The organism is Phaeodactylibacter sp. (genome assembly GCF_022763345.1).
In the GTDB taxonomy this organism is placed as follows: domain Bacteria; phylum Bacteroidota; class Bacteroidia; order Chitinophagales; family Saprospiraceae; genus Phaeodactylibacter.
In genome coordinates, this window is the sequence record NZ_JALEGS010000081.1 from 1 (window position 1) to 49,870 (window position 49,870).

General features: G+C 50.9%; 39 protein-coding genes. 18 read left to right on the forward strand and 21 right to left on the reverse strand.

Annotated elements, in window-relative coordinates; all coding sequences use genetic code 11:
• The first annotated feature begins 197 nt into the window (after positions 1-197).
• The gene (locus MRY86_RS21265) at positions 198-530 is read left to right on the forward strand and encodes a TOMM propeptide domain-containing protein (RefSeq protein WP_293568734.1); all 333 of its coding nucleotides are present in this window, start codon (positions 198-200) and stop codon (positions 528-530) included.
• 119 nt (positions 531-649) lie between these two features.
• Here the strand turns inward: MRY86_RS21265 and MRY86_RS21270 are convergent, their stop codons facing one another.
• Positions 650-1,789, reverse strand: coding sequence for a transposase (locus tag MRY86_RS21270; RefSeq protein WP_293568732.1), 1,140 nt, complete (start codon positions 1,787-1,789; stop codon positions 650-652).
• Between the two features lie 697 nt (positions 1,790-2,486).
• Between MRY86_RS21270 and MRY86_RS21275 the strand changes: the two genes are divergently transcribed.
• The 6 genes from MRY86_RS21275 to MRY86_RS21300 all read left to right on the forward strand — a co-directional run bounded on the left by MRY86_RS21275 (position 2,487) and on the right by MRY86_RS21300 (position 10,240).
• Positions 2,487-3,998, forward strand: coding sequence for a hypothetical protein (locus MRY86_RS21275; protein WP_293568730.1), 1,512 nt, complete (start codon positions 2,487-2,489; stop codon positions 3,996-3,998).
• Between the two features lie 411 nt (positions 3,999-4,409).
• Positions 4,410-4,802, forward strand: a complete 393-nt coding sequence (locus tag MRY86_RS21280; RefSeq protein ID WP_293568728.1) for an NHLP leader peptide family RiPP precursor — start codon at positions 4,410-4,412, stop codon at positions 4,800-4,802.
• A gap of 408 nt (positions 4,803-5,210) precedes the next feature.
• The gene (locus MRY86_RS21285; RefSeq protein ID WP_293568736.1) at positions 5,211-5,594 is read left to right on the forward strand and encodes a hypothetical protein; all 384 of its coding nucleotides are present in this window, start codon (positions 5,211-5,213) and stop codon (positions 5,592-5,594) included.
• 462 nt (positions 5,595-6,056) lie between these two features.
• Positions 6,057-6,989, forward strand: a complete 933-nt coding sequence (locus MRY86_RS21290) for a diacylglycerol kinase family protein (RefSeq protein ID WP_293568726.1) — start codon at positions 6,057-6,059, stop codon at positions 6,987-6,989.
• A 47-nt stretch (positions 6,990-7,036) separates the two neighbouring features.
• On the forward strand, positions 7,037-7,702 hold the full coding sequence (locus MRY86_RS21295; RefSeq protein WP_293568724.1) for a hypothetical protein: 666 nt from the start codon (positions 7,037-7,039) through the stop codon (positions 7,700-7,702).
• 429 nt (positions 7,703-8,131) lie between these two features.
• Complete coding sequence (locus MRY86_RS21300) at positions 8,132-10,240, forward strand: peptidylprolyl isomerase (protein ID WP_293568288.1); 2,109 nt, start codon at positions 8,132-8,134, stop codon at positions 10,238-10,240.
• A 700-nt stretch (positions 10,241-10,940) separates the two neighbouring features.
• Here the strand turns inward: MRY86_RS21300 and MRY86_RS21305 are convergent.
• The 3 genes from MRY86_RS21305 to MRY86_RS21315 all read right to left on the reverse strand — a co-directional run bounded on the left by MRY86_RS21305 (position 10,941) and on the right by MRY86_RS21315 (position 14,437).
• Positions 10,941-11,585, reverse strand: a complete 645-nt coding sequence (locus MRY86_RS21305) for a YdeI/OmpD-associated family protein (protein ID WP_293568290.1) — start codon at positions 11,583-11,585, stop codon at positions 10,941-10,943.
• 2 nt (positions 11,586-11,587) lie between these two features.
• A complete protein-coding gene (gene rnr, locus MRY86_RS21310) occupies positions 11,588-13,825 on the reverse strand; it encodes a ribonuclease R (protein ID WP_293568292.1) in 2,238 nt (745 codons plus the stop codon).
• A 99-nt stretch (positions 13,826-13,924) separates the two neighbouring features.
• Entirely contained in the window at positions 13,925-14,437 is a 513-nt protein-coding gene (locus tag MRY86_RS21315; protein WP_293568294.1) for a hypothetical protein, read from the reverse strand.
• A gap of 332 nt (positions 14,438-14,769) precedes the next feature.
• On the opposite strand from MRY86_RS21315, the gene MRY86_RS21320 reads away from it, so the two are divergent.
• The 3 genes from MRY86_RS21320 to MRY86_RS21330 are packed head-to-tail and all read left to right on the forward strand — an operon-like array spanning position 14,770 to position 18,264.
• Positions 14,770-15,438, forward strand: coding sequence for a succinate dehydrogenase cytochrome b subunit (locus MRY86_RS21320; protein ID WP_293571908.1), 669 nt, complete (start codon positions 14,770-14,772; stop codon positions 15,436-15,438).
• A gap of 30 nt (positions 15,439-15,468) precedes the next feature.
• The gene (locus tag MRY86_RS21325; RefSeq protein WP_282776860.1) at positions 15,469-17,469 is read left to right on the forward strand and encodes a fumarate reductase/succinate dehydrogenase flavoprotein subunit; all 2,001 of its coding nucleotides are present in this window, start codon (positions 15,469-15,471) and stop codon (positions 17,467-17,469) included.
• A gap of 42 nt (positions 17,470-17,511) precedes the next feature.
• Complete coding sequence (locus MRY86_RS21330) at positions 17,512-18,264, forward strand: succinate dehydrogenase/fumarate reductase iron-sulfur subunit (protein WP_282776861.1); 753 nt, start codon at positions 17,512-17,514, stop codon at positions 18,262-18,264.
• A 101-nt stretch (positions 18,265-18,365) separates the two neighbouring features.
• Here MRY86_RS21330 and MRY86_RS21335 read toward each other — a convergent pair whose 3' ends face one another.
• Entirely contained in the window at positions 18,366-19,913 is a 1,548-nt protein-coding gene (locus MRY86_RS21335; protein ID WP_293568301.1) for a hypothetical protein, read from the reverse strand.
• 393 nt (positions 19,914-20,306) lie between these two features.
• Here MRY86_RS21335 and MRY86_RS21340 point away from each other — a divergent pair, with 393 nt between their 5' ends.
• Together MRY86_RS21340 and MRY86_RS21345 are read left to right on the forward strand one after the other, a co-directional pair.
• Positions 20,307-21,359: a sugar phosphate isomerase/epimerase gene (locus tag MRY86_RS21340; protein ID WP_293571910.1), complete on the forward strand. Its 1,053-nt coding sequence runs from the start codon at positions 20,307-20,309 to the stop codon at positions 21,357-21,359.
• 14 nt (positions 21,360-21,373) lie between these two features.
• Complete coding sequence (locus MRY86_RS21345) at positions 21,374-23,692, forward strand: TonB-dependent receptor (RefSeq protein ID WP_293571912.1); 2,319 nt, start codon at positions 21,374-21,376, stop codon at positions 23,690-23,692.
• Here MRY86_RS21345 and MRY86_RS21350 read toward each other — a convergent pair.
• A complete protein-coding gene (locus MRY86_RS21350; RefSeq protein ID WP_293567962.1) occupies positions 23,674-24,270 on the reverse strand; it encodes a hypothetical protein in 597 nt (198 codons plus the stop codon). The genes MRY86_RS21345 and MRY86_RS21350 overlap by 19 nt on opposite strands.
• Positions 24,271-24,669: 399 nt before the next feature.
• On the opposite strand from MRY86_RS21350, the gene MRY86_RS21355 reads away from it, so the two are divergent.
• Complete coding sequence (locus MRY86_RS21355; RefSeq protein WP_293567960.1) at positions 24,670-25,800, forward strand: trypsin-like peptidase domain-containing protein; 1,131 nt, start codon at positions 24,670-24,672, stop codon at positions 25,798-25,800.
• A 325-nt stretch (positions 25,801-26,125) separates the two neighbouring features.
• Positions 26,126-26,836, forward strand: a complete 711-nt coding sequence (locus tag MRY86_RS21360) for a phosphoribosyltransferase family protein (protein WP_293567958.1) — start codon at positions 26,126-26,128, stop codon at positions 26,834-26,836.
• Between the two features lie 6 nt (positions 26,837-26,842).
• Here MRY86_RS21360 and MRY86_RS21365 read toward each other — a convergent pair whose 3' ends face one another.
• From MRY86_RS21365 to MRY86_RS21390, 6 genes are all read right to left on the reverse strand, one after another.
• Entirely contained in the window at positions 26,843-28,009 is a 1,167-nt protein-coding gene (locus MRY86_RS21365; protein ID WP_293567956.1) for a PDZ domain-containing protein, read from the reverse strand.
• Positions 28,010-28,047: 38 nt separating this feature from the next.
• Complete coding sequence (locus MRY86_RS21370) at positions 28,048-29,649, reverse strand: ATP-dependent DNA ligase (protein ID WP_293571913.1); 1,602 nt, start codon at positions 29,647-29,649, stop codon at positions 28,048-28,050.
• Positions 29,646-30,677 (reverse strand): ligase-associated DNA damage response exonuclease, encoded by a 1,032-nt coding sequence (locus MRY86_RS21375; protein WP_293567952.1) that lies wholly within the window; start codon positions 30,675-30,677, stop codon positions 29,646-29,648. Before MRY86_RS21375 ends, MRY86_RS21370 begins: the two co-directional genes overlap by 4 nt.
• Before the next feature lie 38 nt (positions 30,678-30,715).
• A complete protein-coding gene (locus MRY86_RS21380) occupies positions 30,716-31,093 on the reverse strand; it encodes a nuclear transport factor 2 family protein (RefSeq protein ID WP_293567950.1) in 378 nt (125 codons plus the stop codon).
• Between the two features lie 2 nt (positions 31,094-31,095).
• Complete coding sequence (locus MRY86_RS21385) at positions 31,096-35,439, reverse strand: PAS domain S-box protein (RefSeq protein ID WP_293567948.1); 4,344 nt, start codon at positions 35,437-35,439, stop codon at positions 31,096-31,098.
• A 91-nt stretch (positions 35,440-35,530) separates the two neighbouring features.
• Entirely contained in the window at positions 35,531-35,893 is a 363-nt protein-coding gene (locus tag MRY86_RS21390) for a transmembrane 220 family protein (protein ID WP_293567946.1), read from the reverse strand.
• Between the two features lie 62 nt (positions 35,894-35,955).
• Here MRY86_RS21390 and MRY86_RS21395 point away from each other — a divergent pair, with 62 nt between their 5' ends.
• Positions 35,956-38,376 carry a zinc-dependent metalloprotease gene (locus MRY86_RS21395; RefSeq protein ID WP_293567944.1) on the forward strand — a complete coding sequence of 807 codons (2,421 nt, stop codon included), beginning with the start codon at positions 35,956-35,958 and terminating at the stop codon, positions 38,374-38,376.
• Positions 38,377-38,380: 4 nt separating this feature from the next.
• Here MRY86_RS21395 and pyrH read toward each other — a convergent pair whose 3' ends face one another.
• From pyrH to MRY86_RS21430, 7 genes are all read right to left on the reverse strand, one after another.
• The gene (gene pyrH / locus MRY86_RS21400) at positions 38,381-39,097 is read right to left on the reverse strand and encodes a UMP kinase (RefSeq protein WP_293567942.1); all 717 of its coding nucleotides are present in this window, start codon (positions 39,095-39,097) and stop codon (positions 38,381-38,383) included.
• 145 nt (positions 39,098-39,242) lie between these two features.
• A complete protein-coding gene (gene tsf, locus MRY86_RS21405; RefSeq protein ID WP_293567941.1) occupies positions 39,243-40,076 on the reverse strand; it encodes a translation elongation factor Ts in 834 nt (277 codons plus the stop codon).
• Between the two features lie 51 nt (positions 40,077-40,127).
• Positions 40,128-40,853, reverse strand: coding sequence for a 30S ribosomal protein S2 (rpsB, locus tag MRY86_RS21410; protein WP_293567940.1), 726 nt, complete (start codon positions 40,851-40,853; stop codon positions 40,128-40,130).
• Positions 40,854-40,928: 75 nt separating this feature from the next.
• Positions 40,929-41,315, reverse strand: a complete 387-nt coding sequence (gene rpsI, locus MRY86_RS21415; RefSeq protein WP_293567939.1) for a 30S ribosomal protein S9 — start codon at positions 41,313-41,315, stop codon at positions 40,929-40,931.
• A gap of 30 nt (positions 41,316-41,345) precedes the next feature.
• Positions 41,346-41,789 carry a 50S ribosomal protein L13 gene (gene rplM, locus MRY86_RS21420; RefSeq protein ID WP_293567938.1) on the reverse strand — a complete coding sequence of 148 codons (444 nt, stop codon included), beginning with the start codon at positions 41,787-41,789 and terminating at the stop codon, positions 41,346-41,348.
• Positions 41,790-42,095: 306 nt separating this feature from the next.
• Positions 42,096-43,184 carry an AAA family ATPase gene (locus MRY86_RS21425; protein ID WP_293567936.1) on the reverse strand — a complete coding sequence of 363 codons (1,089 nt, stop codon included), beginning with the start codon at positions 43,182-43,184 and terminating at the stop codon, positions 42,096-42,098.
• A gap of 24 nt (positions 43,185-43,208) precedes the next feature.
• Entirely contained in the window at positions 43,209-44,705 is a 1,497-nt protein-coding gene (locus MRY86_RS21430) for a DUF5691 domain-containing protein (protein ID WP_293567934.1), read from the reverse strand.
• A gap of 197 nt (positions 44,706-44,902) precedes the next feature.
• Here MRY86_RS21430 and MRY86_RS21435 point away from each other — a divergent pair, with 197 nt between their 5' ends.
• The 3 genes from MRY86_RS21435 (at position 44,903) to MRY86_RS21445 (ending at position 48,056) form a co-directional block, all read left to right on the forward strand.
• Complete coding sequence (locus MRY86_RS21435) at positions 44,903-45,583, forward strand: hypothetical protein (protein ID WP_293567932.1); 681 nt, start codon at positions 44,903-44,905, stop codon at positions 45,581-45,583.
• A gap of 571 nt (positions 45,584-46,154) precedes the next feature.
• Complete coding sequence (atpD, locus tag MRY86_RS21440) at positions 46,155-47,672, forward strand: F0F1 ATP synthase subunit beta (RefSeq protein WP_293571915.1); 1,518 nt, start codon at positions 46,155-46,157, stop codon at positions 47,670-47,672.
• Positions 47,673-47,753: 81 nt separating this feature from the next.
• Positions 47,754-48,056 carry a F0F1 ATP synthase subunit epsilon gene (locus MRY86_RS21445; protein ID WP_293567929.1) on the forward strand — a complete coding sequence of 101 codons (303 nt, stop codon included), beginning with the start codon at positions 47,754-47,756 and terminating at the stop codon, positions 48,054-48,056.
• A gap of 123 nt (positions 48,057-48,179) precedes the next feature.
• On the opposite strand, the gene MRY86_RS21450 is transcribed toward MRY86_RS21445, so the two are convergent.
• Positions 48,180-48,959, reverse strand: a complete 780-nt coding sequence (locus tag MRY86_RS21450; RefSeq protein ID WP_293567927.1) for an anti-sigma factor — start codon at positions 48,957-48,959, stop codon at positions 48,180-48,182.
• The gene (locus MRY86_RS21455) at positions 48,949-49,563 is read right to left on the reverse strand and encodes a sigma-70 family RNA polymerase sigma factor (protein WP_293567925.1); all 615 of its coding nucleotides are present in this window, start codon (positions 49,561-49,563) and stop codon (positions 48,949-48,951) included. Before MRY86_RS21455 ends, MRY86_RS21450 begins: the two co-directional genes overlap by 11 nt.
• Between the last annotated feature and the right edge of the window lie 307 nt (positions 49,564-49,870).

Genomic DNA, 49,870 nt, shown 5'->3' on the forward strand with positions numbered 1-49,870 from the left:
ATCGCTGATTTGCGGTGCTATCGTAAAAGTGGAGCGTGGAGTACGATCCAGCAACTTGTCGCAGCGGCATAGCTGTGCAATTTGTTATACACACCCTACTTGTAAGCAAATTATTATTTTAAAATGGGCTTAACTGTGTGAGGCTCATTTTAAAATCAAAATTCAAATCTATTTTAAATTCATAAAATTTTCGCAAAATGCTAGTATCAAAGGAACAAGAAAAGACACAACAATTTGTCAATCAATTATTCAATGAATGTTGGAATAATGAGGATTTCAAAAATCGCTTGATAGCATCTCCGGTTGAGACTCTAGAAGATTTTAAGGGTCAAAAACTCAGTCCTGACATGAAGAAAATTGTTGTTAGTGACCAAACAGATCCAAATATAATTTTTATCAACATCCCACCCAGAGTAAATTTAGATGATCTTGAACTTAGTGATGAACAATTAGAAATGGTCTCTGGTGGTATTGTCTGGCCTGTAGTTGCTTTAACCTTTGGTGTACTAGCTTGGATAGATCCACTTTAGAACGATTAAATCCGAATCACTGTTTATTATTTTGAATAATTTAATAAGAGTGATCTTACACAGTAATGATGGAAATTTCCATTGTTGCTGTGTTTCTTTCGGTAATAGTCCGTGGCAAATCAGGCGGCAATTTTGCCTATAGCCCTGAAGCGCTCGCGGATGGAATTAATTTTTGAAAGCTGTGCGCCGATGCCGAACGTGGCAATAAATCGGTCCAGCAATAAATCGTTGGCATACTGGGTTTTAACGTCTGCCATAGAAAACGCTTTGCGTTCCTGCGGCGGGGCGCTGAGGCAGTATGCTGCTTTAGCAAGCGATACGGCTGTGAGGGCCGTGTTGAGATGGAAGTGCAGCTTTTGCGGACTGCGTGCCTGGCAGTGGGCCAGCCCTGCATGTTGCTTGCCATCCCTGTACAGGAACTCAATCTGAAAGCGGCACTGGTAAGCGTGCAGTACCTCTGCGCCATCCATGCCCATATCGGTGCAGGCATAAATCTTCGCGGATTTTACTTGCCCCTGATCGTCCAAGTGATGTACGATGACAACTTTAGCGTTGCGCTTCCAAGACTGTACATTTACAGTGGACTGGTAAGCAGCCCACGAACCGTCTTCTGCTTGTGCGCATGGCGTGAAATGGTCTTCGCGCAGGGCATAAGGATTGATCCGGCCGTCATATGTTTTAGGGCGCCCCCTTCTTCTTTTCAGCCTTGGCCCATTATAAAGGTAGCGCAGCCTTGCATCCTTGCGCGGGCGGGTGATCAGTTGAAACCCTTCGCCAAGCAGCGTATCCACGAAAGGCTCCCTGGCGAAATAGGCATCCGCAGTGACATACTTGGAAAGCCTCAGCAGGGCTTCTTTGCGCTCACAAAGGATACGGGCATAGAAAGCAAGCTGCGATTCCCCCTCTTTCAGGCCTACTGTCTGGACGGCTTCGAGATGGAGGGCTGCTTTGTCCGCCAGATCTACAGCAGCTATACCCGAAAACTCCAGGCCGCGCAGCTCGCGGCCGGCGCAGCCAGAGTAGAAGTAGCCTATACCCGCTGTATGCTTGCCGCTCTTTGGTACAAAGCAAGGGTCAAAAGCAATAGCCAAGTGCTGCCCAAGCTGTTGCGAAGCCAGCTCAGCATTGAACTCCAGCCAGCTAAAGGGGCGGGCGAAGTTCTGACGGTAGGTATCTTCCCCGTATTCGCTCCAGCGCGAAAGGTTGGTGAAGTTGTACCGGCCTCGCACGGCTAGCCATAATGGAAACAAGTGCAGCATAAATCGGTATTGCCAACGGTTATTTGTAGAAATTTTTCGTAATATTTGTTCCGTGAGTGCTTTGACGCTCATAGGGGCAAAGTTGGTTTGAGTGTGTAGGAACTCCCAAATTACAACTTTCCCCTTTTTTTATGGCTATGCGTCATTTTCCCCACGGACTATTGACTTATAGCAAATGCGTAATATTATCGAGATAAGTATTGTGTGATTTAAACAGGTTTTATCATGATTAATAAATCGATTCTAAAGATTGTGGCAGTGATATTTATAGCACTTGGCTTGTGTTATATGGTCTACCAGTTTATCACCATCGAGGATACTCCCGAAGCAGATAGAAGTTATCTTTTCTATGGACTAGTTGTTGTAGGCTTGGCTTCATTGTTGTATAATTACGCCAAAAAACAAGACGGATAAAGCAAAACGAGTAAGATTCAAGCACACTAAAACTTACTTAAAAAAGCTATTCCATGAATAAAAAGCAGACTATCCTCCTGCTAGTTGTTTGTCTAGCCCTAATCATACCCGTAAAACACTATTGGGGCCTCGACTATTTTGTGTCCATTGTCATACTCTACTTAATACACAGTGTACTAGCTTATCAGGGCATAAAATGGTGGATAAATCAAAATCACCGGAAACAAACGTAATGAACCATCACTAGCGCATTGTTGTCTAAAAGTTAATCTACCGTTAGCCGATGGACGATAAACAACAGGTATTCAAAGAGTGGCTCAACAAGCTACAGGAAAACAGCTGGAACCTGGAACTCCTGGTGTCTGGCTTTGCTATTTTCGGGCTGTTTCAGTTCAACGAGTTCCTACAGTTCCAATACTACTACGTCAATGCCAACAATACCGGCGATGATATTTACTACCGGCTCGTCAGCATTCTATTGGCGATGCTCATCACCGGTTCAAGCATTTTTATTATTTCCCTCATTGTGCACGTGTTTCTGCGAGGGCTGTGGATCGGGGCCATTGGGCTAAGGTTTGTCTCCGGCGATATCGACTACGGCAGTCTAAATTATAGCGATCCGTTCAGTAAATATATTCAGAAGACGGTAGGCGAATTCGACGACTTTATCCTCAAGCTGGAAAATATAGCCAGCTTAATGTTCGCCTTTACTTTCCTGCTTTTCTTTATTTCTGTTTCGGTAATTATCTGGATTACGGGTTCGTCTGTCCTCTTGCAGGTGCTGCAAAATACCTTTGCCGATCGAATACCCTACTCTTGGTATATGCCCTTGTTTTTTACACTCCTGGCTATTGGCGGTATCGTAGGTTTTGATTTTATCACCCTTGGTCTTCTGAAAAAAGTAAAAGCCAAATGGTTTGCGCGGGCTTATCTGACCCTGTACATCTTGGTGGGGGTGCTTACCTTGTCGTTTTTGTGGCGCCCCCTGCTGTTTAATTTTATCGACCAAAAGGGGACGCGCCGGTTTGTCTTACTTACCTTTCCGCTGCTGCTAATTCTATCGCTACTTTCGAGTCTGCAGTTTACTAACTACGAAGTATTTCCCCGGCTCGACAACGACGACAGCCAGGGGCTATACCAATCGATCAAGCTAAAAGAAAACGCTGGGGCATCCTTTAATTATGTCTTTTACGATGACCTGCGACAATTGCGTAAAGCCCAAAAGGAGTATACGCCAATTCGTGCTTTGAGCATCCCCAATTACCGGATTGAGGATTCGCAACTACAGGTGTTCGCTAAGTACGATGAAAACCTGGAACAGGTGCTTTTCCAGCTGGATAGCACCATCATGGCGTTTGAGAAACGGGGTATCCGAACGCTGTTTTTCAACAAATCCAATTACGACAAAATGTACGCTGACAGCTTGGATGAGCTTCAGCGGAAGTACTATTCGCTCAGAGAGAAAGATGCCAAAGCTGCAGAGCTGCTCAGAATACGTTTTTATGAAGAGAAACAGACCGAATACCAAGCGAATCTATCCAAAATCCTTACACTTTTACGGGAAGCGATCACCTTTGAAGTGAATGGCCGTCCTATTCCCCGAGAATCAGTAGACTTTAACTTTTTCGTTCATCCTAACCTAGGCGAAAAGGGCATCCTCTGTAACTTCCCCATCGATACCTTTGCGGTAAATGGCACCAATTACCTGACTTTGAACCGACTTGGTTTCAACGAAAACCTGGATGATTTCCAGCAGATTGACTTTACCATTCCTTTTGTATATTCAAACCAATAACTGCTGTTCTCAATAAAATCAGGGCGCACAATTGCTAAGCCCGTTCTGGTTAAGGCTGGCTGCGTAGCCTTCCTCCTCCTCCGTGAGGTAAAGTAGGTCTTATATTTCTTAACAATCTCAGCCATAGTATTCACTTCCTTAAGGGCTTACAGGGTCACTTCTGTTGAAATTTCTTCTGCTCACGATAGCTAATTTAAGGGCCTTGTAAATTAAGCTACCTATTTAGTTTTCGAGGAAGCTCCAGTGTTGTATTCAGTCTTTTTGGCAATTCTCTAAGTCAGCTCAGGCTTACCTTCATATTAGGAATTAACGCTTTAGCTTTCGGCATATTGAAAAGGTCGGAGCTTAAATGAATCCATATCAGTCGAGTCTGTACATTTTTTAAATCAATAAATAGAAAAATTGTCTATTATGAGTGTCAATTCACAAAAAAGCGTAACTGAAAAAGTCGTAACTGAAGCGTGGAACAACCCCGCTTTTAAAGCCGCCCTTATTGAAAACCCGGAAGAAGCGATCAGGTCGCTGACGGGGCAGCAGGTCAAACTGCCGGAGGGCAAAGACCGTATGGTAGTTGTAGACCAAACTGACCCCAGAGCCTTTTATTTCAACCTGCCAGTGCAGGTGGATATGGACGATGTAGAACTGACGGAGGAACAACTGGAGGTTGTCGCTGGTGGTGGCAGGGTTAATTTTATAGATATGTTTAAAGTACCAGTCATACGCTGCTTTCCTAGTCCATCAGGTTCAGTTCCGGGGAGCCCTGGCCCTACCTTGCCCTTTGACTCCAATTCATTCAATGCATAGCCGCATTCAATAGCCAATCCTGATGAGGCTGTCTCAAAAGTAACGAGACAGCCTCTTTATGTTTTTAGGTAGGCCATGGAGGTTTGATGGGTAGAGAAGACTTTTATCCAGGGTGAGAGGCTTCACAGGGATTATGTACGTTTCCAATTTAATTGTATAGAGAATATCCAGAACCGGATCCGCTTACCATCGGTTAAATACAAGATTAAATAATTTGAATGCTTTGCTAACAAGTTGCAAATCGAACGACTGTCATACGACTGATCTTACGTGATTTGTACAGGCGAAGGGTATCTAAGCACAAGGGCCAGCAAAATCAAAAAGCTTATGATAAACTATATCATATTCGGAATATCAGTCTCCTTTTTTTCCTGGATAATCGGAATAGTACTCAATACAATTCTCATGATGACCAGGTACTACGAAAGGCTATCATATATGAATTTTATTGAGAGCAAAACCATCAATAAATACCTGGGGCTCAGGTATTTTAAGTGGATTGTGGAAAATACATTTTTCAAATACTTCAATCCGGGTATTAAAATAAGAAGTAGAAATACGGATTTAACGGAGATCCGAAGGCAAATGACAATTGCCGAAATAGGTCATCTAATTGGGTTCCTGTTTGTGCTCGTATTCGCGATATACTGGAGTATAGTACATGGTTTTTTATCCGGGCTGGTAATAATGATGGCAAATGTTTTTATGAATTTATACCCTTCCTTGTTACAACAGGAAAACAAAAGGCGAATAGATAAAGTAATCAATCGATTGCAGATCCATAAATCATAACAGTCTCAATGCATAGCCGCATTCAATAGCAAACCTTATCGGGGCTGTCCAATCATCATTGGCAGCCCCGTGCTTTTGAACGGAGCAATACCTGAAATACGCTGGCCAATAGCTTCCGTAAATCCTCAGCAAAACTGGCAGAAATCACCGGCAGCCGACTCCTACCTTTAAGCTGTCAAAAGAAATGAAAAATATTATATCCCTCAGTAAGCCGTTTCTTCCTAAAAATGGGCACCGGTAAAAATAGATTAGTAAATGCCCGGGGATAAGTAAATGAAGAAACGCCCAAAGGTTGTGCCCGAATACGCTGCCGGGGCACGACCTTTTTTGGGTTCATATCAACAGAGGGTTAGCCTGATGATTTACAGGGCTAAGCGCAAGCAGGCATCATCGCCACTCCGATTTCATCCTCCAGTTTACCACAATTTCCCTATCTTCAACCACAGAACCAACGCTCATTTTATGCACCAACAGTGGTATGTCATCGCTAACCCCGTTTCCGGACAGGGCAAGGCGGGCAACAACTGGACCGATTTACAGCAGAAGATTGCCAGCTACCTGCCGGTTAGTGACTGGGCGGTGACCACTGAAAACGGGCACGCCACTGAGCTGGCCAAACGGGCGGTCGCCCAGGGCTACCGCCGTATCCTTACGGTAGGGGGCGATGGGACCAATCATGAAGTAGCCAACGGCATTCTCACCCAAACAGAGGTGCCCCCATTGGAAATCTACCATGCCTTACTGCCCGCAGGTACCGGTAATGACTGGGCGCGTACCCACGGCATACCCACCAAACCGGATGATGCCCTGGCTATGATCGCCAAAGGGCATACCACACTGCAAGATGTGGGCCTGATCAACTATCAAAGCCATGACAAGCCGGCTTCCCGTTACTTCGTCAATGTAGCCGGGCTGGCTTATGATGGCTATCTGGTGCAGCGCTCTATGCAGCGCAAGCCGGGAGAAGGCGGCAAGTTGTTTTATCTTTCCCTTGTGACCAAGTGCCTGTTTGAGTACTACCTGCAGGAAGCGGTGGTGGAAGCCAACGGGCAGTCCTATCAGGACTTCTTCTACACCATTAATTTCGGGATCGGGAAGTACTCCGGGGGCGGCATGCAGCTCGTGCCTCACGCGAAGCCGGATAAAGGGGCTTTTGCGGTCACCCTGGCCGGGCAGATCAGCCGGTTGGGCGTGCTGATGAATACCTACCGGTTTTACAATGGGACCATCGGGTCGCACCCCAAAGTCACTACTTTCTTTGCGGAGGAGGCCGATGTGAAAGCTACGCCCGGATCGCCGCCCACTTTACTGGAAGCTGACGGGGAATTCCTGGGCGAGACGCCCGCTCACTTCCAGATTGTGCCGAAAGCCCTGCGGATAGTGGTGCCGGCGTAAAGTGACTTATCAGCAAGAACCCGTCCTAACACCAAAACCTTACCATAATGATTCGTTTTATCTGGATTTTCCTGTTCACCATTTTTGCGGTGCCTTATACGCAGGCGCAAGTGGTGGAGCGCAGCGTGGGCATGAGTGCTGGCGTGCAAAATGCCCTGGTCCTCGAGGTCCCTGCCGTTGATGCCGGGCTGGTCTCTGACCTTTGGAAGGACTATATGAAGGACTTCTACCGCGAAAAGCCCAAATGGCAACGCAAAGACAAGGAATGGCTTTCTGATGATGCCGACATCGCCGCCCTGGGCATGGGCAACACGGTGGATGTCATCGCCAAAACGGAGCAAAAGGGCGATAATACCTTTATATATGTGTGGATCGACCTCGGAGGGGCTTATCTGAATTCCCGTCAGCACCGCGAGCGCTACACCGAAGCAGAGAAGATGCTGGTCCGGTTTGGACTGGAAGTCGCCCGGGCTAAAGTCAAAATCGAACTGGAAGAACAGGAGGATATGCTCAAAGACCTCAACCGCGACCTGGAGCGCCTAGCAACAGACAAAGAGCGCTACGAGCGGGAAATACAACGCGCCAAAGAAACCATCGCCAAAGCTGAGCAGGACATCGAAGACAACCTCAAAGCGCAGGAGGAAATGGCCGCGCGCATCAAAGCTCAGGAGGACGTGATTAAGTCCGTGCAGAAGCGGCTAAATGATTTGTAAGGTGTGCCGCTTTCTTTAGTGAGGTTGAGGTTGAGAACAGGCTGGGGCTGCCGGAGTGGGATGAATAGCTCGCTATTCCCGGCAGGAAGCCAAAGCAAAGGCGCTCAACCTCAACCTAAGCCTCAACCTTTTGTGTGATCTGCTCCTGTTTTCGCAATCAGCAGCGCCCAAAAACCTATTGCATTTTAACAACGCTCCGCATATGCCTGCTGCCCATCCGTCTCCGATTTTCAGTTCAGTAGCTACTACTTTCCCTAAAGTTTGTATTTAGCCGTTAAACCAACTACATTTGCATGGATTTTCGCGAAGGTACCTTATCTTTGCGTCTCTTTAGCGTAAAGTGGAGCATTCACAAGCCGCTTCTAAACAGAGAACGCCTGTGGATGAGCAGAATTGAAACATTGATTTTCAAAAAACATCGGTCTTAAGATGGCTTTGATAAGTAAAATTAGAAAGAATTCCTGGCTGCTGGTCGTACTGATCGCACTGGGTCTGATCGGCTTCATTGTAATGGACATGACTTCCGGTCAGCAAAGTGTATTTGGCAGCTCCCAGACTATTGTGGGCGATATTGAGGGTAAAAAGCTGGACTGGAATCAGTTTTACCGCACAGAGCAGGTCTTGTACGGCAACTCTGGTGGTGACCTGTACAGCCGCCGCAGCCAGCTGTGGAACTACTTCGTAGAAGAAGCACTGGTGAAGGAAGAAGCCGAAGCCCTTGGCCTCGGTGTGAGCAAAACCGAATTGCTGGACCTTCAGTTTGGCACCAACCCAAGCCCGGTCATTCAGCAGCGTTTCCGCAACCCACAAACGGGCCAGGTGGATTTTCAGCAGCTGAATCAGATTAAGACTGCTATCGAGGACGGCTCTATTGCGGAGGACCCCCGGCTGATGTCTTACTGGGCACACCAGGAGAACGAAATCATCAAGGAGCGCCTGCAGAGCAAAATCAATACCCTGGTATCCAAGGCTATCTATACCCCAACCTGGATGGCAGAAATGGGCCATGCCGAGCAAAATGCACCCATCAGCCTCGCTTATGTAAAGGTGCCTTTTGATGAGGTGGACAATGCCGAAGTGACGCTTTCGGATGCGGACTACGAGGCCTACCTGAAGGAAAATGCGGAGCAGTATAAGAATGACGAAGAGACGCGTATCCTGGAGTACGTGGTCTTTGAAGTAAAGCCAACGGTTGAAGACTCCGCAGCACTGCGCAACCGACTGGCGGAACTGCTTCCCGAGTTTGAAACAACCGAAGACGATACCGCCTTCACGGAGCGCAATTATGGCGTGCCGCCGAGCACTTTCCTCACAGAGGATGCCATTAGCGCATCAATCAAGGATACGGTAATGAATATGCCGGAAGGCAGCGTTTACGGCCCTTACATCGATCAGGGTAAGTACCGTGCCGTGAAGCTGGTGGAGCGCCGTATGATCGCCGACTCTGCGGATACCCGCCACATCCTGATTCAGGCACAGGCACCCGAGCAATTTGTATCGGCTGAGAAAACCATCGATAGCCTGCAAAATCTGTTGGAGACCAATCAGGCAAGCTTCGACTCTCTGGCGATTAAGTTCAGCCAGGATCCGGGCAGTGCTTCCGATGGTGGTAAGTACGAGGGGGTAACCCCTGGTCAGTTTGTACCTGAATTCAACGAAGTCCTCTTCATCACTGGTGATATTGGCAAGCTGTACAAAGTACGGACTTCTTATGGCTGGCACCTGGTTGAAGTACTGAGCCGCAGCGCTTCCACTACACCCCGTGTGAAGGTAGCCTACCTGGAAGAGGCTATTGTTCCACTGGAAGAAACACAGGAAAATATCGAAGCGGATGTCCTCGCCTTTATCGGTGAGAACCGCGACCTGGAAACACTGCGTGAAAATGCTGCTGCCCGTGGCCTGGATATGAAGACTTCCACTGGCCTGACGCGCAATGCCTTCTCCATCGGTGAGCTGGGCGGCGGACAGGCGAGCCGCGACATCGTTCGCTGGGCTTTCAACGCAAGTGTGGGCGAAGTTTCCCCTGAGCTCTATGGCTATCAGGATCCGGTAGACTACTACACCAATAAGTACGTAGTGGTCGGCCTTCGTGCCCGTCAGGCTGCTGGTCTGCCTTCAGTAGCGAATATCAAGAGCCAGATCGAACAGCAAGTCATCAACAAGAAGAAAGCAGAAATGCTGGCCGGAAAGATCAGCGGTACTGATCTGCCTTCCATTGCTCAGCAATTTGGCACACAGGTAGATACGGCTCAGAATGTAGCTTTCAATGCGACTTTCGTACCCAGCCTGGGCTTCGAGCCTAAGGTAATTGGCAAAGCGTACACCATGGAGCAGGGCAGCGTATCTGCACCAATCGAAGGCAAAACAGGTGTGTTCGTGGTGAAAGTCCTCAGCAAGCCTGCTGCAGGACAGCCCAACAATATCCCTGAGCTGCGCCGCACCATGTCTTCTCCGGTACAACAGCAAGTACCTGCCCGCCTGATTCAGGCCATGAAGAAAAACGCGGATATTGAGGACAACCGTTCTCGCTTCTACTAGGACCAGATTAAGACTGGCCTACAATGGGAAGCCGACTTGTCGCAATCAGATGCAACAAGTCGGCTTCTTACGTTTGGAAGGTCAGCCCCGAGTGCCTTAAGCCATAAATCCTTGACACCCCAAGTTTCGTTCTTTTCCGCCTGCTCTTCGTTTAAGAACCGCTCCTTTAGCTCGGGCTAAAGCCGCGAACCTTCGCCTTGATTAGTCGAAAAAGAACTTCAATTTAAGTATAAGAGCTCTATGACTTGAGGCACTAGTTCCTGTCAAAGCTTATCAAGGAGCTCAACAGAACTTTGCCATTTTTAGATTTTTGTCCATCTTTGCAGGCAAGAATAACCATTAACATAAAAAATAGCCATCATGGGTGATGAAATAAGAAATTCAGGAAAAAAAGGATACATGATACTCGGTGCCTTTATTTTCTTCCTGCTGTTTGTCATACTTGTCGTTAGCATCTACCAGTACAACTTCAAGTATATTGGTTAATTGGGGCCGGGCCTACAGGTTGGCTTTGGCAAGTCCGGGTAAGTGTGCCCTGTCAGATGCCGCCGCTCGTTCCTGTTAATCTTTAAGACGGTGTTAGGAAATCAATCCAAAGGGCGAAACCCCGTCACCGTTTCCTACTCCTCAGATCGGTATCGCATCAGGTATGCGGTACCGATCTGTTGTTAGTGAGGCCAATAAATGATCACATAAAGCATTACGCTTTCCCCTTCTTTTGGTAGGCATCATGCAGCCCTTCCCCGTTCATGATTTTGTCCACGCACTTTTCGATACGGGAAATCCGGGTTTTGGACTGCTTGGGGGCGGAAAAATAAAGGACATACCCTCTTTGCCTGCCTGGGGTGAGCGCTTCAAAGGCGTCTTTGAGGACAGGGTCCTGCTCCAGCCATTCCTGCAACTCTTCCGGCCAGGGCTCCGGGCTTTTTTGGAACTCAATTTGCAGGCCTGCATTTTCGATTGCAATAGCCTGCTGAATGAAATCAAGGGTGGCTTCCCTTAGTGCCTCAACAGCATCCGGGCTGGTAAACTTCAGCAAGCGGGAGGCTTGGGAGTTAGGGCCAGGGGTGGAAAGGAGCCCTGCATCATCTTTGAGCAGCGCCCCTTTGAAGAAGCTGATCGCGCAGTGGTTTTTGAAAGCACTGAGCAAGAGCACGTTTTTGCCATTGAGGGTGTAGCAGGGCACGCCCCACTTTGCCGTTTCAATTAAGCCGCTTTTGGACAAGATGCCCCGGAGCGCGTGCAGTTCAGTGCTCCAGGCATGCACTTTGCAGCCGGGGGTGCCGCCCAACGGGCACCGGCCACAGCCTTCCGTAAGGTAACCCTCTACAGTCGTCTGCATCATGTTTAGCGCTTCCGGCGTTTGTTGCGGTTATTGTCTTTGCCGTTGTTGCTGCCGTTGCCCGCAGGTACGGTTTCTTCCCGCACCCAGTCCATTTCTATTTGGCGCTTGGCAAGGTCAGCCCGGGCGATGCGCACCCGTACGCGCTGCCCCATTTTGTACTCCTTTTTGGAAAAGGCACCAACCATGCGCAGGCGGGAATCAGAGACCTCAAACGGCTCGTCCAGGGTTTCAAAAGGCACCATGCCTTCGATCAGGCCGGCTTCCAGCTCCACAAAAAAGCCCCGGTCCATCATGCCGTTAATGAAGCCATCGAATTCTTCACCAATGTGCTTCTCAATGAACTCTACTTGTTTGTACTTGATCGATTCACGCTCGGCGGTGATGGCGTTGCGCTCCTTTTTGGAAATATGGCTGCACTGATCCTCCAGGCGCGATTTGTTGACGCGGTAGAAGTCATTGTGGCTCAGGTTAGGCTCCAGCAGGCGGTGGGCCAGCACATCAGAATAGCGCCGGATGGGCGAGGTAAAGTGGGTGTAGTACTCAAAACCCAGCCCGTAGTGGCCGATATTTTCGGTGGAGTAGGCGGCTTTAGCCATAGTACGGATCGCCAACGGGCTCAGCAGGCGCAGTTCAGGGCGCTTTTGTACTTCCTGGGCCAGGCGGTTGTAGGCTTTGGCAATCTGCTCCGGAGAACTGATGTTCATATCGAAGCCCATTTCACGGGCAAAGCGGGAAAGCTCCATGACTTTGTCCGGGTCAGGCTCATCGTGGATACGATAGACGTAGGGGATTTCCTGGTCCCGTCCTTTCAGGCTGATGAATTGTGCCACTTCCCGGTTGGCCAGCAGCATGAAGTCCTCAATCATCATGTGCGCTTCCTTGCGCTCCTTGACGTAGACTTCCACAGGAACAGCGTCTTTGTCCAGGCGGAATTTCACCTCCTCCGTCTCAAAATTGATAGCACCTTCCTTATAGCGCTGCTTGCGCAAATGGCGGGCGAGCTTAGCCAGTTGCTGCACTTCCTGGGCAAAACTCCCACCCTTGCCCTCAATTCGCTCCTGTGCCTCTTCGTAGGTGAAGCGCTGATCAGAGTGGATGACCGTTTTGCCAAACCACCGGTTAATGATCTTATTGTTCTTGTTGAAGACAAACAGGGCCGAAAAAGCCAGCCGGTCGACATTAGGGCGTAAGGAGCAGAGGTCGTTAGACAGGCGCTCAGGCAGCATTGGCAGCACCCGGTCCACCAGGTAGACGGAGGTGGAACGGTTGAAGGCTTCTTTGTCCAGTGGGGTACCTTCCTTGACATAGTGCGTGACATCCGCAATGTGCACACCGACTTCTATCTCCCCATTTTCCAAGTGGCGGATGGACAAGGCATCGTCAAAGTCCTTGGCATCCTCGGGGTCAACGGTGATGGTAGTCACCTCCCGAAGGTCGCGGCGGCGCTTAATTTCCTCTTCGCTGATGCGCGCGGGCAGATACTCGGCTTCCCGTTTGACATCTTGCGGGAATTCCAGGTCGAAGCCATTATTGACCAAAATGGTCTTCATCTCAATATCGCTGCTGCCGGCTTTGCCCAGTACCGTTGTGATTGTACCTTTCGGATTGTGCTTGTGGCGGTCGGGCCACTCATCTATGCGTACAACTACCCGGTCTTCATCGCTAGCCTGTGGCATATCCTTCATGTTTACCTCCACATCAATAGGGGGCACTATATCAATCGTCACCACAGCGTGCTTGGGGTACATCCAAAGGGTGCCGATGAAGTGGTCGCGGGCACGTTCCAGGATTTGCTCGACCTCACCTTCAGGCTTGCGGCGGCCCGAAGGCGTCCAGGTCCGAATTTTGACCTTGTCGCCATTCATGGCTGTATTCAGGTATTTGGCAGAAACGTGGACGTCCTGCTCCTGTCCCTCGCAGACGATGTAAGCATCGCCGCTGCGGGTCATATCTACTATTCCGGTGGCGTACTGCCCGTTGCTCCGGGCGGCGTGGTCCTGCCGGTTGAGCTTGAACTTGTAGTCGCCGGTTGGCTTTAGCTCATTGCTATCAGAAAGCTTCTCCAGTGCATCCTGCACGGAATCCCTGTTGTTGGCGACTTTTAGCTTTCGGACAATCTGTTTGGGGTTCAGTTGTTTCTTAGGGTGGCGGCGGAAGAGCTTCAAAACCTCTTCGCGCAGCTGACTGGCGCTGAGTTTACGACCGGTCTTTTTTGAATTGTGTTTTCTGTTTTTACTCATGATATTTTTGGGTGTTTAGAAAATCATTGTCCGGACCTTGGCGAGGTTGGCAAGCGCAGGGCTATAGGGCCGGAAAGTTGTGGGTAAGTCCGCAATAAATTAAATGTGTTCTGTGATTTGCCCCTCAGGCAAGAGCTCCAAATGGTTGGCGGTACTCTTGGCCGGGTCAAATCCCTTAATTTGATTCGCCTGGCTCTGACCAGAAACGATGTAAATTTTCCAATCGTCTTCAATGGTTGCAACTGAAGTGGTCAACGTGCCCCCCTGTGAGATGGTTCCCGCAATGACCCGTTTGTCAATCAGCTCGCCTTTTTTGTCAAAGGTCACTAAAGAATACTGATAGGACATCAGCATCGCCCGCCAGTAAATGATCGCATGAAAATCATGCGTTTCGGGGATGCGCATGCAAGGCACAAACTCTGTATAGTCGTCCATCGGCTGCCCTTCAATGGGGAGGATGAACTGCTCGATCATCACGGTCGGCAGCGGATCGTTTTTCTGACTGAAAGCGTGATGGGCTTCCTCTGCGAGCGTAACGGGCAGGGGGACTTCAGGGAACTTGTCTAGAAAGGAGGGAAAACTTAATCTAGGTTGCCGTTTTGGCTTATCCATAAGAATTGTAACTATTAGCAGCCGGAATCACTTCATGGGAAATCAAGCTGCCGCGATTTTCGTTTTTTATCTTTATTCTATGTATAGAACGATGCCAGGTAGTGTTTTTGTTTGCACCCACCTTTAGTTTAAGTACACTATTCCTGTATAATTTGAAACGATTCTAAATAACTTTTGTGATTTAAGTCAACCAAACAATACTTGGTGGTCTTTGTCAATATCCATAGATTTTGTTACTACATTTACGAGGCTAACTAAAAACGCTAAAACAAGCCTGCTACGGGCTGCACACAACTGAAAAAGCAAAAAACATGAGCTGGTTTTCAAATTTTTTGACATCTTCAATTGGCAGGAAAGTAGTGATGAGTCTGACCGGATTGTTTCTCATCATATTCCTGGTCGTTCACCTTGTTGGTAACCTGCAGCTACTGGCAGGGGACGGTGGCAAGGCGTTCAACCTTTACGCCGAATTTATGACGACCAACCCGCTGATCAAGACAACTTCCTATCTGCTGTACGCGGGTATTCTGCTGCACGCCTTTCAGGGCTGGGCGCTATGGCGCAAAAACCGGAAAGCCCGGGGTTCTAAAGGCTATGCCGTAAAGGTGAACAAGGTGGCTGGCACCAACAGCTTCGCGGCAAGCAATATGGGCTGGCTGGGTACGATTATTTTTGTATTCATCGCCGTTCACATGTATCAGTTCTGGCTGCAAATGAAGCTTGGCGCAACACCTATGGCTACCTACGATGGTAAGGAAGTGAAGGACTTGTACGCGCTGGTATCAGCAGCTTACGAAAATATCGGCTTTGTCATTTTTTACGTCGTATCTATGGTCGTGATCGGGTACCACCTGGTCCACGGTTTCCAGTCGGCTTTTCAGACGCTGGGCATCAACCATCGCAAGTACACCCCGTTTATTCAGGGGCTTGGCAAAGCTTACGCTATACTCATCCCACTTGGTTTCGCGGTCATTCCTATCGTGATGTACCTCAAGGGTTAATTTATCTGACAACTGCAAAACTTGATTGATATGCCTTTTCAAAGTAATACTCCTCCGGGGCCATTAGCGGAGAAATGGACGCGTTACCGCGGTACCATGAATCTGGTGGCACCCAACAACAAACGCCGCATCGAAGTCATCGTTGTCGGTACAGGTCTTGCGGGCGCTGCTGCGGCAGCTACACTGGGCGAGCTGGGCTACAAGGTGAAAGCATTTACTTTTCACGACAGCCCCCGCCGGGCGCACAGTATCGCCGCTCAGGGTGGTATTAATGCCGCCAAAAACTACCAAAATGACGGTGATAGCGTCTATCGCCTGTTTTACGATACCATCAAGGGGGGCGACTACCGTTCCCGGGAAGCAAATGTGCACCGCCTGGCAGAGGTGAGCCGCAATATCATCGATCAGGCGGTGGCGCAGGGCGTGCCTTTCGCCCGTGAATACGGTGGACTGCTGGCTAACCGCTCCTTCGGTGGGGTGCAGGTAAGCCGTACATTCTACGCACGGGGACAGACTGGACAGCAGCTGTTGCTCGGAGCTTATCAGTCCCTGTCGCGGCAGATTTCCAAAGGCAGCGTGAAAATGTACAACCGTCACGAAATGCTGGATGTCGTCATTCAGGATGGCAAGGCGCGGGGTATCATTGCCCGTAACCTGCTCACCGGGGAACTGGAGCGCCATGCAGCCCACTGTGTGGTATTGGCCTCCGGTGGCTATGGCAACGTTTTCTACCTGTCTACCAACGCCATGAATTCCAACGGTACCGCCGCATGGCGTGCGGTGCGCCGCGGAGCCTACATGGCAAACCCTTGCTTTACGCAAATCCACCCGACCTGTATCCCGCAGTCTGGCGAGTATCAGTCCAAGCTGACGCTCATGTCAGAGTCCCTGCGTAATGACGGCCGGGTTTGGGTACCGAAAAAGCAGGAGGACGCACAAGCCATCCGCGAGGGCCGCAAAACCGGAAATGACATTCCGGAGGCAGACCGCGATTACTACCTGGAGCGCCGCTACCCGGCATTCGGTAACCTCGTGCCACGGGACGTAGCTTCCCGCGCGGCCAAAGTAGCCTGTGACGAAGGGCTTGGCGTGGCACCAACCGGACTGGCGGTATTCCTCGATTTCGAGTCGGCGATCATGCGCTACGGTCAGGCAGAAGCCAATACCAAAGGCATCAGCAATCCAAGCGATGCCAAAATCAAAGAGCTGGGCGAAAAGGTGGTTGAGGAAAAGTACGGTAACCTCTTCGAGATGTACGAAAAGATTACCGGCGAGAATCCTTATCAGACACCTATGAAAATCTATCCGGCTGTCCACTACACCATGGGCGGTCTGTGGGTAGACTACAATCTGGAGACGAATATCCCGGGCCTCTTCGCTACCGGAGAAGCCAACTTCTCCGACCACGGTGCCAACCGCCTGGGTGCATCTGCACTCATGCAGGGGCTGGCAGACGGCTACTTCGTGCTGCCTTACACCATAGGCCAATTCCTCAGCCAGGAAATCCGTACGCCGATGATCGACCCGAACAGCCCGGAATTCGAGCAGACAGAAAAAGACGTGGAAAACCGTCTCAATCAGCTGATGAACATCAAGGGCAATCAGTCTGTGGAGAGCTTCCACCGCCGTCTGGGCAAGATCATGTGGGAATACTGCGGCATGTCGCGCAATGCAGATGGCCTGAAGAAAGCCCGCAAGATGATTCAGGAGCTCCGCGAAGAGTTCTACAAGGACGTCTTCATCCCTGGTGACGCGAAGGACTACAACCCTGAGCTGGAGAAAGCTCACCGCGTGGCTGACTTTATGGAATTAGGCGAGTTGATGGTCGTGGATGCACTAGACCGTCAGGAGTCCTGCGGTGGTCACTTCCGCGAGGAATACCAAACGGAAGAAGGCGAGGCACTGCGTGATGATGAAAACTACGCTTATGTGTCTGCCTGGGAGTACACCGGTTGGGACGAAGACCCGAAGCTTCACAAGGAAGAGCTGGTATTTGAAAATGTAGAGTTGAAGACCCGGAGCTATAAATAAGCTTCCTGACACCCAATTGCTTCAACTACAAAATCAAAGAACATGAAACTCACACTAAAAATATGGCGCCAGAAAAGCGCCAACGCTAAGGGGAAGTTTGAAACCTACACGGTAGAGGCAACCCCGCATATGTCATTCCTGGAAATGTTGGACGTCCTTAACGAGGACCTGATCTCCAAAAAAGAGGAGCCCGTTGCCTTTGAGCACGATTGCCGGGAGGGCATCTGTGGTACCTGCAGCATGGTGATCAACGGAGAGCCGCACGGTCCTATGCAAGGTACGACTACCTGTCAGCTGCACATGCGCCACTTTAAGGACGGCGATACCATCGTGATCGAGCCGTTCCGCGCCAGCGCATTCCCGGTCATCAAGGACCTCGTGGTTACCCGTGATTCCTTTGACCGTATCATTCAGGCAGGCGGGTACATTTCCATCAACACCGGTCAGGCGCAGGATGGTAATGCCATTCCAATCGAGAAGGAAACGGCTGCGAGTGCCTTTGATGCTGCAGCATGTATTGGCTGCGGTGCCTGTGTGGCCGCTTGCCCAAATGCTTCGGCTATGTTGTTCGTCAGTGCCAAAGTCGCGCACCTGGGCCGTTTGCCACAGGGTGAAGTAGAGGCCAAGCGCCGCGCTCAGGCGATGGTCAAGCAGATGGACGACGAAGGCTTTGGTATGTGCTCCAACATCACCGCATGTGAAGCAGAGTGCCCCAAAGGCATCTCCGTAGAAAATATCGCTAAGCTGAACCGCGAGTACCTGTCCTCCGCACTGGGGTCAGAGACAACGGTCTAGGCAAAAAGTAAAGTGAATTCGCAGAAAAGCCGCTGTCTGTTTTGGGCAGCGGCTTTTGTCTTTGGGGTGTTACTTGGATTAAATCTTTACCCTTAGCAGCCCTACCGCTGTATCATAAGCGGAATAACGTTTTGCTCCCCTTCCGCCCGGAGGCTCAGCTGATACCAGCCTTCCGGCAAGTGGTCCAGTTGGAAGGTGGCATTGCCGCCGAAGAGCTCCAGGGTACGTTGCCATACCGGCTGCCCAAGGGCATTAAACAGTATAGCCTCTGCCGTATTGGCTTCCGTCCAGCCGGTTTGAAGATGGATAGCCTCCCCTGACGAAGGGTTGGGGAAAAGGGAAATGCCTTTCGCAGGCAGTATGGTATTGGAGCTATTAACGATACCAGAGTCACAGGGCTCACCGGGATTGTCAATGGGCCCAAGGCGGTAGTTGGGGTAAATAGAGTTTGAAAACTGGCGCATGCCAAAAGGCAGCTGGATGGCATTTTGCTCGAAGTTACAGTCTGTGCCCCCTTCATCCGGATTGTGGATAATATGGATTGTAGTGCAACTTGAGCAGAAGACATAAATCCTGCAATCCGGCCCTAATTGCATATTTGCAAAATGGGTTGGGATAGGGTCTGCATACCCATCAAAAGTATCAATGAGAACACGGCTGGCTTCAATATCGGGTGCCCAAAGGTCAAACTGGTATAGCTCAAAATTGTAGCTGGCGTAAAGGTATCGACCGCTCGGAGAAAAAGCAGCACCTGCCTGGATCCCTGGGTCATCAGGGATAGGAAAAAAATGAGGATTGCTGAATAATCCAGTTTCACGGTCGAAATCGAAGAGCCTAATACCTTCGTTTTCATCATTGAGGATATATGCAAACTTGGAACCATCGGGTGAAAAAACAGATTGTCCCTGGGTGAACCGAAAAATAGATGTGCCGATATTCTGCCCGCTTTGCTCCACAATACCTTCGCTTGTTAGCAAAAACTTGTGGTAATAATTCCCTTGGTTTTCGGGACAAATTATCCACCAGTCTTGTCCATTGGCATGTTTTACTGCTGTGATTTCACCTAAGGGAGTAAAGCTGGAAGAATTATCTACTAAAACCGTGTTTTTGTCATATACAATTCCGTTACCAGAACTCTGGGTCATATCGACAATCGTATATAGTAAATTAATATGAGAACCATACGGAGGCCCAAGAACTGGATCATAAGCAGACCTAATATGGAAAAGATAGTAGACATAGTTACTACCAGGTTTGAGTAATGCTAATGCACCTTGAGTAGGCACAATATAGCCAGGAGAGTGTTGGCTTTCATGACAATGAACATCGTGCACATCACCCGGATTAATCCCATCCCCATTTTCCATAAGCTGATGCCGGGCATTATGTATTTCGCACCCATTGGTATAAAAAATCAATTCCCCTTCCGCATTGCTCATGGTAAAATTAGTGCCCCCAAAAATCATCTGCACACTATCCGGGGCACTGATGGCAGGCGGGCTTGAATTAAAGTCGAGCATAGAGGCTTCCCCCCAGTCATTACTAATGATGTATTGTTCACTGAACAGCCAGGTGTAGTCGTGTTTTTGGGCGGATAGGTTGGAGGTAAATCCGACCATACAGCAGAGTAAAGCCAAAAAAGTTCGCATGTTCAAAAATTAATGTACCTGGCCCGTACGGGCCAGGTTGATGCCTAAAAAAGTCCAAAAAAACACGCTTCATACAGTTTTAGTAAGCGCCAGCGCGTGAAGTCATTAGAATAATTGACAATCTAAGCCAGGCAATAAAATTAATTGATCCGGCGTGGTTGTGATTTTTTGTATTGCAACGGTTGCTTGAATGAATGTAATATACCCTCCTTTCAAGGTATTACAAAATGGGCTAAGGTTTTTTTGAAAAAAACATTGTGGATACGGATGAGGCTAAACCTTACTTATCCCTGTATGAATGAAGCCATCGGGGCTTTGATCAGCTATCTGGTTGGTTGAAGCCAGGGATGCTTTTCCAAAAAATCCGTACTTTCCAATCTAAAACCCACGACTATGAAGACCATGAAAGGCCCCGCCATTTTTCTCGCTCAGTTTATGGGGGATGAGCCCCCATTCAACAGCCTCGATGCCATCTGTGCCTACATGGCCGGGCTCGGCTACAAAGGCGTTCAGATCCCCACTTGGGAGAGCCGGCTCATTGACCTGCAGCAGGCTGCTGAAAGCCAAACTTACTGCGACGAGCTTAAGGGCAGGATTGCCGAACATGGGCTGGAAATCACCGAGTTGTCTACTCATTTGCAGGGGCAGCTGGTTGCCGTACACCCGGTTTACGACAAGCTGTTTGACGGTTTCGCGCCGGAAGCGGTGCACAACAACCCTAAAGCCCGCACGGAGTGGGCCGTACAGCAGCTGAAATGGTCCGCCAAAGCCAGCCGCAATTTGGGGCTGGATGCACATGTGTCCTTTTCCGGTGCCCTGCTTTGGCCCTTTATGTACCCCTGGCCTCAGCGCCCGGCCGGCCTGGTGGAAATGGGTTTTGAAGAACTCGCCAAACGCTGGAAACCTATACTCGATGCTTTTGACGAGCAGGGCGTGGATGTGTGTTACGAACTGCACCCGGGCGAAGACCTGCACGACGGAGACTCCTTTGAGGCCTTCCTGGAAGCATTGGACGGCCACCCGCGCTGCTGCATCAACTACGACCCCAGCCACTTTGTGCTGCAGTGCCTCGACTACATTCAGTTTATTGACTTTTACCATGAACGCATCAAGGCCTATCACGTTAAGGATGCGGAGTTCAACCCTACCGGCAAACAGGGTGTTTACGGAGGGTATCAACCCTGGCTAAAGCGGGCGGGGCGTTTCCGGTCTCTGGGTGACGGAGATGTGGACTTCCGGGCCATTTCCAGCAAACTGGCAGAGTATGACTACGACAGCTGGGCCGTACTGGAATGGGAATGCTGCATCAAAAGCCCTGAGCAGGGTGCGGCAGAGGGTGCGCCCTTCATTCAGGAGCACATCATCGAAGTGACACAGAAGTCTTTCGATGATTTCGCCGGGGGAGGGTCAGACGATCAGCTCAACCGCGATACGCTGGGGATCTAAAATCAATCATTTTCATGCGCTACGTTTACTTACTGGTTCTGCTGTTAGGCACTTTTTCACTATTCTCGCAGTCCTCACCTACCCAAACCGTTCGGGGGAAAGTGCTGGAAGCAGGCACCAACGCACCGCTGACCGGGGCGGCAGTTGAGCTTATCGGTTTCGGTTCGGGTACCGTGACGGACGATCGGGGGCAGTTCCTGTTTCCGGAAGTGCCGGTTGGGCGGTACGAACTGCGGGTAACCTTCCTCGGGTACGCGCCCTTTATCCTGGCGGAAGTGCTGGTGGAATCCGGTAAGGAAGTAGTGCTGGAAATACAGCTCAAGCCGAAGCCACAGGCTTTAGATGCGGTGGAGGTGACCGCTGCCCGCAGTGGCATGCAGGTGGTGCAGCCTTTGGGCGTCAAAACCATGACCATCGAACAGGTGCGCCGTTTCCCGGCCACCTTCTACGATCCGGCACGGTTGGCCTCCTCTTACGCAGGTGTGGTCAATACCAATGATCAGGCCAACGGCATGAGCATTCGGGGGCACTCGCCGGACCACATGGCCTGGCAATTGGAGGGGATTCAAATTCTCAATCCTAACCACACGCCCAATGCCGGCACCTTTTCCGATCGCACAACGATGAACAGCGGCGGCGTCAATGCTTTGAGCGCTCAGCTGCTGTCGACCTCCCACCTCTACACCGGAGCATTCCCGGCAGCCTACGGCAATGCCCTGAGCGGGGTGATGGACATGCGCCTGCGGGCGGGCAATAATCAACAGCAGGAATTCACGCTGCAGGCCGGATTGATCGGTTTGGATGTCGCGGCTGAAGGCCCTTTTTCTAAAAACAGCGAAGCCTCCTACCTGGTCAATTACCGCTATTCTACCGTAGGTTTGCTTACGCAGGCCGGCGTGAACTTCGGAGAAGAGGCGATTAATTTTCAGGATTTGTCCTTCAACCTGGTTTTTCCCGGGCAGAAGGGCGGTAAGCTTACCCTCTTTGGGGTGGGTGGCCTTAGCAGCAACCTATTCGAAGGGCAGGCTGACCCCGAATTGCGAGAGTCGGATAAGGATTTGTTTGAAATCAATTTCCGGTCGAACATGGGCATAGTAGGGGCGACCCACGAACAGCCGGTTGGTGAACGGGGGCTTTGGTTTACCGGGCTTGGGGTTTCTGCCGTCGATCAGGAGCGATACAGCGAGGCGCTAATTCCGGATTTGCAGGAGGTACTCCCAGAGGCTTTTCTGGAGGATGATGACCGCCTGCGTTTGATTTCCGGGCATACCTACTACCGGCATAATTTCATCCGGGGGCATCAGGCACAATTCGGGCTTCAGGTACGGGCGTTTGACCACCTTGACCAACTGGAAGGGGCCTCGCCGGATGCAGCAACACAAAACGAAACTATCCTGACTCCATACTTCACCCTAAGCGGCCCGCTATCGGGTCGGGTGAGCTATCAACTGGGGCTCCACCTGCCTGCTTATCTGGAGTCCGAGCCTGTTTATGCAGAACCCCGGGTTTCGTTAAGCTATCAGCTGGCGCCTCAGCATCAACTCTATGCAGGTTACGGGCTGCATTCTCAGATGAGCTCTCCGTATTTCCGGGCATTCGGATCGCTGGCCCCCACCCGTTCTCATCAGGGTGCGCTAGGCTACCAATGGCAACCGCAACCGGCACTGAGCGTGAAAGTCGAGGCGTTCTACCATCATCTATTCAATGCACCGGTTTTTGATGTGGCGGGCGGTGGCGCCTTCACCACACTGAACGAGCTCAACAGCTGGTCATGGCTGGACGGGACCATACGGGAGGAAAAGGCAACGGGCGATAATGCCGGAGTGGAACTTTCCGTCGAACAGCTCCTGACCAAAGGCTTTTATTACCTGGCGAACCTGACGCTGTACCAGGCTGATTTCACTTTGCCCGGTGAAACGGCTCAGCAGGGGCGGTATGATGGGGGCTACATCTTCAATGCAACAGCGGGAAAAGAATGGCAAAAGGAAACCGATAAACATACGAGGACTATAGGGCTGAACCTTCGGGTGAACTATCTTGGAGGGCTTCGCGAGCTTCCTGTGCAAGTAGCTGCTTCCGAGGCTGCACGTTATACCCGGTTTGATTTCTCAGCGGGTTATACGGAGCGGCTCCCCGATTTCTTCCGCACCGACTTGCGGATTTACATCAAAAAGAGCCGGAAAAGGTACAGCAGTACCCTTGCGTTGGACATCCAAAACCTGACCAATCAGGAAAATGTAGCTTATACCTATTACGATATCCTTCAAAATGAGGTGTTACAGCGCTATCAGTTGAGCCTGATCCCGATCCTGACTTACCGGGTGGAGCTTTGAGGCAGTGGCGGAAGGGCTTCAATACCGGGCACAGTGGTTTCGAACCAACGCAGCGGGGCCTGCATTTTGTCGCCGGTTTCGGTATCGCACTTGAAGAAAAGGTAATACAGTTGCAGGTTGCTCCCCAGCCGCCCGAGCAGGCGTTGCAGACGGGCCTGTCCCTTCTGAGGCAGCTGGTAGACGAAAATGCACCGCCAGGCATAAAATGCCTCATCATGCAGCTCTACAATATCAAGAATGCTGGTATCAGCCGTAAACTGCTCCATGTAGCGCCGGGCGATCATACCATGGTGCTTGGACCAGTCGCGGGGCTTACCCCGAACCTCTAAATGCTTGAATGTATCGTGCACGAGGGTGATGAGCCGCAACTTTCGGCGTACGGAAGGTGAAACATCAAGCTGGTCCACGTTGTCCAGTACCTCAAGGATATGTTTGTAGACCTCTCCTTCCGGATGACCAAACCGCGGAATCCCCCAAAGCAAACCCTCCTGAAAAGTATGGTCATTAAGGAGCGCCGCTTCTGCTTCATTTTCAGGGCAGATGAGTTGCTGTAGGCGTTTGCGATAGTCTTGAGTCATGTCAGTTTTGAAGGTTAGCCAAGCGTAAGGGCACGGATGAAAGGTGTATTTACCATAGAACTCCTGCTGTTTCAAATCCGTTCACTACGCCCAAGAAACAAAGAAAAAAGACCAAAAAAGATTTGCGATAAAACCCGGAGGGGACTCACCGAAATCTGCTATTCGGCATACGGCAGAATAGAATGGTCAATTTATTTGAGGTGCTGTTCGCAAGTGCAGGCTTTCAAGATAACGATTTCCACTTAAATCAGCAAGAGGGTTGTAAAAAGTACCTGTAGTTAAGCTACCGTTAAAGCCCGAAAATTGCCATAACAAAAATCGCAGCTCAGGCGTTTTGCCAAATGTTATGAGATCAGAATGCATCTCGGCAATCATCAAACACAAAATATTCATCCGATTATGAAACAGCTATTTGCACTCGTGTTCGCGGGTATTGTAGGTGGCCTGATAACCCTTGGCGGTTACAGTTTGCTGGCCCCACAGCCCACTTTGCCTGTCACGCAGGACAATGCTTATGCCCAGGCGGTCAGGAACGTCAATGTGTCCCCTGCTATGGCCAATGCACCCTTCGACTTCAAGGAAGCAGCCGCTAAGTCCATGCCTGCCGTGGTCCATATTTCTTCTAAAATTGCTCAGCCCACCTCCAACCGTCAGGACCCATTCCGGTTCTTCTTTGGCGATTCCTACGGTGGCGGTCAGCCTCAGGGCGGTACCGGTTCGGGCGTGTTCTACTCCAGCGATGGCTACATCGTGACGAATAACCATGTAGTAGCGAATGCCGACGAGGTGGAAGTAACCTTGTATGACAATCGTACGTATACTGCTAAAGTGATTGGCACAGAGGAAAAGTCCGACCTGGCCGTCATCAAAATCGAAGGCAACGACTTCCCCACGCTCGACTTCTCCAACAGCGACGAAGCTGAAATTGGGGAGTGGGTGCTGGCCGTCGGCAACCCTTTTGATCTGACTTCTACCGTAACCGCGGGTATTGTAAGTGCCAAAGGGCGCAGCATCAACCTGCTGGGAGGCGGAAAAGCCATTGAGTCCTTCATACAAACCGATGCGGCCGTCAATCCTGGCAATAGCGGTGGCGCTTTGGTGGATGCAGAGGGCCGGTTGCTGGGCATTAACACCGCTATCGCTACCCGTACCGGTGTATTCTCGGGCTACAGCTTTGCCATTCCGGTGAACCTGGTCCGCCGTATTGCTGATGATATCATTGAGTATGGTAGCTTCCAGCGTGCCTACCTGGGCGTCGAGATATCAGAGCTCGATGGTGATTATGCCCGTGAACTGGGCTTGCCAATTACGCAGGGGGTGGTTATTGAGAAACTGGTGGAAGGCGGCTCCGCAAAAATGTCCGGATTGTTGCCTAAAGATGTGATCGTTGGTGTGAATAACCGGGAGATCAAATCTGTTCCGGAGTTGCAGGAGATCATTGGCCAGGCTAAAGCCGGTGACATCATGGACGTAGTGGTCAATCGTAATGGCGAAGAATTGAGCCTTCCCGTTCGGCTGAAGCCGGAGTAAAAAGCGGCTAAAGTTTGATTGCTTGAATAAATTCAGCGGTCAAACCACGTTTTGCAAGAAAAATGACGACTTCGGCCTTGCGCTTAACCGCTACAAAACTTAAATTGAAAAAAGCGGTATAAGCCGTTGAAAACTAAAATAATATCGGATTCTTTTAAGAAATCCTTAACACCACTGCAAGCAACATTCGGCCCTCAGATTCAGTTAGTGGTGATAAAGAAACTTGTTTAAAGTTGGTTTTTCGTTTTGTTTTGATGCGTCTGTCTCGCTTTGCGGGGCAGACGTTTTTTCTTATCTTCAAGGGGCAAACTAACGCATTGCACCGATGGCTGTACCTCTCCACCCCTCAACCCGCTGGCTCGATGATCTCCTTGGGCTTTTCTACCCCAATCTCTGCTATGCCTGCGACCGTAACCTGCCTTCCGGGCAATCTGACCCGATTTGTCTTACCTGCCGGTATAAACTGCCGCAAACCGACCATCACCTGCACCTGGAGAATGCGTTCACGGAGCGCCTGTGGGGGCGCCTGGAACTGCAAACAGCAGCTGCTTTTTTCCAGTTCGTTAAAGACGGGCGGGCACAGCGCCTGCTTTACCACCTCAAATACAATGGCAAGCAGGAAGTGGGGCGTTACATCGGAAAGTGGTACGGTGAAGTGCTGCGTTCAGTACCCGCTTACCAAAGTGTGGAAGCGATTGTGCCAGTCCCGCTGCACCCCAGAAAAGAAAAAATGCGTGGCTACAATCAGGCAGACTGGTTTGCCAAAGGGCTGGGGGAGTCTATGGATCGCCCGGTGGTACAGGCACTCAGGCGGGTGGTCTTCACCCAAACGCAGACGCGCATGACGCGGGCAGAGCGGCAGGTGAATGTCCGTCAGGCCTTTGAACCAGTCGCCGGGGTTGACCTCAGCGGCAGGCACGTGCTGCTGGTTGATGATGTAGTGACCACCGGTGCTACGCTTGAAGCCTGCGGCGCTGAGCTCTTGCGGTATTCCAATCTGAAGTTGAGCATGGCAGCCATCGCCATCGCCGATTGATTCAGTCTATGGTTGCGCTTTTACCGATAGGGAAATGGGCTGCTTCGAGCCGTTTTTGAAAACCTGCATTTGCTCAGGTGCCCCAAACTGCGCCTGAACACTCGACAAATAAGCACAATAATCATTATACCAGCCGGGAGAGGCCCGGCGGTCGATTTGGTCAATCACATCGCCCATGCGCAAGCCCGCTTCCCAGGCCGGGCTACCCACTACGATAAACCCTACTGTAAGGTCACTTTTCGGGGTGAAATGGGGCATCCATCCTAACCGCGGCAGAGCGTAAGCCGGTGTTGGAGCCGTTGCCCGTGGAGAAAGCTGAATGGTAGCTTCTTCAAAGTTGAGGGTGAGATTGTAGTGCGCCCACAGGGCATTGCCAATCTGATTCTGCCGGCCGGACTGTACCTTAAGCGTTCCCTGAAAATTCAGCCCGCCCACCTGCAAATCGGCATTTTCAAATACAACAGCCGTGTCAATACCTGAGGCGAAGCGGTCGACCACCGCCCGGTCGTAGACCATAGTGCCTGTATCAGGCAGTTGTTTTCTGCTAATCCGTACTGGGCCGCTATGCCCAATACTGGCTACCGCTTTGGCTTTGCCCATTGCTGCTGAGGTCATTTTTACTTCCGGCTGCCCGTAGGGCGTGGTTTTGAAGGTTAGGGTGTGCGTGGCTGAGGTAGAGGCAGTGGGCGTTGCCAGGTCAGAAAAAATAAGGAGCTGTTGGTCGAAGTCGATGTGCCAGTTGCAGTGCCGGATAATATTGGCACCAATAACGCCCGCCTCCGCGATGCATTTGGGGGCAGCATAGCCGTCGTAATTCACAATCTCGACGGGCACGGTAGGGAAGGTGATACCGCTAAGATGGAAAGCGTCGAGCGTGGTGACCGCCCCTGCCTGAATGCTGTTGGGCAGCCCCAGGTATTCCCGGGTGGCTTGTGAAATCGTACTGACGGCAGCACCGCTGTCCCAGATGAAGTCAAGTGGCATGCTTTTGTCGTTCAGGCGGGCCCGCACAACGATGAAGCCTTCCCGGAATTCGAAAGGCAGGGTGTCCCGGAAGACGGAAGTGGATGGAGGCGCTGCCCGATAAATTTCGGGCGCAATAGCGGGCGAGCAAGCCTGAAAAGTGATCAATAGCGCTGCAAACAGGCTAAAAGCAAGGCAATTTCTGAACATGAGATTAATGGGATTAATTTGGCCCCAAAATACACATTTTAACCACCTTCTTCATAAAGCTTTAGCAGCTGATGCAAATCTGCCAGCGTATTGGCTTCCTTCAGGGGTTTGTCCTTGCGCCAGCGGGAAATGCGGGGGAAACGAAGGGCAACGCCAGACTTGTGCCGGGAGGATTTTCGGATGCCTTCAAAGGCAATCTCAAATACATGGGCCGGCTCCACACTGCGCACCGGGCCAAACCGGTCGATGGTGTTGCGCCGCACCCAGGACGTAATTTCCCGGAATTCCTTGTCGGTCAGCCCGGAATAGGCTTTGGTAAACGGTACCAACTGCTTGTCATCCCAAACTGCGAAGGTAAAGTCGGTGTATAAATTGGCTCGCCGCCCGTGACCACGTTGGGCATAGATCATCACAGCGTCGATGGTCAGTGGGTCTACCTTCCATTTCCACCAGTCCCCCTTCTTACGGCCGGAGCGGTAGGGGCTGCCTTTGTGTTTGAGCATGAGGCCTTCGCTATGATACTGCCGGGCATTTTGCCGTTCGGGCTCCAACTCCTGCCAGGTGGAAAAATTGACGCGTTCGGATAGCATTAGGATGCCATCCGTCTCCGTTTGCTCCAGCAATTGTTCGAGGAGTGCCCGGCGCTCTTCCATCGGGCGCTCCCTGATGTCCTGTCCTTCCCACTCCAGCAAGTCGTAGGCTACCAATACCACCGGCGCTTTTTCCAGAATTTTTTTGGTAACATTTTTACGCCCGATCCGGGTTTGCAAATCATTGAATGTCAGAGGTTGCCCATCTTTGTAAGGTAGGATTTCCCCATCGATAACCGTCCCATCAGGCAGGATTTCGGCAAGGGGGTGGTACTCCGGGAATTTGTCTGTTACCAATTCTTCGCCTCTCGACCAGACGAAAAGTTCCCCTTTTCTGACGATGAGCTGCCCGCGGATGCCATCCCATTTGCGCTCAGCGATCCAATCTTCCGGCAGGCCGAGGTCGTCCGGGCTGTCTTCCAGGGCATAAGCCAGGTAGAAAGGGTAGGGCTTGGAAACGTCCTCCAGCGGGTCTTTGGTAAGGATGAGGTCTTCAAAGGTGGTCTTGTTGGGTGTCCAATCGCCCATGATGCGGTGGGCGAGGGTGTTCTCATCAATTGCTGTGGATTGGGCGAGCGCCCGGACCATCAGCTTTTGGGATACCCCAATGCGGAACCCGCCCATAATGAGTTTATTGAAGACCAGGCGCTCGGTATAGTCCATTTGCATCCAGGCATCGGTGACGCGTTGCTTTTTCTCGCCTTCCTCCAGCTTGTCCAGCGCCTTGATGTACTCAATCCAGTAGGTGAGGCCCGCTTCGTTGCTCCTGTGCGCTTTGGGCAGGGTCAGGGCAATGGCTTCGCTCAGGTCACCCACCACATGGTAGGACTCTTCAAACAGCCAAAGCGGAATCCCGGCGAGTTCGGCAGCCCAGTGCCGCAAGAGGGTTGTATTCACCGTACGCTTGGGGCGGCGGTGGGATAGGATGGCCACGGTCCAGAGCCGGTCCTCATCATTGGCCTGATCGAAAAAGCGGGCCAGTTCAGCGACTTTGGTGTTGGTCTTGGTGGTTTGGTCCAGCCGGGTATAGAGGTTGGCAAATGCTCTCATGCGTCCTTTTCGTTTTCCGTGTCCTCACCATCGTCTTTATCCAGGGATTCGCCCTCGTATTCAGTTTCGGCTTCCCAGGCATCCAACCCGCACTCTTCCCGCAGCCAGCGGGCGAAAAGGTTGGTGTAGCCGTGTGTTACCGCCACCCGTTCTGCTCCGGTAGCTTTGATGGCTTCATTGAGCTCATTCCAGTCGGCATGGTCGGAGAGGACAAAGCCCCGGTCGGCAGCCCTTCGCCGGCGGGTGCCCCGCAGTGCCATCCAGCCAGAGGCGATGCCTACCGACGCGGACTTAAACCGCCGCATCCAGTTGGAGCCAGTGGCAGAGGGGGTGGCCAGTACCAGGCTGCCTTCGAAGTCTTTCGATTTGTACTGTTGGGTGATGCGTTGGGTTTCGGGCAGTTTGAGGCCTTGTTTGCGCATGACCTGCGTGGTTTTCTCAATAGCGCCGTGCGTGAAGATGGGCCCGATTTCGGCATTAACACCATGCAGTAACCGTTGTGCTTTCCCAAGGGCATAAGCTGCCAGCACACTGACCTTCCCTTGTTCCCGGTTTTGCCGCCACCAGTCATTGATCTCCGCAAAAACAGTGTCTTGCGGTTTCCAGCGATAAACCGGCAGCCCGAAGGTGGACTCCGTGATAAAAGTATGGCAGCGGACCGGCTCGAAGGGCTCGGATAAGCCATCAGGCACTACCTTGTAATCGCCGGATGCGACCCAGACCTCTCCTTTGTATTCTACCCGAATTTGCGCCGAGCCGACGATGTGCCCCGCCGGATGGAAGGAGAACTTCACCCCGTTGATGGTCGTTGGCTCTCCGAACTGCACCGTAGAAAGGTTGATATGGCCAAGCCGGTACCGTATAACCGGTGCTGCAGCTTCGGTACAAAGGTAATGCTGATGCCCCCAGCGGGAGTGATCGGCATGCCCATGGGTGATCAATGCCTTACTGACCGGGCGCCAGGGATCGATATACACATCCGCGGGTGGGCAGTAGATGCCTTTATTGGTAAATTCGAGTAATGCCATAGCGAGGTTCGGTTGCAGTTCTACAACACCATTATCGCCTAGGAGTTTTGAGTGCGCTCCAACGCAGGCCGGGTTTGCGAAGCATCGTAGATGATTTTGAGCTCCGCAATTTTTCCAGCTTCGTTGAATCGGAAAATATCTACGCAGTCGAAGGTGACCTCTTCACCGTTAGCAAGGGTCCAGTGGTAAAGGAAATTGACAGCAGCATGTTGGGGGCTATGGGACTGGAAAATTTGCAGGAGTTCGATATGGGATGCAGCACTATCCTCCAGCAGGGCAGGGTAGAAAACGCGGGCCGGTTGTTGCCCGTAGAGGGGAGAATGTATGATGGCTTTCGGAGCAAACAAAGCCATAAGTTGTTCTAAGTCTCCCCGGGAGAGCGCATCAAGGTAAGCACGGATGGCAGTATCCTGCATGATTAAAAGTTTTTGTGCAGCGTGAAAATAAAGGTCGCCCCTTCTCCTGGTTTGGATTCCACCCAGATATCTCCACCGTGCTGTTCGACTACCCGCTTGCAAAGTGCCAGGCCGATGCCGGAACCAGGGTATATTTTTTTGCTGTGCAGCCGCCGGAAGAGCTGGAAAATCTGGCCGTGGTGTTCTTCATCGATTCCAATGCCATTGTCACTCACCGAAAATTTCCAGAAATCCTCAAGGTCTTCCACAAGGAGGGTAACCGTTGGTTGTATTCCTTTTTGCTGGAACTTAATGCCGTTGGAAATGAGGTTTTGGAATAGCTGGCTCAGTTTTGTAGGGTTGCCATTCAGGACCGGCAGAGGCTCCGGGATGATAACCTCCGCATTTTTATCTTTGATAAGCCCACTGATGGATTGTTTTACGACTATTAGAAGCTCATTCAGGTCCACCGTTTCAAAGCCAGGGTCATCACTATTGGTGAATCGCGCAAACTCCAGCAAATCTTCGATCAGCTTGTTCATATGAATAGCACTCTTGCTGATGAAGTCCAGATAAGAGTTGGCATCCTCATCAAGTTGATCTTCGTACCGGCGCTTCAGGAGTTGAGAAAAGCTGTTCATGGTACGTACCGGTTCCCGCAGGTCATGGGAAACAGTGTGGGCAAAGTTTTCCAGCTGTAGATTGCTGTTGACATAGCGGGTCAGCTTTTCATTGTTGTGGTCGAGCTCCCGCAGTTTATTTTGCAATGCCTGCTGAGCAATTTTGAGCTCGGTCACATCGCGGATCACCACGATGGCTTCTGATTGGTTGATACTGTTGACCCGGGCTTCAAAAAAGCGCATGCCTTCACTGGATGGGAGAGGGTATTCAAAGGTTTCCACGTCTCCTTTTTCAAGTGCTTTTTTCAAATTGATTTTTAAAGCCTGAGCAATATGAGGCGGGAGGACCTCGTCTATTTTTTTATTTAGGAATTGTTCGGGGGGCAGTATCAGTTTTGGGGCATCGCCCTTTGGTGCAAAGAAACTGACAAACCTTTGATCTTTGTCAATCCGGAATTTCAGGTCAGGCAGGGCATCAAGGATGGCGCGTTTGAGATCTTCGCTTTCCTGCAGCGCCTGCTGAGCTTCCATCCTGCTCGTGATGTCCTCAATAGAACAAATTATGCTTTCGGGCTGCCCATTAATATCTCTGATCACGCTGACGAGCAGGTTGCTCCAGATTTGACCGCCATCTTTATGTTGCAGCTGTTGTTCAAACTGATTAACGGTGGTGTCCTGTTGAAGCGTACGGACCAGTCCTTCAAAGAGTTGTCCATCAAGGCTCAGGTCATTGAGCGTTTTATGAGTAAGTTCTTGCCTGGAATAGCCGAGCAACTGAGTCGCCATTTCATTAGCTTCCTGAATGCCTCCAACCATATTACAGAATAATATGCCAAGTGGGCTGTCCTCGAACAGGGTCCGGAAGAAGGCTTCACTTTCTGTAAGGGCTCTCTCTGCCGCTTTCCGGTGGTCAATATCAATGTGGATCCCCGCTACTTTGACAGGGGTTCCGTTTTCGTCCCGGCTCATCACCCTGCCTTTATCATGGACCCATTTCCAATTGCCGTCCTTTGTGCGCAGTCGGATCTCAACCTCAAACAGCTCCGTTTTACCTTCGAGCTGATCTTTAAGCGCCTCTTCAAGCAAAGGTGCATCTTCAGGATGGATGAGGTCGAAGAAAGTCTTGGAAACGGGTGCGATCTCTTCAGGCTTAAAGCCCAGCATTCCACCCCAATGCCGGTTGTAGAAGACTTCGTCTGTTTGGTAACTCCATTCCCAAAGGCCTAGTTTGGCCGCATTGAGGATGAGTTCGGTACGCTGCTGGCTTTCTGTAAGGGCTAGTTCAGTAGATTTGAGCTCAGAAATGTCAACCGTAACGCCGGTCGCATGGGTGGCTTGTCCGTTTTCATCTCGACTTGTCACCTTGCCTGTGTCATAGACCCAATGATACTGGCCTGTAGCATCCTGAATGCGATAGTCGAGCCGGAAGTTATCCGATGCTCCGGTTTGGATATGAAAGCTCTCCTGCAAACGGGGCACGTCTTCCGGGTGAAGGTATTTCACCCAGTCTTCATAACGGTCTGTAAGGACTTCGGGTGAATGGCCGAGGTGCTTAAACATCAGTGCATTATTGGAAACCTTCTGCTCGGGGATATCCCATTCCCATATCCCAATCCGGGAACCTTCGATCGCAAGGTTCAGCTTTTCCTGGCTTTGCTGAAGCTCCAGCTCAGTCTGTTTACGCTGATTGACATCAATAAGAAGGCCGGCGTAGTATTTTTTGCCTTCCAGGACATAAAGTTCTCCACGGGCGAAGACCCAATTATAGGCACCCTGTTTTGTCCTTAGCCTGAGCTCTACTTCGAACCTTTCCCCCAGCTCAATTTTTTGCATGGCATGGTTAAAACGCGGCTCTTTGTCATCAGGGTGTACTAACTCAAAGGCACTGGTTAATGTGAGTTTAAATTCCTCGGTTTTGAAACCAAGGATCTTGAAAAAGGTGGAGGAAATCTTTACATCCTCTGTTTCAAGGTCTAATTCCCAAAACGATACCAGGGCACTCTCAGAAACCATATCAAGGAGCTCTTGCTGAGCTTTGAGTTGCATCATGGCATCCTTCTGAGAGCTGATATCTACAAAAATACCACTGCCCTGCACGGGGTACCCTTCTTCATTCCAGGTCAAGGCCCGTCCACGGTTAAGGACCCATTTATAATGGCCACCCTTTGCACGCAAACGCATTTCATGCTCAAATACCTGAGGGTTATTCTTCAGTTCAAGGTGTTTGGTGGCCTTAGCGATGAAGGGAGGCAGGTCATCCGGATGGACCAGATTATTGAATTCTCTTGGGTTGGTCGGCGTTTCGGAGTGGTCGTAGCCCAGGAGCTGCCAGAAGTAGTCGTTGAAGCGGGCTATCTTCCGGGGGAGGTCCCAATACCAAGTGGCTACCTTCGCTCCTTCAAGGATGAAGTTGAGTTCTTCCCGTTGTTCGCGGAGGGAGAGTTCCATCTGTTTACGTGCCGTGATATCTGTTTGCCCGCCCCATATGCCTACCATGTGCTTGTCCTCAAATACACCGACCACATGGTTGTTGAACCAGCGCTCACTTCCATCAGGTGTGACCTCATGGGTTTCAAAGTCTCTAATCTTAAAGTCTTCCTTGAAGAACTGCAGGGTGGTTGCCCGGTTTTGAGCCTCACCTTCCCCTTTGTGAAGATCCTCCACCCTTTTACCGATAAGGTCCTCCGGGCTTTCCAGGCCGTACATGGTGGCCATGGCCTTATTGCACTCTGCGATTTCAGCTGAAGCGTAGTAATACTGCATTTGTTCCTCCGGTGTGAGCCCTTCAAGCGGGACAGGCGGTTCGCACTTCACAAAGTAAATGCCTTCTTCGGCGTGCTTGATGAAGTTGAGGTATCGTTCCCTGCTTTTGGCCTCCTGTGCTTTAATGCGCAGCCAGGGGGATACGTCAAGTGATAAGCCGAGGACGTTGTTTGTACCTTCTTCGCCCTCGCTCGTTACGGGGATTTTCAACGTTTGCAAGTGGATTTCCTGCCCCTGAGGCGTTGTGATTTTGTCTTCCGGCAGCCACATGGTCGCACCTTCATCCAGTACGCGGAGATCTTCCTGCCGGTACCGGGCCACTTCCTGCTTGTGCGGGTTGAAGTCGCTATCCGTTTTACCAATAAGCTCTTCCACTGGTACGCCGTAAATTTCGGCAACGCGCTTATTCACCAGAACAAAGCGGCCTTCACGGTCTTTGGAAAAAACGAGCCCGGGGATATTGTCAATGATTTTCCGAAGGTAGTCACGCTGCACCTTAATCTTTTTCTCCTGAGTAAAGCGGGAGATGGCTGCGCCTAACCCTTCAAGGTAGGGAGCAATGGGCTGAAACGGATCCGGGTTTTCTGAAACTTGATAGACCGGTATGCTGGCAATGAAAAAGCCGGTAGCCTGCCCCTTTGACTGGACCGGGGCAGCGATGATGTGGTGAAGTTCAGAAGGGGAGGGGAGCGTTAAATACGAATTCGAACCCAATTCATTTTCCAGTTTGCTTAGCCAGGGCTCAGGCAATGGGTCTTCTTTTTCCTCCCATTGGGCACTATCGCACTGGTGAAAACTGGCTACCTGTGAAGGGGTAAATGGGGCTGTAGCAGGTACCCGGAGCACCCATATGTCCTCTGCATTTACCAGAGGTGCTACTTCGGGAATCGTAGCGGTGACGCCTTGGTGCAGGGAAGAAGACTGCTGTAAGGTTAGGACTGATCTTAGGAGGGTTTGTAAGACATTAGGGGCTTCAATTGACATTTTTGTGCATTGACTTGGGACTTGTGAATGTTGTAATTTACTCTTTTTTGCGGACAGATGCATTTTAATGAGCAAAAATCAAATACGATCGTTATGTCCAGCCTTTACGGCCTCTGATGAGGTAGCCGCCAAACATTAGGGCGCAGAACATCAGCCCAAGAAATTCCCGGGTCAGCTCAATATGGGGCTGTTCGGTCTTCATTTCTTCTGTGATGGAGGGGGCGCCCATCGAAACCCAGTCCAGGAAAGCGGGGAATAATTGTATGCCCCAGAAGACAATGACCACAAGCCCCGCAATAGCCAGCCACCGAAAGGGTTGCCGGAAAAAGGCAAGCAGGGCTACGGCACTGACACTCAGGTAAAGCGCAATCCAGCCCCAGGGGTCCGGGTCGTTAAGTTGGAAATAGGCAAATAACGCGAATAAAGCGGCTGCGATCAAATGGCCATATTTCATATCAGGGGACTTTGGTTCTCCGTCAAGTTCTGAAATTTTCTCTACTTTTAAGAAAAAAGGCGATGAGAAAATACCTGCTGCCCGTTGTCCTGATGGGCTGGATGACCCTTCTGCATGCTCAAGTACCCACCATCGCAGAAAAGACAAAAGGGCTTCAGCCTAATAATGGCTTTTTCACCTATTACTACGATCAGGAGGGGGGCAAAATCTGGCTGGAAGTGGAGCAAATGGGCGAAGAGGTGCTTTACATCAACAGCCTGACCGCCGGGCTGGGCTCTAATGACATCGGGCTCGACCGCAATCAGCTCGGAGACACCAGAGTGGTCCGTTTTATCAGAGAAGGGCAGAAAGTCTTGTTGCAGGAGCCCAACCTGAAATTCCGCGCCCGCACTCAAAATCTGCTTGAGCAGCAATCCGTGGAAGAAGCATTTGCTCAGTCCGTGCTCTGGGGCTTTAAAGTCGAAGCAGAGGAAAGTGGGAAAGTGCTGATTGACTGGACTCCCTTTCTCATGCGCGATGCCCACGGTGTTGCAGAGCGGCTGAAGGAACGTAAGCAAGGAGATTTTACACTCGATGAAGCGCACAGCATCCTTTGGCTGGACCGGACCAGGAGTTTCCCCGAAAATACGGAGTTTGAAGCCCTGCTCACTTTTACAGGCACACCACGCGGGCAAGAGCTCAAATCAGTTGCCCCTACGCCGGCTTCCTTTTCGGTACGCATGCACCATTCTCTTGTGCAATTGCCGGATGATGGATTTGAGCCCCGGGTTTATGATCCACGCTCAGGCTATTTCCCACTGACTTTTCAGGACTACGCTGCTCCTATTGATGCGCCTTTGACGCAGCGTCTAATTTACCGTCACCGCTTAGAGAAAGCCAACCCGAAAGCCAAACGCAGCCGGCCGGTTGAGCCCATCGTTTACTATTTGGATCCCGGCGTACCGGAGCCCATCCGGTCTGCATTGCTGGAAGGGGCCCGCTGGTGGAATGAAGCCTTTGAAGCAGCAGGCTTCATCGATGCTTTCCTGGTTAAAGTTTTGCCGGAAGGCGCCGACCCCATGGATGTACGCTACAATATCATCAACTGGGTACACCGCAGCACTCGCGGCTGGTCTTATGGGACCACTGTAGCCGACCCACGTACCGGAGAAATCCTCAAAGGGCATGTGCTTTTGGGCTCCCTCCGGGTACGGCAGGATTTCCTGATCGCACAGGGGCTTATAGAAGCCTACGAGTCCGGAGAGGTAGCGGACCCCAGGCTAAAGGAAATGGCCCTGGCGCGGCTCAGGCAGCTTTCTGCCCATGAAGTAGGGCATACTTTAGGGCTGGCACATAATTTTGCTGCGAGTATAAACAACCGTGCCTCTGTGATGGACTATCCACACCCGCTTTTACAATTGGGACAGGACGGGGCCGTTGATTTCTCCAAAGCCTACGATACAGGCATAGGTGCCTGGGACAAACTGGCGATCCGGTATGGGTATACGGAGTTCTCAAAGGGTACAGACGTAAAGAAGGCGCTCAATGCCATATTAATGGAAGGGGTGGAAGCGGGGCTGCACTACATTTCAGACGATGGGGCGCGGTCGGACGGTACGGCCCATCCACTGGCTCACTTGTGGGATAATGGCACTTCTGCATCAGAGGAGCTTAACCGCATTATGGATTTGCGGCGAGAAGCCCTGAGCCGCTTTGGGGAAGCCAATATTCCGGAAGGGCAGCCTATGTCCACGCTGGAGCGGGTACTGACGCCACTTTATTTGTCGCACCGGTATCAGGTTGCGGCCTGTAGCAAGCTTCTGGGCGGATATTATTACACCTATGCACTGCGGGGTGACGGCCAGCCGGTGATCCTCCCTGTACCGGAGCCGGAACAAAGTGCTGCCATGACTGCGTTATTGAGAACGGTTAAGCCGGGTGAGCTGGTGATCCCGGCTGATATTCTCAACCTGATTCCTCCTCAGCCTATGGGGTATAGCCGGGGACGGGAATATTTTGAGCCCTATACCGGTACTGTTTTCGACCCGATGGCAGCCGCAGAATCCGCAATCGACCATACGCTTAGCCTGATGCTGCATCCTCAACGGCTGGCCCGTATGGTGAATCAGGAAGCACAGGGTGACTTGCAGAGCATCCACCTTGACCGTTTTGTTGAAGCTTTGTGGAAAACAATGGATGATGCCTATACCCCGGCAGAGCGTGCCATTACGCGAGTAGGGCAGAAGCGGCTCATACTGCATTTGCTGAGATTGGCAGGAGACGATCAAGTTGCCCCTCAGGTGGCAGGTGCCGCCCGCTATCAGGTCGATGCTTTTGAGCGGGGCTTTGAAAAGCGGTTGGCTGACCGGCCCGAACGGGAGGAACGGGCTCACCTCAGCTACATGCTGGGTGAAATAAAGAAATTTAAGGCAGCACCTTCAGCGTATCACTTGCCAAAGGCATCCCGACTGCCGGATGGCTCACCTATAGGGTGCGGGCATTAGCAATTTACCCTTCGACAAGGGTGCCAATAGGCTTGCCCTCTACGATATCCTTGAGGTTGCTTTTGGTGTTGATGTCGAATACAACAATAGGGAGGTTATTTTCCCGGCAGAGGGTAAAGGCTGTCATGTCCATCACACTCAGTCCCATGCTGATTACTTTGGCGAAAGTAAGGTTGTCAAATTTGGTGGCAGTGGCGTCCTTTTCCGGGTCGGCGTTGTAGATGCCATCCACACGTGTGCCTTTCAGAATGACGTCTGCATTGATTTCATTGGCGCGTAGTGCGGCTGCAGAATCCGTGGTAAAGTAAGGGCTGCCTGTGCCGGCAGAAAAAATAACGACCCGTCCTTTTTCGAGGTGGCGGATAGCCCGGCGACGGATGTACGGCTCAGCAATCTGCTTCATTTCAATAGCAGAAATCAACCGGGTATAAACACCTACCCTTTCCAGGGCGCTTTGGAGCGCCATGCCATTGATCACAGTAGCCATCATGCCCATGTAGTCACCTTGTACCCGTTCGATACCTGACTCATTGGCTTGCAGCCCGCGGTAGATGTTGCCACCACCGATGACAATTGCTACCTGCACGCCCAGCTCAAGAAGTTCCTTCACCTGCTCTGCGTAGTGCGAAAGCATCTTGGAATCGATACCAAAGCCCTGATCGCCCATCAGGGATTCCCCGCTCAGTTTGAGCAGGATTCTGTTGTATTTGAGCTGTGCCATATTGCCAGTTGTTTATGAAGCTTAAAGTCGCAGTAGGTTGCAGTAATCCCACGAAGGTCTGTTACGCATGTTGCATAGCAGACCCAATCTAAGTCAATGATATAAAAAAAGGCGGATTAGATAACCAATCCGCCTTTCGAAAATTTTATCCGAGGGTTACATGCTTGAAGTCTGTAACCGTCAGTTCCTTATCAAACTTCTTCAGGAAGGAAGCCACAGTTTCGTTGCTGTCCTTAACAAACTGCTGATTCAGCAGGGTGTTTTCCTTGAAGAATTTGTTGAGCTTACCCATAGCGATCTTCTCGATAATTTGCTCGGGCTTGCCTTCCTGGCGCGCCTGCTCTTTACCAATTTCGATCTCCTTGTCGACGATAGACTGGTCTACGCCATCCTTATCTACTGCAACCGGCTTCATGGCAGCTACCTGCATAGCTACGTCGCGGCCACCTTCGTAGATGTCGTCGCTTGCTTTGTTCATGCCTACGAGAACAGCAGCTTTGTTGCCCATGTGGATGTACGGGCTGATCATCGTTGCTTCCAGCTTTTCGTAGGTGTCCAGTTCAATCTTTTCATTGATCTTACCTACCAGCTCTGTGACGCGGTCGCCCAGAGAAAGGCCGTTCATGTCAACTTTGAGCAGGTCTTCCAGTGTATCAGGGAAGTGCTGCAGTGCCAGTTCGGCAGCTTTGTTGGTGAAGCCGATAAATTCGTCGCCTTTAGCTACGAAGTCGGTTTCACAGCTCAGCTTAACGATAACACCTTTGGTCTTATCATCAGAAACCAGGGCAACAACAACGCCTTCGTTGGCATCACGGTCTGCACGCTTGGCAGAGACCTTTTGGCCTTTCTTACGAAGTACCTCAACGGCTTTTTCGAAGTCGCCTTCAGCTTCTTTAAGCGCTTTTTTGCAGTCCATCATACCTGCGCCGGTCATTTCGCGCAGTTTTTTGACATCGGCAGCAGAAATGTTTGCACTCATTATATCTTATATTGTAATGGTGTGGTAATAAAATCCAGGAACCGTGAAAGCTTAGCCCTTCGCAGTTGCTTCCTTTTCTGATTTGGCAGACTCCCGGTCCTTGAGGCCCTGACGGATGCACTCTGCCATGTAGTTGGTGATGATAGCGATCGACTTGGATGCATCATCGTTAGCAGGGATAGCGTAGTCAACCTGAGAAGGATCAGAGTTGGTGTCCACCATACCGAAAGTTTTCAGTCCCAGCTTGTGCGACTCTGCTACGGCAATATGCTCGTGGTGGATATCCACGATGAATACCGCAGAAGGCAGTCGGTTCAGGTTCGCGATACCACCGAGTACGCGCTCCAGCTTGTTGCGCTCGCGGGTCAGGGTAAGGCGTTCCTTCTTGGTTACGTTATCCAGCGTACCATCCTGGAACATACGGTCGATGTTGTTCATCTTCTTGATCGAACGGCGGATCGTGGAGAAGTTGGTCATCATACCACCGAGCCAGCGATCTGTTACGAAAGGCATGCCGACTTCGCGCGCTGCATTGGCAACGATTTCGCGGGCTTGCTTCTTCGTCGCAACGAACATGATCTTCTTACCAGACTTTGCCATTTGGCGGGCGGCATTACCAGCGCGCTCCAGGCTATCCAGGGTGCGGTTCAGGTCAATGATGTGAATCCCTTTGCGCTCCATGAAAATATTAGGTGCCATCTTGGGGTTCCACTTTCTCTTGAGGTGGCCAAAGTGCACACCTGCATCCAACAAATCTTTATAGGTGGGCTTTTCCATTTTCTTTTTGCTAAAGTTTGAATTTGGAAGCGAGCCGTACGCAGACAGCCCGCCACGAATACTGAATAACGAAAATTAACGCTTGCTGAACTGGAAGCTCTTACGTGCCTTAGGCTTACCGTACTTCTTACGTTCAACAACGCGGGAGTCACGGGTAAGATACTTCTTGTCCTTCAGCGGCTTGCGGAAGTCTTCGTTCAGTTTGACGAGCGCACGGGCAATGCCCATACGAATCGCTTCGGCCTGGCCCTTGTAGCCACCGCCATTTACGTTGATCTTCAGGTCGTAGATGTTCTCCACTTCTACCGTCTGAAAAGGATCTGTAAGGTTATATTGGATGTGATGTTGAGGGAAGTACTCTTTGTAGTCCTTACCGTTGATAACGATTTTGCCTTCACCTTTCTTGAGGTAAACGCGGGCTACAGACGCTTTTCTTCTCCCAATGGCATTGATCATTTCCATATTTATCGAGATTGTCCTGCTTTTTTAAAATTAAAGTTCCAGTTTTTCCGGCTTCTGTGCCTCGTGTGGGTGCTCAGCGCCTTCGTAAACGAAAAGCTTCTTGAACATCGCACGGCCCAGGCGGTTCTTAGGCAGCATACCACGTACGGCAGCTTCCACTACACCAATTGGCTTTTTGTCCAGCATCTCCTTAGCTGTGCGGGACTTCTGACCGCCGGGGTAGCCGGAGTAGCGCTGATATTCCTTTTGGTCCAGCTTGTTGCCGGTGAACCGGACTTTGCCTGCGTTGATGACAATGACATAATCGCCCGTATCGACGTGAGGCGTGTAGGAAGGCTTGTGCTTCCCACGGAGTACAGAAGCAATTTTGGTACACATACGGCCAACCACCTCGCCTTCAGCGTCGATGATGTGCCACTTGCGTTCTACTCCCTCTTTCTTTGCAGATTGCGTTTTATAGCTTAGCGTATCCACTATTCAAAAATTTAATTGTTGATCAATAGAAAACCAGGAGGAAACGGAGTGATGCGAGCGAAGTTATGCACCTTCTTTTTGCGCCTGTTTTTCTTAATTGTTTCGCCTTGATCGGGCTGCCTCTGAAAAGGCAGGTGCAAAGGTAGCGCTCTTTAATCCAATAAACAAGGCTTTTGATAAAAAAATCGCAAAGGTGCTTTTGTAAGTGCCTGAAAAACAGTCCAAATATCGCACAGAAATTTCAAAGGGGCGTTGGGAGAACCTGTGAAATATCCGGAAATCTGGCACTTTGCACATCGTTTCCTATTATCCCAACAGCCCCTTGCTAGCTTCATACAAGTCCCCCCAGCCTTTGCGCTCTTTCACTACCGTCTCCAGGTACTCCTCCCATGCCGTGCGGTCCTGCACCGGGTCTTTAACAATTGCACCCAGCAAACTGCCGGCAATGTCTTCCGCCCGGATTTCCCCTTCACCAAAATGAACAGCCAGCGCCTGCCCACTATTGATCACAGAGATGGCTTCTGCTGTACTTAGTGTGCTGGAAGGTACTTTGAGCTTGCGCCGGCTGTCTTCGGTTTTACCACTGCGCAGCTCGCGGAAGATAGTGACCAGGCGCTTGATTTCCTCCACCGGCGCCGCCTGTGACGGCAATTCGAGGGTGCTGCCGATTTGTGCTACCCGTTGCCGGACGATTTCCACTTCTTCTTCCAGGGTGGCCGGCAGCGGCATGCTTACGGTGTTAAAGCGGCGGCGCAGGGCGCTCGATAGTTCATTGACGCCCCGGTCGCGGTCGTTAGCCGTAGCGATGAGGTTGAAGCCTCGCTGCGCCCGTACTTCCGAGTTGAGCTCCGGTACGGGCAGGGCTTTTTCTGATAAGATGGTAATAAGCGCATCCTGCACATCACTGGGGATGCGGGTTAGTTCCTCCACCCGGGCAATACGGCCTTCCTGCATGGCCACCATGACCGGGCTGGGCACCAGGGCTTTTTCAGAGGGCCCTTCAGCCAGCAAGCGGGCGTAATTCCAGCCATAGCGCAGGGATTCCTCAGCCATGCCGGCGGTGCCCTGTACCAGCCGTTTGGAGTTGCCACTGATTGCTGCGGCCAGGTGTTCCGATACCCAGGTTTTAGCAGTACCTGGGATGCCGGTGAGCAACAGCGCCCGGTCGGTAGCCAGGGTGGCGACCGCGACTTCGATCAGGCGGCGGTTGCCAAAGTATTTAGGTGAAATGTTGGTGCCATCCTCCAGTTCCCCACCCATCAGGTAAGTCATCACCGCCCAGGGCGAAAGGTTCCAGTTGGTTGGGCGGGGGCGGTCGTCGGAAGCCTGTAGGGCTTTAAGCTCCTCAGCGTAGGCGTCTTCAGCTTGTAATCGGATGGCAGCGTTGGTAGCCATATATTATGGTGTTGTGGTGTAATGCTAATTTTTGCCGGGCGGTTTTAGCGCCTCGTTCAGGTCTTTGCGGAAAGCCAGTGTTTTCAGCAGGCGCTCAATATCGCCTTCCCAGTTGCCCCAAATGGGCGTTCGTTGGTTCCAGCCGGTCCTAAAACCAGGCAGGATGTCCACCGGTGCCTGATAGGCCGCCACCCTGAGGATGCGTTTGTAGTGCCACATGTTCCAGTAGACCGACTGCGCAGCGTTGAGCCAGTCCCTGAAGTTTTGGAGCACCTGCCGGGCCACACGACTTTCCCACTGATGTGCGCCCAAACATAACAATTGTCCGGCAAAACTGCGCTCATCAATATAGCCCTGATGCTGCTTTAGATATTGGCTCATGATTTCGTTGAAAAGAGGGTCCGGTAAAGCAGCCATAAGTTGCTTGCCCAGGGCGCTGTTCCACCGCACTTCGTTATCCGTACGCCACCAATGCCGGAGCAGCGCTTCTATCCAGCGATGGTCCTGATGCAGGAGGGCTGCATTCGCAACAGCGTCGGTAAGAAGTTGTTGCTGATTGCCACGGGCAAAAAGGCGTAGGGTGTCCAGGGTGGGCTTTCCAAAATGGGCTTCCCAGCGCTTGGGGGGTACCTTGGAGAGGATATCATAGGCTTGTCCGGCCCGTGCACCGCCGGTGTACTTATGCTTTTTGTTGCTGTACAGCCCCAGCTTTTTGAAAGCGGCTATGGGCTTCTGGGGCGCATGCAAATCCAGGCGGCCATCTTTCTGTAGGGTAAGCCAGGTTGCAGCTTCTTTATATAAGGTGTCTTGCAAAGGGGCATCCGGGATCTTGAGCAGCAACTGTGCTGCTGATTGCCGCACTTCCTTTCGGCTATCGGACAATTGGGCTTCCAGGAATGGCTGGTCTGATGCGTTTAACCCGGTGTCAAGTGTATTGATCAGTTCCTTTTTTTCAGTCGGAGTCAACTCTCCCCAGCAAGGGGTTAACCAGGATGTTGCCTGCTCCGGTTGTTCATAGCGAAGGTGCCGTAGCATCTGCACCCGACCGGCTTGCGTTTCGTTTTGCCAGTTTGCTGCCGGTGGGCGCTCCGCGATTGCTGCCCAGTCCGGGTTTAAGCGCAGGAGTTCAAAATTTGCCGGTTCGAGGATTGGCCGGAGGATAAGCCAGAACTCTGGTTTTTTAGCGGCCTTGTAAAGCAGAGCCGGCAGGTGCTCAGGGGGCAGGGGCAAATTGGCCTGCTGTAAGAGCTGCAACGCTTCCGGCAGGGCTTCCCGGAAGTTGCCGCGAACGATGTGTTCCATCTGTCGTGCTACCTGCGGTGGTGCGGCCGCCTGTTTGCTTTGTAGTATAGGATCAGGAGGTGCTTCCGGTTGCTGCAGCGGATAACCTGCACGGCGGAGTTGATGGTACAGGGCAGCACCTTCAAGCAATACCTCTTCCGGTGCCTGCGTGGCCTGTATCCCGACCTGCTCCAATGCTTTTAGCACTTCCGGTGGCAACTGTCCGCGTTCTGTGCCCAAAAGGGCTAGTTTTGAAAGGGCTTCCCATATCATTTGCGGAAGATAGGAAGCAAAGGGGAAAATGTATGGCCATAAAAAAGAAAAAACCGGAATTTGATATAGAGCGAAAAGGAACCCATTTAACATTGTTAAAAAGTAGCTTTTTTCCGGATCGTGGTGTATTTTAGAAGCCTTATTTTATCACTAAAAAAAGTACTATGAAATCCTTGTTATGCGCGCTTGCGTTTTTCTGTATACCTGTACTGCTTTCCGCTCAAAAAGGCTGGGTTGTTGATTTAACCGCCGGCATGGCTTTGCCTGTTAGGTCCTTTGAGGATGTGGAAGAAGCCGAAGTTGGCTTCGCACTTCAGGCAGGAGCAACTTACCGTATCGGAAAGGTTTTTGCTTTGGGGATGCGTATGGGTATGACCTCTAACTCGTTTAATGCTGATGCCATACGCAACGGGCTTATTGCCGGGACTGGACAGTCCGTCAGATCTGTGGATGGGGGCGGTTACAACGCTTTTCACTTTATGCTGGCACCTCAACTGGGCTACTTTGGCGGTTCGTTCAATATTGCTTTGGTGCCCCATGTTGGTATTCAAACGATGGGAGACCTGGATGCGAGTTATCAAACGGTCATCGATGGCATGGATGTAGATATTCTAATTGACCAAGATCATGACATTAGCCTGTCAAGAGGGCTGGGGTTGCTCATCGGCACGCAGATAAATGAACAGATAGAGCTAAGCGTTTTTTTAAATTACATTGAAGCCATGCACGATGGCGAAATCTTCGTCAATATTTCTGACGGCACAACTACGGTAGGATTGCCTGGCAGTGTGACTTTGGATTATCAAGTTTTACAGCTTGCATTTCAGGTAGGCTACCGCTTTTAGAAAGCGTTCTTTGGGGCAGGCTTGGCCTAGCTGCGGGCTGCCCTAAAGAATTGCTGTGCTTCCTGAAGTTTGGGGCACTAATCACTTATCAGGTTGCGAATCGAAAAAAAGATATTTCCTTGCTATCGTTCAGTAAAGTTCTAGCGGGAGTGTCGAAGAGGAGAGGGCTTGCCTGACCTGAAGCAAAACGCATTCTGGTCCCGTTTCGAAACCCCAAATTAAGGCGTGGCTGGCTTTTTCTGTATCGGTTGGTATCGCATGGGCGCTCACTTTGGCGCGCTTTCGTAAAATTCTTCCTTGTCCTGTTATGAAAAATCCGCCATCGTGAAAATACTGTAGCAGAAACAGAGCTCCGAATAAAATAAGGGGCAGAGGGGGTTTGGTGCCGAGAAGTGTGGCAAGAGAGGCGTGACCGGGAGCAAATACCGGTTGTGCATTAGTAAGTCAGCCATAAAAAAAGAGATGACAAGCTTACGATAAAAAGGTTTCGCTTTTGATTATCAACCCAAAAGCCTAAATTTGTGCCGATTTTTAAAAGATATTCTAGTTTCAACTAAATACACGCACTGATATGGCAAACATCGGTCATGTGAAGCAAGTTATCGGCCCGGTAGTGGACGTAAGTTTTTCTGCTGAGGGTTCGAAACTCCCCGAAATTAACAACGCACTGAAAATCGACCGTCCCAACGGCGAAATTTTGGTGATGGAAGTTCAGCAACACCTCGGTGAAGACAGCGTTCGTGCCATTGCTATGGATGCAACGGATGGTCTGGTTCGCGGAATGGAAGTTCAGGATACCGGCGAAGCAATTGCGATGCCTGTAGGCCCTGGCATCAAAGGCCGTCTCTTCAACGTGGTAGGCACGCCAATCGATGGTATCGGTGCAGTGGCCAACCAAACGGGTTCGGCTTCTATCCACCGTAAGCCACCTATCTACGAAGACCTCTCCGTGGAGAAAGAAGTACTCTACACCGGTATCAAGGTGATCGACCTGATCGAGCCTTACCTGAAGGGTGGAAAAATTGGCCTCTTCGGCGGTGCAGGTGTAGGTAAAACCGTACTCATTCAGGAGCTGATCAACAACATCGCGAAGGGATACGATGGTATTTCTGTATTCGCAGGTGTAGGTGAGCGTACCCGTGAGGGTAATGACCTGATGCGGGAAATGCTCGAAGCGGGCATTATCAAGTACGGCGAGCACTTCATGGAGTCTATGGAAAAAGGTGGCTGGGACCTCAGCGGCGTCGATATGAAAGAGCTGGAGGATTCCAAAGCAACCTTCGTATTCGGTCAGATGAATGAGCCTCCCGGCGCACGTGCCCGTGTGGCACTCTCCGGTTTGACGATTGCAGAGTACTTCCGCGATGGTGATATGAAAGACCCCATGGGCGGTCGTGATATCCTCTTCTTTATCGATAATATCTTCCGCTTTACGCAGGCTGGCTCTGAGGTGTCGGCACTGCTTGGCCGTATGCCTTCAGCGGTGGGCTATCAGCCGACCCTGGCTACAGAGATGGGCCTGATGCAGGAGCGGATTACTTCCACCAAGCGCGGTTCTATCACTTCTGTACAAGCGGTATATGTACCTGCGGATGACTTGACAGACCCAGCACCGGCTACAACTTTCGCTCACCTTGACGCGACAACGGTACTGAGCCGTAAGATTGCCTCCCTAGGTATTTACCCTGCGGTGGATCCGCTCGATTCTACTTCTCGTATCCTCGACCCGGCTATTATCGGTGATGAGCACTACGATACCGCTCAGCGTGTGAAGAACATCCTGCAGCGCTACAATGAGCTTCAGGACATCATCGCTATCCTCGGTATGGAGGAATTGTCTGACGAGGACAAGCAGGTGGTACACCGCGCCCGCCGCGTACAGCGTTTCCTTTCTCAGCCATTCCACGTAGCAGAGCAGTTTACCGGCCTGCCAGGTGTACTGGTGCCTATTGAGGAAACCATCCGTGGCTTTAACATGATCATCGACGGTGAAGTGGACGAATATCCGGAAGCGGCCTTCAACCTGAAGGGCAACATCGACGAGGTGATTGAAGCAGGTAAGAAGATGCTGGCTGAGGTTGAGGCTTAAGCTTTTCCTCCCACATCCTGAAACGATTGTATTAGGTGCCGGAAGCCTGACTTCCGGTACCGCCTTATAAACTAAGTCATTATGAATATTACGGTGCTGACTCCGGACCGGAAGATTTTTTCAGGTGCGATCTCTTCAGTTAAAGTGCCTGGCACGGATGGTGAATTTCAGGTATTGAAAAACCACGCGCCAATTGTATCTTCTTTGGATGCGGGCTACATTACCATCACTACAGAAAGAGGGGAATACCGTTTCTTCAATGAAGAGACCGGCGCACTGGAAACGGCAAGCGAAGCCGGGCGTAAGATCAGGTATGCGATTAAAGGCGGCTTCGTGGAAGTACTGAATAATGAGGTGTCTTTGCTTGTCACCGGACTAAGCTAAGGCACGTTAAAAGATTGACTATTGTATTAGCCCTCTGAGCTGATACCATGTTTGCCATAAAAGGGAAGGGGAATAAGTCCAGCATTGGATTTATTCCCCTTCTTTGTTTAAGTGGGCAACCTTTTATATCTCTCCGATCACATACATTTGTTCCAGGGTAGGGGTTTCGCTACCTCCGCGGGGCTCAAGGGTGACCGCATAAGCCTGGGCATTTTCTACGTAGGCTACCGGCTGAAGCCCTGAAGTATCAGTATTGACTTCAAAGACGCCCATACTGACCGGCGCCCCGTCCACAATAGCCCAAAGCTGGTACTGCTGGTCGGAAGGCGGCACGGGCAGGCTGCCCACATCAATGAGGGTAGCCTCGGATGCCGGATTGTAAAAGACGGAGGCAATGGCTTCCGGTGAAAGGTCAGTGCCATTCATACGGGTATTGCGGGTATCGGGGTTGCGCAGAAACTCCAGTTCTGCCTGCAGGCGGTCGTTGGTAGCCTGCACGCTGTCGCAGCTGCTTTCAATCGTGTTGATTTCTTCCGATAGCGCAGCAATAGTTGCTGTACTTTCCTGGTTTTGCTGATAGGCGTAAAGCCAGCCCAGGGCCGCTGCAAAAAACAATACCCAGGCTATCGCCAAAAGGGTACGGCTGCTTCGGGGGCCTTTTAACTGAGCCTGTGTGCCCCGCTCATCGAGGGTTTGGAGAATAGTGGACAGCACACCGGGCGGTGGCGTTTGCCCGTGCAGCAGGGCATACTCCTCCAATGCCAGCTCAATGGCTTCAATTTCTTCCTTGATTTCCGGGTATTGCGCCGCATTTTGCTCCACCTCCGCCATTTCTTCCGGAGTGAGCTTTCCGAGCACATATTGCTCAAGAATACCAGACGCTATGTATGCTTTAGGATCCAAAATATCGCTTTATCGTTTCGAACATGGTGATGAAAATAGCCGACAAAAAGCCCTCATTGCCCAGGACTTGCCGTAGGACCTGAATCGCTTTTCTCGACCGTGACTTGACCGTGCCAAGGGGAATGTCGAGCGCATCGCTCACTTCCCGTTGGGTATAGTCCTTAAAATATAGGAGTTCGATAAGAATCCGGGTCTTGTCATCCATTTTGCTAACGACTTTTCGTAAGCCCGGGTCGGAGGTGTTCAGCTCTTCGCTGAGTGAATCACTATTATATACGGAGTCAGGGATGGATTCAGTTCGATTTCCTTTCTTAAATTGGCTGGAACGGACCTTGTCAATCGCCAAATTGCGGCAAATACGCACCATCCAGGTGAAAAGCCGACCTTTGCTGGAATCGTACTTCGAAAAGTTATCCCAAATTTTTAGGTAGCTGTCCTGTAGCGTTTCTTCAGCGATTTCCTCTGACTGTACAATGCGAAGGATGATATTATACAGTGCAGGCGAGTAATGTTCGTACAATAGTGTAATCCCCCTCTGTTGTTTTTTGGAAAGCAAATCAATGATTTCCGTTTCCAGTGCAGTTCTGGGTTTTGTCTTTGGCATAGTGCGTCTAATGGACTTTAATCAATTGAGTGCTTTCAGGTTCGAACATTCGGCAGCCCTCTTCGTTCCACCGGAAACTGATTCTGATCTCTGGTTAAAACAGGCATTTGCAGCCAGTTCAGTGATTGGGTTGTGCTCCTTAACCCGCATTCCCTGGAGGCATAACGTAAGGTAGTCAAAAAACATGGGATTTTTTTAATCCAACTCTCGATAGTGTGTATAACAAATTGCACAGCTATGCCGCTGCGACAAGTTGCTGGATCGTACTCCACGCTCCACTTTTACGATAGCACCGCAAATCAGCGAT

Bases quoted from the DNA above. Each gene is read 5' to 3' on its own strand.
- MRY86_RS21425 (WP_293567936.1), bottom strand. From the start codon at position 43,184: ATGGCTACCAACGCTGCCATCCGATTACAAGCTGAAGACGCCTACGCT.
- MRY86_RS21305 (WP_293568290.1), bottom strand. From the start codon at position 11,585: ATGATGCAGACGACTGTAGAGGGTTACCTTACGGAAGGCTGTGGCCGG.
- MRY86_RS21385 (WP_293567948.1), bottom strand. From the start codon at position 35,439: ATGTCAATTGAAGCCCCTAATGTCTTACAAACCCTCCTAAGATCAGTC.
- MRY86_RS21265 (WP_293568734.1), top strand. From the start codon at position 198: ATGCTAGTATCAAAGGAACAAGAAAAGACACAACAATTTGTCAATCAA.
- MRY86_RS21370 (WP_293571913.1), bottom strand. From the start codon at position 29,649: ATGAGAGCATTTGCCAACCTCTATACCCGGCTGGACCAAACCACCAAG.
- MRY86_RS21330 (WP_282776861.1), top strand. From the start codon at position 17,512: ATGAAACTCACACTAAAAATATGGCGCCAGAAAAGCGCCAACGCTAAG.
- MRY86_RS21280 (WP_293568728.1), top strand. From the start codon at position 4,410: ATGAGTGTCAATTCACAAAAAAGCGTAACTGAAAAAGTCGTAACTGAA.
- MRY86_RS21340 (WP_293571910.1), top strand. From the start codon at position 20,307: ATGAAGACCATGAAAGGCCCCGCCATTTTTCTCGCTCAGTTTATGGGG.
- MRY86_RS21285 (WP_293568736.1), top strand. From the start codon at position 5,211: ATGACCAGGTACTACGAAAGGCTATCATATATGAATTTTATTGAGAGC.
- MRY86_RS21445 (WP_293567929.1), top strand. From the start codon at position 47,754: ATGAATATTACGGTGCTGACTCCGGACCGGAAGATTTTTTCAGGTGCG.
- MRY86_RS21380 (WP_293567950.1), bottom strand. From the start codon at position 31,093: ATGCAGGATACTGCCATCCGTGCTTACCTTGATGCGCTCTCCCGGGGA.
- MRY86_RS21345 (WP_293571912.1), top strand. From the start codon at position 21,374: ATGCGCTACGTTTACTTACTGGTTCTGCTGTTAGGCACTTTTTCACTA.
- MRY86_RS21300 (WP_293568288.1), top strand. From the start codon at position 8,132: ATGGCTTTGATAAGTAAAATTAGAAAGAATTCCTGGCTGCTGGTCGTA.
- MRY86_RS21395 (WP_293567944.1), top strand. From the start codon at position 35,956: ATGAGAAAATACCTGCTGCCCGTTGTCCTGATGGGCTGGATGACCCTT.
- MRY86_RS21365 (WP_293567956.1), bottom strand. From the start codon at position 28,009: ATGTTCAGAAATTGCCTTGCTTTTAGCCTGTTTGCAGCGCTATTGATC.
- MRY86_RS21325 (WP_282776860.1), top strand. From the start codon at position 15,469: ATGCCTTTTCAAAGTAATACTCCTCCGGGGCCATTAGCGGAGAAATGG.
- MRY86_RS21435 (WP_293567932.1), top strand. From the start codon at position 44,903: ATGAAATCCTTGTTATGCGCGCTTGCGTTTTTCTGTATACCTGTACTG.
- rnr (WP_293568292.1), bottom strand. From the start codon at position 13,825: ATGAGTAAAAACAGAAAACACAATTCAAAAAAGACCGGTCGTAAACTC.
- MRY86_RS21375 (WP_293567952.1), bottom strand. From the start codon at position 30,677: ATGGCATTACTCGAATTTACCAATAAAGGCATCTACTGCCCACCCGCG.
- MRY86_RS21335 (WP_293568301.1), bottom strand. From the start codon at position 19,913: ATGCGAACTTTTTTGGCTTTACTCTGCTGTATGGTCGGATTTACCTCC.
- MRY86_RS21270 (WP_293568732.1), bottom strand. From the start codon at position 1,789: ATGCTGCACTTGTTTCCATTATGGCTAGCCGTGCGAGGCCGGTACAAC.
- MRY86_RS21390 (WP_293567946.1), bottom strand. From the start codon at position 35,893: ATGAAATATGGCCATTTGATCGCAGCCGCTTTATTCGCGTTATTTGCC.
- pyrH (WP_293567942.1), bottom strand. From the start codon at position 39,097: ATGGCACAGCTCAAATACAACAGAATCCTGCTCAAACTGAGCGGGGAA.
- atpD (WP_293571915.1), top strand. From the start codon at position 46,155: ATGGCAAACATCGGTCATGTGAAGCAAGTTATCGGCCCGGTAGTGGAC.
- tsf (WP_293567941.1), bottom strand. From the start codon at position 40,076: ATGAGTGCAAACATTTCTGCTGCCGATGTCAAAAAACTGCGCGAAATG.
- MRY86_RS21315 (WP_293568294.1), bottom strand. From the start codon at position 14,437: ATGGATAAGCCAAAACGGCAACCTAGATTAAGTTTTCCCTCCTTTCTA.
- MRY86_RS21360 (WP_293567958.1), top strand. From the start codon at position 26,126: ATGGCTGTACCTCTCCACCCCTCAACCCGCTGGCTCGATGATCTCCTT.
- rpsB (WP_293567940.1), bottom strand. From the start codon at position 40,853: ATGGAAAAGCCCACCTATAAAGATTTGTTGGATGCAGGTGTGCACTTT.
- MRY86_RS21290 (WP_293568726.1), top strand. From the start codon at position 6,057: ATGCACCAACAGTGGTATGTCATCGCTAACCCCGTTTCCGGACAGGGC.
- MRY86_RS21275 (WP_293568730.1), top strand. From the start codon at position 2,487: ATGGACGATAAACAACAGGTATTCAAAGAGTGGCTCAACAAGCTACAG.
- rpsI (WP_293567939.1), bottom strand. From the start codon at position 41,315: ATGGAAATGATCAATGCCATTGGGAGAAGAAAAGCGTCTGTAGCCCGC.
- MRY86_RS21355 (WP_293567960.1), top strand. From the start codon at position 24,670: ATGAAACAGCTATTTGCACTCGTGTTCGCGGGTATTGTAGGTGGCCTG.
- MRY86_RS21350 (WP_293567962.1), bottom strand. From the start codon at position 24,270: ATGACTCAAGACTATCGCAAACGCCTACAGCAACTCATCTGCCCTGAA.
- MRY86_RS21455 (WP_293567925.1), bottom strand. From the start codon at position 49,563: ATGCCAAAGACAAAACCCAGAACTGCACTGGAAACGGAAATCATTGAT.
- MRY86_RS21295 (WP_293568724.1), top strand. From the start codon at position 7,037: ATGATTCGTTTTATCTGGATTTTCCTGTTCACCATTTTTGCGGTGCCT.